At 43.5% G+C, this 57,671-nt stretch carries 46 protein-coding genes, 1 other RNA gene and 1 pseudogene (1 of these 48 running past the window's edge); 25 read left to right on the forward strand and 23 right to left on the reverse strand.

Translation table 11 applies throughout. From position 1 onward, the window contains the following. Positions 1-107: 107 nt before the first annotated feature. Positions 108-1,977, reverse strand: a pseudogene (locus QQK21_RS10325) (MFS transporter). 26 nt (positions 1,978-2,003) lie between these two features. Next, on the reverse strand, positions 2,004-2,594 hold the full coding sequence (locus tag QQK21_RS10330; RefSeq protein ID WP_284192112.1) for a TetR/AcrR family transcriptional regulator: 591 nt from the start codon (positions 2,592-2,594) through the stop codon (positions 2,004-2,006). A 193-nt stretch (positions 2,595-2,787) separates the two neighbouring features. On the opposite strand from QQK21_RS10330, the gene QQK21_RS10335 reads away from it, so the two are divergent. Continuing rightward, on the forward strand, positions 2,788-3,666 hold the full coding sequence (locus tag QQK21_RS10335) for a Tim44 domain-containing protein (RefSeq protein WP_284192113.1): 879 nt from the start codon (positions 2,788-2,790) through the stop codon (positions 3,664-3,666). Positions 3,667-3,731: 65 nt separating this feature from the next. Here QQK21_RS10335 and QQK21_RS10340 read toward each other — a convergent pair whose 3' ends face one another. Then, complete coding sequence (locus tag QQK21_RS10340; protein ID WP_284192114.1) at positions 3,732-4,796, reverse strand: PLP-dependent cysteine synthase family protein; 1,065 nt, start codon at positions 4,794-4,796, stop codon at positions 3,732-3,734. 118 nt (positions 4,797-4,914) lie between these two features. Between QQK21_RS10340 and QQK21_RS10345 the strand changes: the two genes are divergently transcribed. Both QQK21_RS10345 and QQK21_RS10350 read left to right on the forward strand, forming a co-directional pair. Continuing rightward, positions 4,915-5,382 (forward strand): Lrp/AsnC family transcriptional regulator, encoded by a 468-nt coding sequence (locus tag QQK21_RS10345; protein ID WP_284192115.1) that lies wholly within the window; start codon positions 4,915-4,917, stop codon positions 5,380-5,382. A gap of 129 nt (positions 5,383-5,511) precedes the next feature. After that, positions 5,512-6,486, forward strand: coding sequence for a YHYH protein (locus QQK21_RS10350; protein WP_284192116.1), 975 nt, complete (start codon positions 5,512-5,514; stop codon positions 6,484-6,486). A gap of 6 nt (positions 6,487-6,492) precedes the next feature. Here QQK21_RS10350 and tesB read toward each other — a convergent pair whose 3' ends face one another. Both tesB and QQK21_RS10360 read right to left on the reverse strand, forming a co-directional pair. Continuing rightward, positions 6,493-7,350, reverse strand: a complete 858-nt coding sequence (tesB, locus tag QQK21_RS10355) for an acyl-CoA thioesterase II (protein ID WP_284192117.1) — start codon at positions 7,348-7,350, stop codon at positions 6,493-6,495. 192 nt (positions 7,351-7,542) lie between these two features. Next, positions 7,543-7,845, reverse strand: a complete 303-nt coding sequence (locus tag QQK21_RS10360) for an MGMT family protein (RefSeq protein WP_284192118.1) — start codon at positions 7,843-7,845, stop codon at positions 7,543-7,545. A gap of 50 nt (positions 7,846-7,895) precedes the next feature. Between QQK21_RS10360 and QQK21_RS10365 the strand changes: the two genes are divergently transcribed. Together QQK21_RS10365 and ffs are read left to right on the forward strand one after the other, a co-directional pair. Continuing rightward, on the forward strand, positions 7,896-8,636 hold the full coding sequence (locus QQK21_RS10365; protein ID WP_284192119.1) for a VP0952 family biofilm-associated protein: 741 nt from the start codon (positions 7,896-7,898) through the stop codon (positions 8,634-8,636). 211 nt (positions 8,637-8,847) lie between these two features. Further along, an RNA gene (gene ffs / locus QQK21_RS10370) (signal recognition particle sRNA small type) lies at positions 8,848-8,944 on the forward strand. Positions 8,945-9,075: 131 nt separating this feature from the next. Here ffs and QQK21_RS10375 read toward each other — a convergent pair. Beyond that, complete coding sequence (locus QQK21_RS10375) at positions 9,076-9,207, reverse strand: hypothetical protein (protein WP_284192120.1); 132 nt, start codon at positions 9,205-9,207, stop codon at positions 9,076-9,078. A 291-nt stretch (positions 9,208-9,498) separates the two neighbouring features. On the opposite strand from QQK21_RS10375, the gene QQK21_RS10380 reads away from it, so the two are divergent. The 4 genes from QQK21_RS10380 to QQK21_RS10395 are packed head-to-tail and all read left to right on the forward strand — an operon-like array spanning position 9,499 to position 15,825. After that, positions 9,499-12,978: a T6SS effector BTH_I2691 family protein gene (locus QQK21_RS10380; RefSeq protein ID WP_284192121.1), complete on the forward strand. Its 3,480-nt coding sequence runs from the start codon at positions 9,499-9,501 to the stop codon at positions 12,976-12,978. Between the two features lie 3 nt (positions 12,979-12,981). Then, positions 12,982-13,929 carry a hypothetical protein gene (locus tag QQK21_RS10385; RefSeq protein WP_284192122.1) on the forward strand — a complete coding sequence of 316 codons (948 nt, stop codon included), beginning with the start codon at positions 12,982-12,984 and terminating at the stop codon, positions 13,927-13,929. Between the two features lie 3 nt (positions 13,930-13,932). Then, positions 13,933-14,880 carry a hypothetical protein gene (locus tag QQK21_RS10390; protein WP_284192123.1) on the forward strand — a complete coding sequence of 316 codons (948 nt, stop codon included), beginning with the start codon at positions 13,933-13,935 and terminating at the stop codon, positions 14,878-14,880. Between the two features lie 3 nt (positions 14,881-14,883). Next, positions 14,884-15,825 carry a hypothetical protein gene (locus QQK21_RS10395; protein WP_284192124.1) on the forward strand — a complete coding sequence of 314 codons (942 nt, stop codon included), beginning with the start codon at positions 14,884-14,886 and terminating at the stop codon, positions 15,823-15,825. A gap of 411 nt (positions 15,826-16,236) precedes the next feature. On the opposite strand, the gene QQK21_RS10400 is transcribed toward QQK21_RS10395, so the two are convergent. Then, entirely contained in the window at positions 16,237-16,560 is a 324-nt protein-coding gene (locus QQK21_RS10400; protein WP_284192125.1) for a hypothetical protein, read from the reverse strand. A 207-nt stretch (positions 16,561-16,767) separates the two neighbouring features. Here QQK21_RS10400 and QQK21_RS10405 point away from each other — a divergent pair, with 207 nt between their 5' ends. Both QQK21_RS10405 and QQK21_RS10410 read left to right on the forward strand, forming a co-directional pair. After that, positions 16,768-16,932: a hypothetical protein gene (locus QQK21_RS10405; RefSeq protein ID WP_284192126.1), complete on the forward strand. Its 165-nt coding sequence runs from the start codon at positions 16,768-16,770 to the stop codon at positions 16,930-16,932. A gap of 552 nt (positions 16,933-17,484) precedes the next feature. Next, complete coding sequence (locus QQK21_RS10410; RefSeq protein ID WP_284192127.1) at positions 17,485-19,116, forward strand: hypothetical protein; 1,632 nt, start codon at positions 17,485-17,487, stop codon at positions 19,114-19,116. A 201-nt stretch (positions 19,117-19,317) separates the two neighbouring features. Here QQK21_RS10410 and QQK21_RS10415 read toward each other — a convergent pair whose 3' ends face one another. The 4 genes from QQK21_RS10415 to QQK21_RS10430 are packed head-to-tail and all read right to left on the reverse strand — an operon-like array spanning position 19,318 to position 24,779. Next, positions 19,318-19,863 (reverse strand): GNAT family N-acetyltransferase, encoded by a 546-nt coding sequence (locus QQK21_RS10415; protein WP_284192128.1) that lies wholly within the window; start codon positions 19,861-19,863, stop codon positions 19,318-19,320. 52 nt (positions 19,864-19,915) lie between these two features. Further along, positions 19,916-20,689, reverse strand: coding sequence for a peptidoglycan binding protein CsiV (locus QQK21_RS10420; protein ID WP_284192129.1), 774 nt, complete (start codon positions 20,687-20,689; stop codon positions 19,916-19,918). 51 nt (positions 20,690-20,740) lie between these two features. Further along, positions 20,741-24,202 carry a transcription-repair coupling factor gene (gene mfd, locus QQK21_RS10425; RefSeq protein ID WP_284192130.1) on the reverse strand — a complete coding sequence of 1,154 codons (3,462 nt, stop codon included), beginning with the start codon at positions 24,200-24,202 and terminating at the stop codon, positions 20,741-20,743. Between the two features lie 7 nt (positions 24,203-24,209). After that, on the reverse strand, positions 24,210-24,779 hold the full coding sequence (locus tag QQK21_RS10430) for a PilZ domain-containing protein (RefSeq protein ID WP_284192131.1): 570 nt from the start codon (positions 24,777-24,779) through the stop codon (positions 24,210-24,212). Positions 24,780-24,944: 165 nt separating this feature from the next. On the opposite strand from QQK21_RS10430, the gene lolC reads away from it, so the two are divergent. From lolC to lolE, 3 genes are read left to right on the forward strand one after another with little or no spacing between them, the layout of a single operon-like run. After that, positions 24,945-26,150 carry a lipoprotein-releasing ABC transporter permease subunit LolC gene (gene lolC / locus QQK21_RS10435; RefSeq protein WP_284192132.1) on the forward strand — a complete coding sequence of 402 codons (1,206 nt, stop codon included), beginning with the start codon at positions 24,945-24,947 and terminating at the stop codon, positions 26,148-26,150. Continuing rightward, positions 26,143-26,829 carry a lipoprotein-releasing ABC transporter ATP-binding protein LolD gene (gene lolD / locus QQK21_RS10440; RefSeq protein WP_284192133.1) on the forward strand — a complete coding sequence of 229 codons (687 nt, stop codon included), beginning with the start codon at positions 26,143-26,145 and terminating at the stop codon, positions 26,827-26,829. Before lolC ends, lolD begins: the two co-directional genes overlap by 8 nt. A 1-nt stretch (position 26,830) precedes the next feature. Then, a complete protein-coding gene (gene lolE / locus QQK21_RS10445) occupies positions 26,831-28,075 on the forward strand; it encodes a lipoprotein-releasing ABC transporter permease subunit LolE (protein ID WP_284192134.1) in 1,245 nt (414 codons plus the stop codon). Between the two features lie 107 nt (positions 28,076-28,182). Here lolE and QQK21_RS10450 read toward each other — a convergent pair whose 3' ends face one another. Then, complete coding sequence (locus tag QQK21_RS10450; RefSeq protein ID WP_284192135.1) at positions 28,183-28,728, reverse strand: DUF2062 domain-containing protein; 546 nt, start codon at positions 28,726-28,728, stop codon at positions 28,183-28,185. Positions 28,729-29,048: 320 nt separating this feature from the next. Between QQK21_RS10450 and QQK21_RS10455 the strand changes: the two genes are divergently transcribed. From QQK21_RS10455 to QQK21_RS10480, 6 genes are all read left to right on the forward strand, one after another. Next, complete coding sequence (locus QQK21_RS10455; protein ID WP_284192136.1) at positions 29,049-30,974, forward strand: DNA internalization-related competence protein ComEC/Rec2; 1,926 nt, start codon at positions 29,049-29,051, stop codon at positions 30,972-30,974. Positions 30,975-31,004: 30 nt separating this feature from the next. Further along, positions 31,005-32,753: a lipid A ABC transporter ATP-binding protein/permease MsbA gene (gene msbA / locus QQK21_RS10460; protein WP_284192137.1), complete on the forward strand. Its 1,749-nt coding sequence runs from the start codon at positions 31,005-31,007 to the stop codon at positions 32,751-32,753. 3 nt (positions 32,754-32,756) lie between these two features. Then, positions 32,757-33,764 carry a tetraacyldisaccharide 4'-kinase gene (gene lpxK, locus QQK21_RS10465; RefSeq protein WP_284192138.1) on the forward strand — a complete coding sequence of 336 codons (1,008 nt, stop codon included), beginning with the start codon at positions 32,757-32,759 and terminating at the stop codon, positions 33,762-33,764. Then, positions 33,745-33,924: a Trm112 family protein gene (locus QQK21_RS10470; protein WP_284192139.1), complete on the forward strand. Its 180-nt coding sequence runs from the start codon at positions 33,745-33,747 to the stop codon at positions 33,922-33,924. Before lpxK ends, QQK21_RS10470 begins: the two co-directional genes overlap by 20 nt. Next, entirely contained in the window at positions 33,924-34,676 is a 753-nt protein-coding gene (kdsB, locus tag QQK21_RS10475; RefSeq protein ID WP_284192140.1) for a 3-deoxy-manno-octulosonate cytidylyltransferase, read from the forward strand. Before QQK21_RS10470 ends, kdsB begins: the two co-directional genes overlap by 1 nt. Before the next feature lie 232 nt (positions 34,677-34,908). Continuing rightward, positions 34,909-36,867 carry a PAS domain-containing sensor histidine kinase gene (locus tag QQK21_RS10480; protein ID WP_284192141.1) on the forward strand — a complete coding sequence of 653 codons (1,959 nt, stop codon included), beginning with the start codon at positions 34,909-34,911 and terminating at the stop codon, positions 36,865-36,867. 181 nt (positions 36,868-37,048) lie between these two features. On the opposite strand, the gene QQK21_RS10485 is transcribed toward QQK21_RS10480, so the two are convergent. The 5 genes from QQK21_RS10485 to pflA all read right to left on the reverse strand — a co-directional run bounded on the left by QQK21_RS10485 (position 37,049) and on the right by pflA (position 43,706). Further along, positions 37,049-38,587, reverse strand: coding sequence for a SpoVR family protein (locus QQK21_RS10485; RefSeq protein WP_284192142.1), 1,539 nt, complete (start codon positions 38,585-38,587; stop codon positions 37,049-37,051). Between the two features lie 10 nt (positions 38,588-38,597). Continuing rightward, positions 38,598-39,866 carry a YeaH/YhbH family protein gene (locus QQK21_RS10490; protein WP_284192143.1) on the reverse strand — a complete coding sequence of 423 codons (1,269 nt, stop codon included), beginning with the start codon at positions 39,864-39,866 and terminating at the stop codon, positions 38,598-38,600. A 131-nt stretch (positions 39,867-39,997) separates the two neighbouring features. Next, on the reverse strand, positions 39,998-41,932 hold the full coding sequence (locus QQK21_RS10495) for a PrkA family serine protein kinase (protein ID WP_284192144.1): 1,935 nt from the start codon (positions 41,930-41,932) through the stop codon (positions 39,998-40,000). Positions 41,933-42,240: 308 nt separating this feature from the next. Further along, positions 42,241-42,738 carry a YfbU family protein gene (locus tag QQK21_RS10500; protein ID WP_284192145.1) on the reverse strand — a complete coding sequence of 166 codons (498 nt, stop codon included), beginning with the start codon at positions 42,736-42,738 and terminating at the stop codon, positions 42,241-42,243. A 227-nt stretch (positions 42,739-42,965) separates the two neighbouring features. Then, positions 42,966-43,706 carry a pyruvate formate lyase 1-activating protein gene (pflA, locus tag QQK21_RS10505; RefSeq protein ID WP_284192146.1) on the reverse strand — a complete coding sequence of 247 codons (741 nt, stop codon included), beginning with the start codon at positions 43,704-43,706 and terminating at the stop codon, positions 42,966-42,968. Positions 43,707-43,933: 227 nt separating this feature from the next. Between pflA and QQK21_RS10510 the strand changes: the two genes are divergently transcribed. Further along, the gene (locus QQK21_RS10510) at positions 43,934-45,814 is read left to right on the forward strand and encodes a methyl-accepting chemotaxis protein (protein WP_284192147.1); all 1,881 of its coding nucleotides are present in this window, start codon (positions 43,934-43,936) and stop codon (positions 45,812-45,814) included. On the opposite strand, the gene QQK21_RS10515 is transcribed toward QQK21_RS10510, so the two are convergent. The 3 genes from QQK21_RS10515 to QQK21_RS10525 all read right to left on the reverse strand — a co-directional run bounded on the left by QQK21_RS10515 (position 45,811) and on the right by QQK21_RS10525 (position 51,106). After that, positions 45,811-46,818 (reverse strand): lipid A deacylase LpxR family protein, encoded by a 1,008-nt coding sequence (locus tag QQK21_RS10515; RefSeq protein WP_284192148.1) that lies wholly within the window; start codon positions 46,816-46,818, stop codon positions 45,811-45,813. The genes QQK21_RS10510 and QQK21_RS10515 overlap by 4 nt on opposite strands. Positions 46,819-46,995: 177 nt before the next feature. Then, positions 46,996-49,272, reverse strand: a complete 2,277-nt coding sequence (gene pflB, locus QQK21_RS10520; protein ID WP_284192149.1) for a formate C-acetyltransferase — start codon at positions 49,270-49,272, stop codon at positions 46,996-46,998. Between the two features lie 286 nt (positions 49,273-49,558). After that, the gene (locus QQK21_RS10525; RefSeq protein ID WP_284192150.1) at positions 49,559-51,106 is read right to left on the reverse strand and encodes a DUF3360 family protein; all 1,548 of its coding nucleotides are present in this window, start codon (positions 51,104-51,106) and stop codon (positions 49,559-49,561) included. A gap of 600 nt (positions 51,107-51,706) precedes the next feature. Between QQK21_RS10525 and QQK21_RS10530 the strand changes: the two genes are divergently transcribed. From QQK21_RS10530 to QQK21_RS10545, 4 genes are all read left to right on the forward strand, one after another. Further along, positions 51,707-52,477, forward strand: a complete 771-nt coding sequence (locus QQK21_RS10530; RefSeq protein ID WP_284192151.1) for an ABC transporter ATP-binding protein — start codon at positions 51,707-51,709, stop codon at positions 52,475-52,477. A 63-nt stretch (positions 52,478-52,540) separates the two neighbouring features. Then, entirely contained in the window at positions 52,541-53,311 is a 771-nt protein-coding gene (locus QQK21_RS10535) for an ABC transporter substrate-binding protein (RefSeq protein ID WP_284192152.1), read from the forward strand. Between the two features lie 114 nt (positions 53,312-53,425). Beyond that, complete coding sequence (locus QQK21_RS10540) at positions 53,426-54,166, forward strand: ABC transporter permease (protein ID WP_284192153.1); 741 nt, start codon at positions 53,426-53,428, stop codon at positions 54,164-54,166. 3 nt (positions 54,167-54,169) lie between these two features. Beyond that, the gene (locus tag QQK21_RS10545) at positions 54,170-54,847 is read left to right on the forward strand and encodes an ABC transporter permease (protein WP_284192154.1); all 678 of its coding nucleotides are present in this window, start codon (positions 54,170-54,172) and stop codon (positions 54,845-54,847) included. Positions 54,848-54,891: 44 nt separating this feature from the next. Here QQK21_RS10545 and QQK21_RS10550 read toward each other — a convergent pair whose 3' ends face one another. The 3 genes from QQK21_RS10550 to QQK21_RS10560 form a co-directional block, all read right to left on the reverse strand. After that, entirely contained in the window at positions 54,892-56,574 is a 1,683-nt protein-coding gene (locus QQK21_RS10550; protein ID WP_284192155.1) for an aspartate:alanine antiporter, read from the reverse strand. A 190-nt stretch (positions 56,575-56,764) separates the two neighbouring features. Then, complete coding sequence (locus QQK21_RS10555; RefSeq protein ID WP_284192156.1) at positions 56,765-57,031, reverse strand: GrxA family glutaredoxin; 267 nt, start codon at positions 57,029-57,031, stop codon at positions 56,765-56,767. Between the two features lie 101 nt (positions 57,032-57,132). Continuing rightward, a protein-coding gene (locus QQK21_RS10560; RefSeq protein WP_284192157.1) for a MurR/RpiR family transcriptional regulator crosses the window boundary here: on the reverse strand, positions 57,133-57,671 show its 3' portion. It continues 316 nt past the right edge of the window; 539 of the gene's 855 nt are visible here — the last part of the coding sequence; its start codon lies beyond the right edge, outside the window; it ends in the stop codon at positions 57,133-57,135.

The following is a 57,671-nucleotide window of genomic DNA, read 5'->3' on the forward strand; positions in this document are numbered from 1 at the left end:
AATGTAAGGATACGACAGAGTCGAATGGTATTTATCCCGTCAAGATCCCTCAGTAATGACAAAAATCTGAACAATAGGGTAAGAATGCCGAGATGTTTATTTCTCATTTATTTCCAGTCACCTCTTAATTTAGATACCTCCGCATGCATATGTTCAGGTGTCGCATCGGTAGGTTTGACTGCCTTCCCTGCCTCAATCTCTAATTTAGACCAAAATCGAGAAGGTAAACCACGACAAGCCTTTCCTTTGTAGCGACTAAAATAGCTTCCCCACAAACCTTTGAGTGCTACAGGGATAACTGGCACTGGGCATCTTTGTATGATGATGTCCATTCCGCGCATAAATTTGTTCATATCCTCTGTACTTGTCAATTGACCTTCAGGAAAAACGCACACAAGGTCCCCTTGTTGAAGGGCTTTATCAATCTCACGAAATGCTTCTCTGATTGAACCTCTATTGGACGCTGAGATCGGGATAACTCCTGCTTTTTTAAGGAATCGGCGTAGCGGGGGAAGATTGGCATATTCTTCTTCCATCACGAAGCGAATTAGCCTAGGGCAGGCTCCACTTAGAAGGAGTGCGTCCATGTAGCTAACATGATTACACACAATCAATGCGCCGCCTTTTTCAGGTAAGTGATGCAAGTTTTTATGTTTAACTCGGTATAGGCTGTGTTATTGCCCATGCAATAAAGCGAACAGTGCGTATAGGTACACGAGCGAGTAAAGCGAGGGCAACGAGTATATTCATCGTGGCCAGAAGCAAGAACAATTCTGGAATGCTCATGCCAATTAACGTAAGGCATAGAATACCCAATACAGCACTGCCAACCATAAACAGGGAATTATAGATGTTGAGGGCGGCGATAACTTGAGCGCGTTGAGTGACTTTAGCTTGCTGCTGCATAAAGGCATATAGGGGAACGATAAAAATGCCTCCAGAGATACCCAGCATCAGCAGTGATGCAAATACAGGCCAAAGGGGAGAGTAGCCAATAAAATCTTCAAAAGTTTTCATTTCAGGGAGTTGGCTGGGGACAGATATTGCCATAATGAACCCAAACACTGAAATGCCAATACTGCCGAGTGGCACGATACCGAGTTCAATACGGTGTTTGGACAATCTGTCACATGCCAGTGACCCCACAGCAATACCGATTGAAAAAAGTGCCAAAAGAAAGGAAACGGCACTTTCGCTACCATTGAGGTAAATTTTGGTGAAGTTGGGAAACTGTGTGAGATAGGCGGCACCCAAAAACCAAAACCAACTGATGGCCATGAGGGCATGAAAGATCGAGCGATTCGATTTTGCTATCGCTAAGGTATTGCGAATGAGTTTGATAGGTTGCCAGCGAAACTCCAAATTCGGCGCACTTGGTTCAGCTGCAGGAATAGCGCAGCTCGCTACGTAGCCCAATAAAGCAAACACAACCACACTCACGGCTGCTATATATTTTGCGCCTTCGGCTGAGGCGATAACGCCTGCCCCTAACGTACCTAACAAAATGGCCAAAAATGTACCCGTTTCTACCAGTGCATTACCAGAAACCAACTCTTGTGGTTTGAGTTGTTGAGGAAGGAGCGCGTATTTGACTGGGCCGAAGAAGGCCGATTGTGTGCCCATCAAAAACAGCAAAATGAGAAGGATGATATAGCTTTCGGTAATGAAACCGATAGCACCAAGACACATGATGCCAATTTCAACCAGTTTGACTTTACGTATGAACCATGACTTTTCATATTTGTCAGCCAATACACCAGCCGATGCCGAAAAAAGAAAAAAAGGGAGGATAAATAATCCAGCGGCGAGATTGATAAAGAGATCGCTGGAAATGGGTAGCGCATCTGCGCCGGCGAAAGCAACAAACAATAACAAGACGTTTTTGAAAATATTGTCGTTGAATGCACCGAAAAACTGTGTGGCAAAGTAAGGAAGAAATCGCCTTTTTCCTAACAGCGAAGTTTGGTTTTTTGGCATGACTTTCCTGTTCCTTTAGAATGGGCTTACCAGTTGGCAATGTAATTCGACAGAAGATTTTCTATCAGCTTTTTACCATCGATGGGCTCTGCAGCAAAAAATTTGTCATCAACACTTAATAATGTAATCCCATGAACGCCCGACCAAAGCACACGGCTTGCTTGTAATACTTCCTGCTTACTGCGCTGGGGGGCCAATAGAGATAAAAGCTGCTCAAGCATTCCTGTCATATTAGCAATTCTTTCGGCTTGCCACTCTGGTAGTTGCTCACCATTCATGTTGTGCTCAAAAATAAGTTGCCAACGGTAGGGGTGTTTTTGAGCAAAATCATGATAGCAATAGGCAAGTTGGTATAAGGCATTTTTGGTATCAGGGCTCTGCTCAACAACAGATTTTGCTTCACAGGCGAGTTCATCAAGCGTTTGTGCAACGGCATGGAGCAAAAGCAAATTGTAGTTACCAAAAACATTGACCAAGGTACTGGGTACATAGCCAATCATATTCGCAACTTTGCGCAGACTGAGCTCGTGATAAGAGTTTTCATTAAGGAAATCCTTAACGGTGTCTAACGTGAGAGAAATAAGTTCTTCACGCGTATGGTCGTTTCTACGGGCCATGGCGAAACTTTAAAAATGAACAATGTTCAATATTCTATCAGGCTCCTAGCATATCGCAACTGACCTAATACTGAATTTGCAACACTTTGATACATGTCTCTTCACTCACGGTGTTTTCTTCTTGTGATACAAAGGCTACTATAGCAGAGTTAGTATAATGATTACCTCATTGAGAGAAACCCTAAGGCGAACTATGAAACGACTTTTTTCCCTTATTGCCCTGCTAATGGTATCGGTTGCCATTACTCCAATCGCTGAAGCGAAAAAGTTTGGTGGTGGCAAGTCATTTGGTAAAAGCTACAAAACCGCACCTGCTCCCAAGCAGCAACAGCAAAACACCAATACCCTAGGTAAAGATCAGGCGACCAAATCGCCAAGTTCAAGCAAAAAAGGCCTAATGGGCGGTTTACTAGGCGGTCTTTTGGCTGGTGGCCTTCTAGCTGCTTTCTTTGGTGGTGCATTTGAGGGTATTCAGTTTATGGATATTCTTATCATGGGCCTGATCGCATTTGTTATTTTCAAGCTAATGAAGGGGCTGCTTGGAGCCAAGCAAGGCAGTATGAACCAGCAGAAGCAGCAACCTGCGTTTGGCGGATCTGCGCCAAAATTTGAACAACCTAATGTTCACAATTTTGAGCAGCAACCCCAGTCGGGTGCGCAAGGTGGATTTGGTTTTGGCGCGCCATCAGACGTACCCTACAATTTTCCCCCAGGCTTTGATCAAGCTGCCTTTATCGATGGATCGCGTGAGCATTACCGTATTGTTCAAGGTGCGTGGAACCACAACGAGCTAGACACGATTAAGGAATATGTCTCACCCAGTTTGTTTGCTGACCTTAAACAAGAGCGTGCAAAACTCGAAGGTGAACAGCACACCGATGTCATGTACGTAGACGCGGAAATTGTTCGCGCCGATCACGACGCAAGCAGGGCTCAGCTGAGCATTCAGTTTAGTGGGCGTTATCGAGATGCGGTTGAAAATATCGAAGAGAGCATTGAAGATATTTGGCATTTGGAGCGCGACCTGACTGTTGAGAATGCACCTTGGTTAATCGTTGGTATACAAGGTTAAACTTCGCAATGTCCAATCAAACGCCCGAGCAACACGCTCGGGCGTTTTTGTACGCGAATTAGACGCTAAATTTGTCCCGTTTGTTCAAACTGGTCTAGCTTGGTGAGGTAAGGCTCGATATCACCAATGTTTTGTTTAATCCAAGCGGCGTTAAAGTAGGTATCAAGGTATCGCTCGCCGCTATCACATAACAAAGTGACAATAGAGCCTGTTTCTCCGCGAGATTTCATTTCACTCGCGAGTTGTAAAACGCCGTATAGATTGGTTCCAGTTGAAGCACCCACCTTCCGACTTAGCACCTTTTCAAGCCAATGAGTTGTCGCGATAGAAGCCGCATCTGGGATGGTGCGCATTTCGTCTATGACGCCGGGAATAAAACTAGGCTCAACACGTGGCCTGCCTATGCCCTCAATTTTACTGCCTTTATCGCTGGTTATACTTGAATCTCCACTGTTAAAAAATGCATGGAAAACGGAGTTTTCAGGGTCGACGACACAAAGTTTGGTTGCATGCTGCTGATAGCGAATAAAGCGCCCAATAGTTGCCGATGTGCCGCCAGTGCCTGGGCTCATCACGATCCATTTTGGTACGGGATGCGTTTCCAACCTCATTTGGCTAAAAATTGAATTGGCAATATTATTGTTTCCTCGCCAATCGGTCGCTCGTTCGGCGTAGGTGAACTGATCCATGTAGTGACCATTAAGCTCACGAGCCAATCGACTTGATTCTGCATAAATTTGGTCTGAGCGATCGACGAGATGCGCTTTGCCACCATAAAACTCTATTTGTTCGATTTTCTTTTTGGCTGTGCATTTTGGCATCACCGCAATAAAAGGTAGACCAATTAAACGGGCGAAGTAGGCTTCTGAAATCGCGGTGCTTCCAGATGATGACTCTATGATGGTTGTTTTAGGGCCAACCCAACCATTACAAAGGGCATAGAGAAACAAAGAGCGAGCTAGACGGTGTTTAAGGGAGCCGGTTGGGTGTGTACTTTCATCTTTTAGATAAATATCAATACCAGCAATGCATGGTAAATCAAGCTTGATAAGATGAGTGTCGGCTGATCGTTGAAAGTCAGCGTCAATTTTTTTTATCGCATTATTAATCCAATTGTGATCTTTGCACATTTTCTACCATCCTTGGGCTCTAAAGCTAATACTTTACCTATAAAATAGGAGAAAAGCTTTGCCTATTTTCTGTGTTTCTGCTTTATTTGGAGAAATTTATTTTACTAAGAGTGTATTTGTGAGTATAGAGCTCGACAAAGTGGATAAGAAGATACTTGCGCTACTGCAACAAGACAGTACTTTGTCACTCAGTGACTTAGCTGAATCGGTAAATTTGACAACCACACCTTGCTGGAAGCGGCTGAAAAAATTGGAAGAGTCTGGAATTATCGAAAAGCGTGTGGCGCTGCTAAACCCAGATAAGCTCAATTTGTCCTTTACTGCTTTTGTGTTAGTCAAAACCAGTGACCACTCTCATGAGTGGTATAGTCACTTTGTCGGTACTGTGAATGAGTTTCCTGAAGTGATGGAGTTTTATCGTATGGCGGGTGAATACGATTACATGATGAAGGTACAAGTTAAGGATATGCAGTGCTTTGATGGTTTCTATAAAAAGCTCGTTAATTGTGTTGCAGGAATAGTGAATGTCACCTCCACCTTCGCCATGGAGCCACTCAAATACACAACGGCGCTGCCGATCGAATAAATGTCAGGGACTGTATAGATAAGTAAATTCAGGTAAAGGCAAAAATACTTCCTACAGTCTCTACTAATATTTTACAAAGGGAATATTGGTAGAGACATGATTATGGTTAGGCTAGGCACTTGGGTTTGCATGACATTAGTGACCACTTTAGTCGGTTGTAATAGTGGAGAAGGTGGCACAACGGCCACAACGAGTGAAGACATCACTAACCGGATTTTTGTCAATCTTTCAGGCGATTGCCAACAATATATCGGCAGCTTCTTTTCTTCCGTCAGCGATATCAAGCGTTCGTTGCTCTTTACGGGGCAAGTGACCATATCCTCTAGCGGCAGTCAGTGTATTATCCAGTCTAATGCAATTCCCAATCATGACTTTAATGACGCGAGTGCGTCTTTTGCGACCAATGTAACTGAGCAAAATGTGCAGTATTACTTTGATGCCTCTCCATCGATCAGCGGCAGCTCAACTGCACTGAGCTTAGGAACATCAGAAGCCATTTTGCTAAACGGGGTCAAGCTAGATTTACTGGCTGCGGCTTGTTATGGCGTGGGAGATGAAAAAACAGGGTGTGGGCAGGACCAAATTAACAATCCTTGGCGTTATGATCCCATGTCGTCATTAAATAGCTTTGGTACAGATATCCATAACGCCCACGTGCAGCCAACAGGTGAGTACCATTATCACGGTAATCCGGTGGCGATGTTCATACAAGATTGCGCAGGCAAACAAGCCAGCCCTGTGATTGGTTTTGCGGCAGATGGATTTCCCATATACGGTAGCTGTTTTACCGATAGCTCTTCAGGGCAGGTTAGAAAAGCAACGTCGAGTTATCAACTCAAATCGGGCGCGCGTGTCGATGTCGGTATTTATACTGCACCTACGGTTGGCGGCAACGTCGTCAGTGCCAATTACGATGGGCAATTTCGTGGAGACTGGGAGTATACGGTTGCACTGGGAGATCTGGACGAATGCAATGGTATGACGGTCGATGGTCAGTACGGTTACTATGTAACCGACACTTTTCCTTGGGTGATTAACTGTTTTAAAGGCTCGCCCAATTCAAGCTTCAGTGGTTACAGTCTTGAGAGAGCCCACACGCATTAGTGATGCTTATTTAAATCGCATAACCCCTTCTTGGACGGCCGATGCCACTAAATCGCCTTGGCGATTATAAATCTCGCCGCGAACTAAGCCTCGAGTGTTACTCGCCGTTGGGCTTTCTATTGCATAAAGCAGCCATTCATCCATTTTGAACGGGCGGTGAAACCAAATCGAGTGGTCTATGGTGGCCACTTGAAACTTAGGTGTCATAAGAGAGACTTGATGCGGATGCAGGGCGGTGACCAAAAAGCCCCAATCGGAGGCATAACCCAGTAAATATTGGTGAATCAATTGGTTGTTTGGCACGGTACCATTGGCCTTAATCCACAGATATTGCTTGGGTTCTTCTTTGTGTGGTTTGAGAGGGTTAATCACGTTAACTGGCCTCGTTTCTATCGGTTTTTCGCCACAGAACGCAGCTTTTATTTTATTAGGTAACTGGTCAGCGATACTTTTTGCAAGTTCAGACTCCGGTAGATAGTTTTCCGGACCGGGCACGTCAGGCATGGTGTTTTGATGCTCGAAACCGGGCGCCTCACCATGATATGACGCGGTGAGATAAAAAATCGGCCGGCCTGATTGCAGCGCTTTGACGCGGCGTGTACTAAAGCTGCGGCCATCTCGAAGTGTTTCAACATCGTAAATGATCGGCTTTTCTGGATCGCCCGGGTAGAGAAAATAGCTATGAAATGAGTGAACGGTACGGTCGTCATCGACAGTATAGCGTGCGGCTGAAAGAGCCTGACCAATCACTTGTCCGCCATAAACTTGAGGCAAACCAAGATTCTCACTTTGACCTCTAAACAGACCCTCTTCCAGTTTTTCTAGTTTTAGTAATTCAAGCAGTTCGTCTAAAGGTTGGCTCATTCTATACCCTAATAATTTGGTCAATATAGGTTTATTTAAGCATAAATTGATAACTTAAACAGCAAATTAAGCCAAAAGTGAGACAAGTTTTTACGCGATATGGAAAGGAAAATGGTGCTGAGTTGCAGAGCCATTACAGCTTGTCTAAGCGGGAGATAAACCAACGCAAATGAAAACAGAACAAAGCGCTTATTAAGGCTGCCAGCGATACTTTTTAAGAGAAAGTTTACCTTCGCAGCTGACATCAATATCTTCAGCAACTAATAACGCCCTTTGGCGAGCTAAATCTATGCCTGTGAGCGATATTTTTCCTTGGCTATTGATCACCCTAAACCAAGGCAATTTGGAGTCTTTTGGTAAGTTTCCGAGTGCTTTACCTACATGGCGAGCATACCCAGGATAACCAGCTAATGCGGCAATATCACCGTAAGTGGCGACCTTTCCTCTTGGAATTTGGTGAATCACCGCAAAGATTTGTATCAAAAACTGGTCCATACTGAATGTGTCCTAATTCGATTTTTCCAAGGAATGGATAAGGAGAGGGCTTGGTATTTTCTACTTTTCAGTTTTTGATCACAAGTCTGCTTGCGGTATTGTGTGCGTTGACCGTCAGTGCGACTCAGCAAGACATTTCATTATTGGCTTTACTCATCCCCGTTATGTGGGTATTTCCACAGCGAGTCGTAGGTGGCATCGTTTTGATGGCTGCCGTTTCGGCTTATGGTTTGACGTTACCGTATCAACCGATTTCGTTGTCACTGAGCCATTGGATTTTGTTTCCACTGTTGATGGTGGTGTTTTCAAGGCGCAGCAGTGTTGGTGTGCTTGTGACGGTTTCTTTGGTTGTGGTGACGCTGCAAGTAGGGGTGATGATCACCCAAGCGGGAGGAAAGCTCACCGGTGAGCCAATGATGACTTTGGTTCAAGCGCTATCGGTGACAGTGATCTGGTGGGCTGTGCAAGGTTGGCCACCCAGTGAAAAGCATTGCTGGTGGGCATTAGGATTGATATTACCTTTGTGGTTGACCGGTTATGGAGACTCAGCCGTTGTCGCGTTATGTTTAACCGGCATCGTTGGTTGCGTGCAAAGTATTAGAAAAGCACAAACTTTTAATTGGAGTAAGCTGTTGTGTTGGACCCTTCCCACCGTCAGTTTCGCGACATTGGTCGTCACTCCATGGTTTAGTGTGCCAAACCCAGTCTTTGTCGTTTGGGTTTGCCTGCTAGGGGCTGCGTGGATGACCGATTATGTGTTACGCAGCTTTGATGAGGAAACTGAGCTGTAGACGTGATCAAATACAGCTTACTGGCTTTGATTTTGGCACCTATGGGCATAATATCGTGGTCAAAAAATAAACGCCAACTTAGTAAGTTGCTTAACTCCTAGTCACTTAAAAGGAAATCCCTCTATATTTCACTTTTTTGCTTGAATTGGTCACGGCGATGACACATAATCGCCTCACGCCTTGGTTATGCCAAGCAGCGAATCTATGGAGGCTCTGGTCCTCTCGCAACAATAGCTCGTGAACTCGGTCAGGTCCGGAAGGAAGCAGCCGCAGCGAGTGACTTGTGTGCCGAGATGTGGCTGGGGTCTCCGCCACTTTTGATGTTTGCAACATAAGTCTTTGCAGGCAACACACCTCTGACATCATATACTCAATATCTTACTTCTAAAACTGTCCTCCGCAGTTCGCATTCAGTTTATATTAGTACTTTATCTTATCTCTATTTCGTTGTTTCTAATTTTGACGTATTTGCTGTCATTAAATAATATTGCCCGTGAAGAGCTACTGGCTCTGTATCTTTGACATCGGTTGTTTGGGCACTGCCAGCGTAAATCCATAACTCGCCGCTCATTAAATTTCTCTCCAGTAAATATCAAATGGGGATTGTAAATCTTGGGTATGAATCAAGGATGTTTCCCCTTTAGCATTGGTCTTACCGTAGATTTCTTACCGTAGATTTCTTAACGATGACCTATTCCTCTTCCCTGTAGAACCAAAAGTTAGCAGTTCCAAACAACTTATTGGAATATCTTACAATATTTTGTTTATTGAATAACGTTAACAGCGCTTCAATAAGGGCTCAGCGCTGGCCTAAAACTTGCTTTGTTGCGGGCAATAGTAACTTTATCGATAACGTGAGCTTATGAGCAATCCTCTTCCTCCCAAAACATCCATGTTTTGGAATGACCATCCTTACACATACGAAGAAGCTGTTGTTGCGTATGAAAGAGATGGCACCTTGTCTTCATTAACTGAAGTTTCAACAGCACCCTCAAATGATATTGCAGGGTCACCTCCTAAAACCAGTATGTTTTGGGAAGGAGGAACCGAGAAAATCGATCCTCCATCAAAACCAGAGCCAAGAACGATTGATATGACGCAGAGGAATGAACCAAAACAAGCTGGGCCTGCACATTTCATTCCCGTGCGTTACGCTATTGACCAACTCGATAGTGAAGACACTTCACCATTTGGTTTACCAGCAGAATGGCACGGTAAAGGGCCTGCAAAACTCAACACTATTGGCTATACACTGCGCCAAGTGCGTGATGGCTGGCTTTATGTTTATGACTCGGTTAGGAAGGTCCTTGATGAATACGAAGTGAAAGGGACACAATTTACTCTTTACAAACTCGGGGTAGCAGAAAGCCCAGATTCCGACACGAGGGGAGTGCCAGAGTCGCCAAGTCCGTTTCTGAGTTATACTGACGGCAGCCTTCTGTCACTCTGCTTTTCTGAGCATCGATGGACATGGAACATGTTCCTTGCTGTGGTAAACAGCCCCAGTCGTTATATTGGCCGCATGCAAACCGTGGTATTGACATCGAGTTCGATACAATCTCATATTGCTCCTATCGACCAACTCTCTGAAGTGGCCGACATTGAAGCCTCTGCTATCGATGATGGCCGCTTTGCTGATTCCGCCATCGCCACCAAAGCAGGTGAAGGCGTTTCTGTCTTTAAACCTGTCGCCGCTGAAAGTGATTTAACGGCAACGCTCCCTAAAGACGAGGCCGCCTATTTTGTTGCAATAAAAGATTACGCCGCTGACATACAGGACATGTCGCTGCATTTTGTAGCAGCAGCCAGCCCTTATCGCCTTTTTACTGACCAGTATTCAAACCAATGGAACTTGATGCAAACTGCCATGCAGCTATCCATGTTTGGGGCAATTGACAAAATAAGCATACCCGCAAGTGTTAAGCGCAATGGTGAAGAGTTATCGTTTTATGCTGATATGGCAGACTATTATGATTCATCGACGCAGCTTGATTTAGCCGAGAGCCACACAGGGGCGATTCAGTCAGGTTATCCTGCTCAATTTTCTGCGGGTGCGATTGAGTCCCGCCAAAATACCCAGTCTGCTATTGCTCAGTCTATTCAAGAAAAGTATGGTATATCCGCCAGTCGTTTTGGTTACTACGAGCAGTGGATTGCCAGCGACCGCTGGCGCAAACAGCTCAATTGGAAACAAATGTTGAGTGAAATGCAGGCGTTATCAGAGCAAAAAAATAGCATGCTTGCTCATGTGACTTCTGTAAAGCGTGATTTTATTTCGGTGTTGGAATCTCTCACCCCTCACCATCTTGAGCGAGTATTCGACCTGTATAGCGAGGAGACGCAATACTGTCTTTATCAGCTTCACCTAGCGGCGGTGGAAGCGTTCAGCCTTGTGATTGAAGAAGAGGACCGAGCTTGGGCAGAAAGCCAATGGGAAAAACCGACCAGCTTATTACCGCTCTACACTTCTGGCTTTAGCCGAGATGTATACAATGAGTTGAAAAAATCACTTCCCGATCCAGTGCCAACATCGGCAGAAGATGAAGAGAGTTGGTTGGACCATGTTTCATCGGTGAGCAATAAAACGGGCATGTATGCCAAGATAATGGACTTTGTCACCAACCCAAATACCGCCGAAACCGAAATTTTGAAAGACTTGGCAAAAGGCTTTAATAAGCTCGACATCTTATTCAAAGCCGCTATCAAAGCGGCTTTAAAGGTGACGTTAGAACTCGGTGTGAGTGTCACCTCTCAAGCCTCAATCTTATTGATGCCAACACTTGCCAAACCACTGACTCGAAATAGTTTTCAGTGGCGGGCTATTATAGCAGAGCGCATGGCACAAACGATGCCAGTGACGATTAACAACGGTTATGCCCAAGAATTCAAAGATTGGAAAACGCGCATTGAAAATAATCTTGCCGCGCTGAAGAAAAACAACCGCATTATTGCTGAGGGGAATCAAAACCAGCGCAAAGCGACGGCGAAGTATAAAAATGCCTTAAAGAACCAGCGCCGACTCAAAAAATCATTAGCAGTAACGACGTTAGAATACCCACAGCGAATTATACTCCCAGACGACCTACCCAAAGCAACGGTTGAGCTAAGAACAAGGATTATCACTGGGGCTGCTGATGATTTACATAAACTGTTCGAGAACGCTGGCGGATTGGGATTTTTAGCCCTGCTGTTTAACAGCATTGCTTTGGCCGATGCCATAAGCAGTATTGCCGATACTGGCTTGGTGTCTTCAGATGAATTCTTAGACATACAGCAAAAGCTGTTTTATACCGCCAGTGCGTGGACAGGGATTCGCACCGGTAAGTTATGGGATAAGGTTAAGGGGACTGACGAACTCAGAGAGCACTCGTTAAAAACTCTTAAAGCATTAGTGGTAGATGAGGTAGATGGTTTTAAAAACTTGACCCTTGATGACTTAAAGGTATTCAATAAATGGCTCGCCATCACTGGGGCTTTGGGTGCACTGGCTTCGGGTATTGAGGCCTACCGTTCTTGGCAGAGTGCGAATGACGTTTATGGTGTTGAAAAATATCTGTATAGAGCAAATACTGCAGTACTATCTGGCATGTCGGTAGTCGGCATAATCCAAGCGTATGGAGGGGCCACTGGAAAATTAGCACTAAACTTGACTTTTGGCGGGCCTGTAACAGCCATCTTAGCTGTTCTTACGCTTGCTTATCTAGTCATCAATTCTAAACTGAATATGCTGAAACAAGACGATTTCCAAAAATGGTTAGATAAACTGCCTTGGGGTAAGCATCCGTCTCGAGCTCAGTGGAGCCAATCTGCAAGCTTACCTGAAAGAGAGAAGCATAATTCAGCACTAGTGCAGCAGGCGCTGTTTGACTTACAATCCATTATTCAGCAGCCTACGCTATACCATCAGCCAATTGAAAAAATACAGGCCTATCCAGGCTATACACATCGTGAACTAGTTGGCTTGGAAGTGCATATTCAGCTGCCACGGCGCGCTGCAACCAGTGGGATTACCGTGAGTACCAATACCCAAGCAACCGAAGATGAGTTGACCTCCGGCTCTTGGCATAAGAATATTGACTTAGTCACGCTACAACCTCTGAGCGAAGCCAGCGCTGAATCTGTGGTGTATAAGGTCACATTACCGATTGAAAAAACAGACCAATACCTCGCTATGCAAGTGGTGTACGATGTGGCCGATGATGCCCCAGCTAAGCGTGAGTATTGGTTCCAAAATAGCATAAAACAAAGTGCAACTTATGGCGTAATTTCAGACAATAGCAAACAAAGCACAATTAAAACATCACTCACCCCGGTTGTCGGCACATTAGGATTTCAGGAGTAACCCTTGGCATATTCACCCTTTTACATCACCCCAGAAGAGTTGGCGGTTTACCAAGAAGCGCAAGAGCAAGAGATCCTTACAGGAGAAAATTTAACAATATGGCGTAAGTATGATATCGAAGAAGCGAATCGTTTTTCATATATATTTGACAGCTTAGTTCCCATTGCCATCATGTCAGTGGTTTTTTTCTTTTTTTGGTATTCCTTACGAGACCCTCTGATAGGGTATGTGGCTGCCTGTGTACTATCGATGGGGTACGGACTCAGCTACCTAGTGTTTGGCCTCGATTATCGCTATGACTATATTTTTTCTGACAAAGGCTTTGTGATGAAAAAGCGTCGCAATATGCCTAAGTGGGTAAATAGCGCCACACAAGCCGTTGGCTGGGTAGGCTCGGTGGTCTGTGTGGTGATGGTAGCGGTGGCTGGCCCAATGGCATTAGCGGGAGCGGGTGGCTTTATTTTGCTCTCATTTGGTATGTTAAAGCGCCAGCCTGATGAACGAATAGAAGTGAGAGTTGGAGAGCGCGAAGACTGGCTGTTTGCTTACTACAACAAAAAGCGCAAAGTAATTCGCTTCTATCACAAATATGACTATTGTTCTAAACGGGATCTAGTGAAACATACCGTTTTCAGAGCTCAAACTCGTGGTTATAGCTACTTATTTTTTAAAACAGCCGAAGAACTAGATGAGGTGCTAGAGGTTCTCTCAAATAGATATGATATCGAATGTATTGAATTTCCAAACCACAAAGAGTTTTTTAAAGGAAGGCCTGAGCCTCGAATTAAAGATATCCCTTCTCGGAGTCTTGAATTTCCGGTAGCCGATACCTTTGACCTTAGAGCACAAAACGCCCCGCTTCCTGAATGGCGACGTATTTACAACGGCGAATGGCAAACCGAGTCTGAGATTGAACAATCAAAATCTGAACTCACGACGGCCAAGGAGTAACCCTTGGCATATTCACCCTTTTACATCACCCCAGAAGAGTTGGCGGTTTACCAAGAAGCGCAAGAGCAAGAGATCCTTACAGGAGAGAATTTAACAATATGGCATAAGTATGATATCGAAGAAGCGAATCGTTTTTCATATATATTTCACAGCTTAGTTCCCATTGCCATCATGTCAGTGGTTTTTTTCTTGTTTTGGTATTCATTACGAGACCCTCTGATAGGGTATGTGGCTGCCAGTGTGCTAACCATGGGGTACGGACTCAGCTACCTAATGTTTGGCCTCGATTATCGCTATGACTATATTTTTTCTGACAAAGGTTTTGTGATGAAAAAGCGTCGCAATATGCCTAAGTGGGTAAATAGCGCCACACAAGCCGTTGGCTGGGTAGGCTCGGTGGTCTGTGTGGTGATGGTAGCGGTGGCTGGCCCAATGGCATTAGCGGGAGCGGGTGGCTTTATTTTGCTCTCATTTGGTATGTTAAAGCGCCAGCCTGATGAACCAACCGAAGTGAGAGTTGGAGAGCGTGAAGATTGGCTGTTTGCGGACTACAACAAGAAAAGAAAAGTGATCCAGTTCTTTTTTAAATATGACAGGTCCGAATACCAAGATACTGCTCACGAGACTATCTTTCGCTCACAAGATAGATCAGATTGTTATGTTTTCTTTAAAAATAAAGCCGACTTGGAGTCCATGGTCAATCAGTTAGCAACGGAATATAAGCTTGACTGCAGAGAAGTGGCTGACCACAAAAAACTGTTTGAAGCGAAGCCAGAATCAAGACTGTTTAGCATTCCTGCTTGCAGTAGAGAATATCAAACCGATGAGGTGTTTGATTTAAGGGCTGCAAACACCCCACTTCCTGAGTGGGAGTACCTTTACAACGGCGAATGGCAAACCGAGTCTGAGATTGAACGATCTAAATCTGAACTGATGACGGCCAAGGAGTAACCCTTGGCGTATTCACCCTTTTACATCACCCCAGAAGAGTTGGCGGTTTATCAAGAAGCGCAAGAGCAAGAGATCCTCACAGGAGAAAATTTAACAATATGGCGTAAGTATGATATCGAAGAAGCGAATCGTTTTTCATATATATTTGACAGCTTAGTTCCCATTGCCATCATGTCAGTGGTTTTTTTCTTGTTTTGGTATTCATTACGAGACCCTCTGATAGGGTATGTGGCTGCCGGTGTGCTAACCATGGGGTACGGACTCAGCTACCTAATGTTTGGCCTCGATTATCGCTATGACTATATTTTTTCTGACAAAGGCTTTGTGATGAAAAAGCGTCGTAATATGCCTAAGTGGGTAAATACCGCCACACAAGCCGTTGGCTGGGTAGGCTCGGTAGTCTGTGTGATAATGGTAGCGGTGGTTGGCCCAATGGCATTAGCGGGAGCGGGTGGCTTTATTTTGCTCTCATTTGGTATGTTAAAGCGCCAGCCTGATGAACCAACCGAAGTGAGAGTTGGAGAGCGCGAAGACTGGCTGTTTGCTTATTACAATAAAAAAAGGAAAGTCATCCGGTTCTATTTTAAGCAGGATATATGTGAATATATCGATATGGAACACAACACTATTATCCGTTCACACAGTCGATCCGGTTGCTACATATTTTTTAAAACCGAAGCGGACTTGGAATCCATGGTCAATCAGTTAGCAACGAAATATAAGCTTGACTGCAGAGAAGTGACTGACCACAAAAAACTGTTTGAAGCCAAGCCAGAATCAAGACTGTTTAACATTCCCGTTTGTAATAGAGAATATCAAACCGAAGAGGTGTTTGATTTAAGGGCTGCAAACACCCCACTTCCGGAATGTGAGTACCTTTACAACGGCAAGTGGCAAACCGAGTCTGAGATTGAGCGATCTAAAGCAGAAAGTGCAAACGCCTGAGTGATCGTACCTTTGCCACTCTCGCTAGTTGTTACAATGTACAAACCAAGAAGCTTCCAATCGGGGTCTTCTTCTTTTTCATTCACAATATATAAAAGCACCGAGCTTTGGGTCGTAGATAAAAGAGGGTATAACGTTTGTACCCCGTTCCTTTATAAACTCTGGTTTGACGCAGGATGCTGCTCTCACATAAGCATTGGAAAAAATGACCCCCAACCGGTTATTTTAAGTTGATAAATTTTCCAAATAAGCGGTGGATGGAAAGTATAGCGACTCTCAATGAACTATGGAGTCAAAAGCAGTCATGTAAACTTAAAAGCCACTATACAAGAGAAAATGATGTTCGCTGGCAATAGGTGCCAACTATTGAGGTAAAGCCAAAGGCTAACTGAATGAGCTTAACATTTAGGATTACCAGACGTAGAACTTAAAACAAAGCATAACGACAATAGCGGTAACGATTCCTAGCCAGCCTAATGCTTGTGTGACGACTTCAGACGATTGACCATTAAAATGGGGGAGTAGAATAGCGCCTAAAGAAACAAGTGGCATAAAACCATAGAGCTGACCATCATACTTGGTCGTCATTGCTGGAAAAGGGGGGATAATCTTGTAAATAAACAGGTAGACAAGGTAAATCAAAATGGCGATAGATGCTTGTTTTTTGCTGGTATCGCTTCCAGACCAAAATACAAAATAGACAGCTAAAGCTAAAAAAAATAATAGGTCAATCATATAATTATTGAGCTCAGAGGCTTTGATATCTAAAAGTAGATTATTTCAGTCTGTTCGATTACCGACAAGTCTTACGTATAAATTAAGCTTGATTAGTGTTTATGGGACGACGTTTAGCCAATATCACTACTGATTTGGTACAAATGTCACCTTCATTTTGTTTTTTATTAAAATCCTAGACCTAATTTTTAAGGCGAGTTGTGGATCATGGTTAAAGGTGAGTTTTGTCGTGTTGAGGGTTGTAGGCCATCAGTCCGTATGCAGGAATACGTTGAACAAATGAACCACATCACAGACATGAACTCTGTTTTAGATAATGTCATTAAGGCAGTTCCTTTCTTCCAAATTTTTGCTGGGCGTGACGCTTATTAAGGCGTTCTGCTGTTTGCGTTCGAAAGGGCTATGGGACGATGTTCAATGGCTGAGAGAGCAGAGTACACTCGTATAATGCTGAGATAGGTAATGATGAAATGCCTCTTGAGCAGTGGAAAAAATGAGTAAGAGGTTTTCCAGACATCATTGATTCTGTCGTGGAAGTGGGAATTGAAGATGCCAAAAACTTTTCCGACGCGTATTTCTCTCAACCATTATATTGTAGGTCAAGCAATATTTTATGGTTATAAATAAAAATAAAAATTCCTGCCGAACCAAATTTCAAAGATCGTTCATTTTTTGCGATAAGCCCCTGAAAATGAGCCTTTGACAAAATCAGTTTTCGTGAAAAAACCACAAGAGGGGTGATGTTATGTGAAAACTCCGGCAATTTAGTGTGGAACCCAATAGAAACGTTTTTCTAGTACTTAAGTCTTTAGTCAAAGGCTCTCAATTTATTTCTCTTTAATTCTGATGCCAAAGTAATCAGTAGCTAATTAGTATCGGTTGAAAATTTTCTTAAATGTTAACTCAAAGATTAAAGGCGTATAAATGATTACATCAGTTCAACCTAACCAACATCTACAAACTTGCGATAAACCAGTTGATGAGCCAAAGCGAGAGAGTGGAGAAGTGGCAAGTAACCACGAAGCATATAAAAGCAATATGCAGGTAATACTGAATACTTTAGAAGGAAATGGGGTCTCGTTAACAAACAATTATCTCACACCGAAGCGATTCCCAGTTAGTGAGCATGAGTTAAAAGGGCTAGAAGACATAACCACTCACCATCAAGATTCTGTGTTTACTGACCTCTACAGTAAAGAGGAAACTCTTATGGATAAAGGAAGATTTTTAGCGCTTGCTAAAGATATAACGAACTCTAGAGGTGTAAAGACTACCGACTTTGAGTTGAAAGAGGTCACAGCAGGCAACCTCAAGACAAAACCTCTTGAGGAACAAGACTATACGAAAGGTGCCCCTTTTTTCTTAAGCTGTAAAACGAAACATTGTGATTTCCCAGGTGCAGTGGGAGGAAATTATCCTACTGCTGAATATCTATCCAATCAAGGTACTTCTGTAAAGGTATTCAATCGCTCTGGTGATTATGTTGGCCACTACAATCTTTGGCAACAAGATACTGGTGATTTTTGTATCGGTACCATTGCCATGATTGATAATCATGGTATAAGCAAATACAGTCCGAAAGACCTCAAGCATTTAGTTGTGGCTCAAGCCATTTCGCTGCTAGACAATAACAAGCAAGCAAAAAGTGTTTCGATTGGTATGGGTGGGCACAACCTTAAAAACATGTTTCCCGCAAAGTTTGAAAAAAATACTGAAGGTTTTGTAGCATTAGGTCAATTGAGACATGCTGACTTGAATTTAGTAAACCAGAATTCAGTAAACCAGAATATGGTTACTCAGCTAGAAAAAATTACTGGTTATAAGGTGAGTAAGGAGAGCCCTGTCATTACTGAGCAGGATAGAATTGGCATGAGTCCAGATCAACGAAAAGACTTTAAAAACGCCTTAGTCGTTGTCGATAGAAATAACCTAGAACAACAAAGGAATATATTGAATAACTACGAACAAACGAAGAACCAACGTTCATCTGGCACAAGGAGTAAGGACAAAAATAGCGAATCCCTGAAATTGCAACGGACGGAGGCGTTTCAAAGCAAAGAGAGTCGACTAGCATTTATTGAGACATTGCTAAAAAATAACCCCATACAAGGGTGTAGCTTAGTTTCGGTAAATGGGATGCATGCATTACTTCGAGTTGATCATCCCTCTAATCTAGAACAAACAAAACAAACGCTTCAAGATCTAACGAAAAGTGTTCAAGGACTAAAAGTTGAAAATGGGTTTAGGGGTGATGAGTTAAGAGTCAAGATTCCAAATATTACTGACCTTGTTTCACAAAAATCAGTAAGAGCCACAAATTGGACATCAGATATACAAAAGAATATTCGCCGTAATGCTGTCGATAACTTTATCTCTAAGAACCAAATAAGTGGGTGTGAGACACTATCAGTAAATGGTGCAGATGTTCTACTCCGAGTTAGTGAAGAGAAAAAAGTTGCTGTAATGAAAATATTCAGTGATTTGGGTAACAGTATGGGTATAACACTCAAAGAGAGCCCTAAGAGTAATCAGTTGAGAGTTTCTGTGAAAATCTAATAGTATTTTTTGCAAAAACTAAAGACGTTAATGAGGCGGCTTAATAACCGTCTCATTTTATTGAAGCTACCAAAGTGATACACCATCACTGCTCTGATCAAATTAAACGAACTTTCATATATGTAGTTATCAACAATTAGCTCATTTAGTGAGAAACTGGCAAACATCTGTCCGAAGATGTTCTGACGGAGCTTGTAACAGTTAAGATTTTGGGGGAAGAATAGCGTAGACCAAGCCTTGTTTGGGCTTGCCATTGTATATATACCGATTGGGTGCACTGACTTCAAACACAGCCCCACATGACTGAGCTAACTTCTGGCTTGAGATATTATCTGGGTCGCAGACAACTTCTATGCGGGTTACTTTCAAAATAGCGAAGCAAAATTCTACCAAGGCATCGACGGCTTCTTTCGCGTAGCCTTGTTTTTGGTAGTGGTCACCAAGCCAGTAACCAATACTTGCCATGTTAAAAGTATGGTAGAGCTCATTGACGGCAACCATGCCAATGAAAGTATTGTCTTTGCGTGTGTAAAGGCCAAAACCAAAGGCTTCAGACTTGATCCAATTTAGGCGAGTCGCCAGAATAAACTTTTGCGCCTCATCGACGCAAAAGTCTTGATTGCACCAGTCTATCCAACGATGCAAGCTCGGAGAGGCAAGAACGCACTGAGTGAATGGCTCATCATCGTCTTGAGGTATCAACTTCAACACTAGCCGAGCAGTGACAATCTGGTAGTCTGGTTTCATTGTCGTCCTCTCTTTTGACAAGCAGCACTCTGGATATTTTCATTTGCCACGACTACTCAGGTACACGTCTCACCTGAATAATGACCCCAAGTAGGGGGTGATCCAAAAAGTGGGTTTCTGTGCTGCGCATACGTCGTTTTTGATCCATGCGGTAGCGCTTGAGAAACTGCTCGGAATGAACCGAAGGGGCAATGTCTTCCATTAGCCCAGCTTGGACAGTATCGCTGCCTTCAAGGTCATTGAGATTGGCTAACACCAGAGGGTTGTCTTCCAGTTTCACCTCACGGGTACTTGGCGCTCTGAGATCGAGCTGAACATCAGCATAGAGATAATGTTCAACGTAAATTTGTAATTTACCGTCTAGCTCATAAAGCGGCTTAGCAATATTTTCTTCGGTCACGCCATCTATGACTTCAGTGCCCATATTTGGCTGCTTTGGGCTGCCATCGTTGTTGAATTGTCCGGAAAGGTCACTTCCCGCTTTAATGCGGAAGGTAGGTGCGCGGTAGCGATTACCGTCACCTTGTCTCCACGCCATGTGTGAAAGGACTTTAAACCCTGCGTGACTCTGCAACTTTTGGACTTGTGAATTGAGCTTGTATGAGGAAGCCGGCAATAGGGTGACCCCTTTTCGGCTACGATAATTGCTATCGCTCAGGTAGCCAGCATTGTCTATGGAAAGCTCAGGCAGTGAATCAGGCCAAGACTCGCTGGTTTGTTCCAGATTTAATACGCGTTTAAAAATGATCACTTCTATATCAAATTGGCGCTGAGCCCAAGAGGGCATGGCAACAACGAGAAGTAGTAGTGGGATCAGCTTTTTCATTGCAACTCCAAAATAAGGTACATTACCTTGAATTAATTAAGCCTGATCTTCTCAGGCTTGTGGTAGAAGGTTATGGCGGAACTCTCCTAACATATCACCGACAAATTGAATCCGCTTACGTCTGTCCACCAATGGTACCGTAAACTTAAACTTAGTTGGGCCTTCCATTGCAAATTTTTGCGGCTGTGATTGCAATAGTTTAACCAAATAGGTTGGATTAATGTCAGCATCCGGATAGAACTCAATGAAGCCACCTTTGTCGTGCGCCTCTATTTTTTTCACTTTTAGGCTGCCTGCTTCGAGTTTAATTTCAGAGACTGAGAGCAAATTTTTCGTCGCATCCGGTAAGAGACCGAATCGGTCGATCAGTTCAATTTTAAGATCGTCCAATTCGGTTTGGTTGGCGACGCTGGCAATTTGTTTATACATTGACAAACGGGTGTTGACATCCGGGATATAATCATCGGGAAGCAGCGCAGGTAAACGCATTTCAACTTCTGTTTGCTCTCGCAGCAGTTCGTCGAGAGACGGTTCTTTACCCTCTTTGAGCGCCTCAACAGCTTGTTCCAGCATTTCCATGTACAGAGTGAACCCAACCGATTGAATTTGGCCACTTTGCTCATCTCCAAGCAATTCCCCAGCACCGCGTATTTCAAGATCATGGGTCGCGAGGGTAAAGCCAGCGCCTAAATCTTCAAGCGACGCAATCGCGTCTAAACGTTTGACGGCGTCTTTTGTCATCGCTTTGGGATGCGGCGTAAGCAAATATGCATAGGCTTGATGATGCGAGCGTCCCACGCGGCCACGCAATTGGTGCAACTGGGCAAGACCTAAGTTATCAGCTCTGTCCATGATGATGGTATTGGCGGTTGGAACATCGATACCGGTTTCAATGATGGTAGTGCAGACCAAGAGGTTAAAGCGCTGGTGATAAAAGTCATTCATAATGCGCTCCAGCTCACGCTCACGCATTTGTCCATGTGCGACGGTAATGCGAGCTTCTGGTATCAACTTCTCGAGATCCGCGGCCACTTTTTCAATGGTTTCGACCTGATTGTGTAAGAAGTAAACCTGTCCTCCGCGCATTATTTCACGTAACACCGCTTCTCTTATAACAGCCGTATCATATTGGCGCACAAAGGTTTTGATGGCTAAACGTCTCGCGGGTGGAGTGGCAATAATCGACAGATCGCGCATGCCACTCATGGCCATATTTAACGTACGAGGGATGGGGGTTGCAGTGAGAGTGAGAATATCAACATCTGCCCTCATTGCTTTCATCTTTTCTTTTTGGCGTACGCCGAAGCGATGTTCTTCATCAACAATCAGCAGCCCAAGATCATTAAACTTAATATCGTCAGATAAGAGTTTATGAGTGCCAACCACGAGGTCTACTTTACCCGCTTCGATATCTTGTAGGACTTGCTTTTGCTCTTTGGCGGTTTTAAAGCGAGATAAAACTTCGACACGAATCGGTAGGTTGGCAAAGCGATCTCTAAAGTTTTCAAAATGTTGCTGAGCGAGAAGAGTGGTAGGGACCAACACGGCGACTTGTTTTCCGTTGTCTGTGGCAACAAATGCCGCTCTCATTGCGACTTCGGTTTTACCAAAGCCTACATCACCACACACCAAGCGATCCATTGCTTTCGCTTGGCACATATCCGACATCACCGCGTTAATTGCCATCGACTGATCGTCGGTTTCTTCAAACGGAAAGCCGGCTTTAAATGTGGCGTATTGGTCGCGATCTAAAGCAAATTTATAACCGGGTTTTAGCTCGCGTTTGGCATACACATCTAGAAGCTCTGCAGCGACATCACGCACTTTTTCAGCGGCTCGGCGCCGCGCTTTTACCCATGCTTCGCCACCCAATTTATGCAGCGGGGCCGATTCTTCAGCGCCTCCAGAATAGCGGCTAATCAAATTCAATGACGCCACCGGCACATAAAGTTTGGCTTCATTTTGATATTCTAGGGTGACATATTCGGTCTTAAGGCCTCCCGCTTCGAGAGTTTGCAGCCCAATATATCGTCCAATGCCATGATCAATGTGAACCACGGGTTGACCAGCTTTCAGCTCTGCGAGGTTACGAATAACAGCATCACTGTTGGTGGTTTTTCGATCTTTTCTACGGCGTTGTATCACCCGATCGCCCAGCAGATCGCTTTCACATATTAGTGCGAGCTGTTCTTCACCAAATATGAATCCATGTTCGGCCGCACCGAGTACAAGAGTATATTTACTGTCTGCGTTGAGCGCTGCGGACAGCGAATCGAGTTCGACAGGACGAAGTTTGATGCGTTGCAAAAGCTCAAGTAATGCTTCTCGGCGTCCTTCTGATTCAACTGAAAATACAATCTTGCCGGCAAAGGTTTCACTGAATTGACGCAGTGCTGCCAAGGGCTCTTTATTTTGATGCTGGGCGGAAAGATTAGGTAAAGGACAAATGGCTGAGTTCACTCGTCCTTGCTTTTCGACAATGGTATCTGCGGATAAATGAACTTGAGGTAGTGTCTTAAAGTGGCTAAACAGTTCGTCCTTTTTTAGCCACAATTCTGTTGGCGGAAGGAGAGGCCGCAGAGGATCGATTTTACGCTGTTCATAGCGATACTCGACGTCCGACAGGAAGTGGTCAATGGCAGCGTCTAAATCACCGACCGTGATCAGTTGGCTGTTATCGGCAATATAGTCAAACAATGTTTCTGTATGCTCGAAAAACAAAGGTTGCCAGTACTCGATACCCGCAGGCCATATGCCTTTTGAGACCTGAACATAGACAGATTCAGGCTCTCGTCTGGTTTCAAAGCGTTGACGCCAGCGAATACGAAAATCTTCTATTGCGCCTTCAGTGGTGGGAAACTCGTGCGCAGGGAGCAAGCAAATTTCCTTCACATCCTCTATCGACCTCTGATTTTCTGGATCAAAAGTACGTATTGTATCTATCTCATCATCAAAAAAATCAATACGAAACGGATCGCTTGAACCCATAGGGAACAGATCGAGAATCGAACCTCTGCTGGCATATTCGCCAGGCCCGAAAACCTGATCAACATGGCGGTATCCCGATTTTTCAAGTTGGATTCTAAGTTTTTCAAGCGAGTATAGATCGCCCACTTTGACCATCAGTGTGTGTTGTAGCAAGAAGCTTCTGGGAGATTGCCTTTGCAATAGTGTGCTGACCGGAATAATAGTAATACCACTATTTTGTGTGGGCAGTTGGTACAAACGAGCAATACGGTCAGAGATAATTTCTTGGTGTGGAGAGAAACTATCGTAGGGGAGCGTCTCCCAATCAGGGAACAAAGAAACTGTTTGGTCTGTAAATTGCTCGATTTCTTGTAACAGTTTCAGCGCAGTTTGTGGATCAGCAACCGCCAATAGCGTGTGGCTATCATGCTGGTTAGCGAGTTCAGCAACCGCAAGAGCCAAACTAGCGCCTCGCAAATTACCGACCTGTTTTTTATCTCTGGTTCCAGAAGGACTGGCCAGATTGAGAAGTGATGTAATAGGCATAATTCGATTATTTTTTGTCGCGATCCTTTGAGCGCTGACGAAGTAATTTTTGTTGCTGGTACAGTGCTGCTTTTATCAAGAGATCTTCATCCTGGTCACGTAGTAAATCATATTTGATGGTGATTAGGAAATCATCACCATCTTGATTACTAGTTTCTACATGGCCATAGCAGTAGATAGCCGTTGCCGGATGCTCAATAAACATTTTTACTCGCACTTTAGTCCCGATAGCCAGTGCTGAACCTGCACCATAGCAGAATTTACTTGCACCAAAGGACAGAGTTTGATGGCGATGAGTGACATCGTCTTGCTGAGAGAGCATAAAAGTCAGCAGTAAGTTGAGTTTGGAGTTTTGCGCATCGAGGAGATCAATAACATGTTTAAAATCGTTGTTTTTCAACTCTACACGGGCCTGCTCGTTTAGAATATCTAAATGGCTGAACTCGCTTGCGACAAGAAAAGGGGCTGGAATTTCGCGTTCAAACTGATCATAACTTGGTAAAACCTCTGTATTCGATAAAGGTTCGACGTTAACGGACATCTTGTGATGTACAGTAAAATATTCTTGATCAGACATATGCAAATTCCTTGACGCTATGTGTTGATTATCGTCATAAGCAGCAACTAATCAAGGTATGTCGTTGTTTCACGCTTAATTTGACGTCAAATTGGCGAATAAGGACTACAACCCAAGGCGATAAATCGTTACAGTAACGCCTATCAAACGTTTTTGGTTATAACTATGTTCCATCCTGTATCTGCCTTTATTGGTCTTCGTTATTTGCGAGGACGCTCTGGTGATAGGTTTAGTCGTTTTGTTTCCTATATGTCTACGGCGGGCATTACCATTGGTGTGATGTCTCTGGTTACGGTTCTTTCCGTGATGAATGGTTTTGAAGCGCAGCTAAAAGGGCGCATCCTTGGTGTACTGCCCCAAGCGATAGTTTCTGCATCTGATGGAAAGACGCCGTACACAACGCCGCCTGAATTTGTTGGACAATGGTCAAGCGCCGCTTCTCCTGAACCTATCGTTCAAAGTGAAGCTGTGATTCAAAGCGCAAGCACTTTGTCAGCGGGTTTATTGGTCGGCATTAAACCCGGTGATCGCGACCCAATAGAATTATTTTTAATCGCTGGCCGTCTTTCCTCTTTGCAGCCTAATCAATATCAAGTATTTATTGGTCAAGGCTTGGCGAGAACATTGAAAGTATCTGTCGGCGATAAAGTTCGCCTCATGGTGACCAGTGCAAGTCAATTTACTCCTCTTGGGCGTATACCCAGTCAAAGAATTTTTACCGTTGCAGGGATCTACAATACAGGGTCGGATGTCGATAGTCAGCTGATGTTGACACATATTGATGATGCTGCGCGCTTACTTCGATTACCGAAAGACACCATCACTGGTTGGCGACTGTTCTTTGATGACCCTTTCATTGTCAGTGAGCTCAGTCAGCGACCATTAGCTGATGGTTGGAAGTGGCAAGATTGGCGAGATCAACGAGGTGAACTGTTTCAGGCGGTACGCATGGAAAAGAATATGATGGGTCTGATGCTTGGTCTTATTGTTGGTGTTGCCGCATTCAATATTATTTCTGCTCTCATTATGGTGGTGATGGAAAAGCAATCAGAAGTGGCGATTTTGAAAACGCAAGGGATGACAAGTGGACAGTTGATTGCGGTTTTTATGGTGCAAGGCGCAAGCAGTGGCATTGTGGGCGCTTTAATCGGTGGGGGGCTGGGTGTGTTACTCGCAAGCAATCTCAACACTTTGCTCGATGGGGCTGGTGTTGCTTTGTTCTCTGTTGGTGGACAATTGCCAGTCTTAATTAACCCTCTTCAAATTGGGGCTGTGATTTTTATGGCTATTGTACTTAGTTTGTTAGCCACACTTTTCCCATCTTATCGTGCATCTTTTGTTAAACCAGCCGAGGCTTTGAGATATGAATAACCTCCTTCAATGTCAAAATATTTGTAAAACTTACCGTGAGGGAGACCTTGACACTCAAGTACTCAAAGGTGTCAGCTTTGAATTACAAAAAGGTGAATTAGCGTCCATTATTGGTTCTTCGGGATCAGGCAAAAGTACTTTGCTGCATATTCTTGGTGCACTTGACGATGCGACACAAGGAGAAGTGAGTATTCTTGGACAAAAGATTGCGTCTTTGAGCTCGAATAAGCAAGCAAAGCTTCGCAATCAGCACCTGGGTTTTGTGTATCAGTTTCATCATCTGCTCGCGGATTTCAGTGCGCTAGAAAATGTCGCTATGCCGCTTTTGATCGGGGGGGAAAAGCCTTCCAAAGCAAAAGAAGCGGCCAGAGCGTTACTCGACAAAGTAGGATTAAATCACCGAATGGAGCACCGTCCTTCGGAACTTTCAGGAGGGGAGAGGCAACGTGTTGCGATTGCACGAGCGTTAGTGAATAGTCCGTCTTTAGTGTTGGCCGATGAGCCAACGGGTAATTTGGATTATAAGACGGCTTTGTCTATCTACGATCTCATGCGAGAACTTAACCAGCAGTCAGGTACGGCTTTTTTGGTTGTGACTCATGATGGGGAGTTGGCGGCAAAAATGGATAGGCAGCTGCATATGCAAGATGGTTTGTTGCTGGGTGTAGAGGGAGCATAGTTTGTTTTCGTCGTTATCGTTATTTATTGGTGGACGCTTTAGTCGAGCCAAGCAACGCAACAAAATGGTGTCATTTATTTCGTTGTCATCCACCATTGGTATTACCGTTGGTGTTGCGGTAATCATTATTGGCTTATCGGCGATGAATGGTTTTGAAAGAGAACTGAAAGACCGTGTTTTATCTGTGATTGCGCATGGAGAGTTTGAAGGGGTTCGTGGCCCCATTTTAGAGTGGCAATCGGTGATGACTCAAGCCGAAAAACATCCCGACATTGAAGCCGCAGCCCCCTATGTCACTATCACGGCCTTAGCCGAAAAAGGAAACAAAGTTAAAGCCATAGAAGTGCGTGGAATCGATCCTCAATTGGAATCTCAAGTGTCGACTATCAGTGATTATGTTGACGGTGAGGTGTGGCAACGCTTTGTCCCGAATAAAAAGCAAGTTGTTTTAGGGCAAGGTGTGGCTAAGTTCTTAGGAGTGTCAGTGGGTGACTACCTCACCTTGATGATTCCCACTTCTGGCTCGACAACCCGTGTTCAAGCGCCAAAGCGTGTTCGAGTTCAAGTTGTCGGCCTTCTCAAATTAAATGGGCAGATTGACCACAATCTTGCCATAGTGCCTATTAAAGATGCTCAGCAATATGCACAGCTTGGTGATGCTGTGACGGGGGTTTCTGTGAAAGTCTCAGATGTATTGAATGCGACGCAAATTGTTCGAGAGGCAGGCAATACTTTAAATGTGTATGTTTACCTGCGTAGCTGGCAACAAGACTATGGCTTTTTATACCGCGATATACAGTTAGTAAGAACCATAATGTATTTAGTTATGGTGCTGGTGATAGGTGTTGCCAGTTTTAATATTGTATCAACGTTAATGATGGCGGTGAAAGATCGCGCAGGAGAGATCGCGATTTTGCGAACAATGGGCGCGACCGACGGTTTAGTGAAGCGAATCTTCATTTGGCAGGGCGTTTTTTCTGGCGTTTTGGGCAGCGTTGTAGGTAGTGTGTTTGGGGTGTTGGTTGCTGCTAATTTGACCTATCTTATCAAGTTGTTGGAAAATATCATCGGGCACCAATTTCTCTCTGGAGATATCTACTTCGTCGATTTCCTTCCATCTCAAGTCATTTGGACTGACATATTACTGGTATCTGGAACGGCGATTCTTCTCAGTTTACTCGCAACTTGGTATCCAGCATCACGCGCGGCCAAACTAAATCCCGCTTCGGTACTAAGCTCAAAGTAGGAACAAAGATAAGCTCGAAGTAAAGGATAAATAAAAGGGCCACATTGTGGCCCTTCAATCTATATACAACACATCCATTTCACAAAAGCGATGCTTGTCTCGAAAGACTAGTCTTTGCGCTTTCCTTTTTTAAGCAATCTACCTAATCTGATTTTTCTTTGTTGCCAGCTTCGTACGACAGAGTAGCGCCAAAGGGCCTTGATACCGAAGTAGCCTGCAATGGCTGAGACAATGCCACAAATCATGCAGCCCAGAATAAAAGGCGGTCCGATGGTGCTCATTTGTTGCATGATGAAATCCCAAGATAACTCAAAATGAAAGGGTTGAGGTGGGGTGTGCATCACCAAGGCGCCGACTTTGTACGCAAAGTAAAACAGTACAGGCATGGTGATAGGGTTACTCACCCAAACAAGAGCAACAGATAAGGGCAGATTAACACCGCATACGATGGCAAGGCCGGCCGACATGATCATTTGACTTGGTAAAGGCACAAAAGCCATAAATAGACCAACAGCAAATGCGCCAGAAGCTGAGCGACGATTTAAGCACCAGAGGTTTGGGTTGTAAAGCACGTTGCCAAAGATTTTCAGTGCTTTCTGACGCTTTATCACCTCATGGTCGGGCATAAAACGTTTTATGAGTTTTCTTGGCATAGGGAAATATGACTCTCTTTTTTAATTACTGGACGCTTATTTCGTTTTGCTTTGTTATTTTCACCTTTCAATCATGGTGGTTTGTACCATCATGGCAATGGTTATTTCCCTGTCTTTTGATCATGATACTCAGTATAAGGTCAAAATTACTAAGATGGTGCACTGGGAGTGCGGTTGCATGCTTGATATTAGTAATACACAGCAATTTTTTACGCCATCAGCAAGAATTACTTTTTCAATCTGGGGCAAATATTACCATAAATGCGGAGGTTGACAGCTTTTTTAAGCAAATAAGTAATGGATTTCAAGGTAAAGTGACAGTGAGTGCCATTAATGGCAAAACGATCCCCACATTGTTTAGGCCTAACATATGGTTAGTGTCACCTATACCGCTTACTGTTAGAGATGAAATCCACGCCAAAATACGCTTGAAAACCATTACTGGCTTGTTGAATGATGTTGGCTTTGATGCAGAAAAATTTGCTTTGCAGCAGCGAGTTGTTGGACGAGGCTATGTTTTAGCCAACAGCCGATACTGGGTGCGAACTGTGGCGTCGCGGCGACATATGTGGTTCCAACAAGTGGCTGACTCAGTGAACGGCTTCACCAGCAAAGGCATTATACTCGCGTTGACATTTGGTGTACGTGATGAACTATCCGATGACCAAAAGCAGCAGCTTAAAGCCAGTGGCCTAAGTCACTTAATGGCCATATCCGGTTTGCATATTGGGATCATTTTTGGCTTGGGCTGGCTTGTGGGAAAAATGGTGTTGCGTTTTTTTTGGGGTTGGAAAACCGCTCCCATCGTCCTCGCTATTTTCTTTAGTATTTGTTACGCGTGGCTTGCCGGTTTTTCTATTCCCACTCAAAGGGCTATTTTAGCCTGTTGTCTCGCCTCTTTATTAGCGACGTCGCTCTATCGAATACCACCCAGCTATCAATGGCTACTTATTCTCTCTTTGTTGCTGTTTTTTGACCCTTTTTCTTCGGTATCTGCGAGCCTTTGGCTAACGATGTGGGCGGTTGCGGTTATTTTACTATTTGCAGCTCAGCGAAACGCTCCTCTTACGTATTGGAAAAAGCTCCTATCGCTTCAATTTGCCTTAGTGGTAGGGATGATACCGGCTGTGGCACTGCTTTTTTATGGCATCAGTCTCAGCAGTTTTTTCTACAACATTGTCTTTGTCTCTTGGTTTAGCGTCGTTGTTGTTCCTCTGTCTTTATCGGCTCTGATACTCGATATCGGGCTGGCCAGCACTTATCTCTGGACATGGGTAGATTATTCTATCCAACCAGCCTTATATGTTATGAGCTTTGCCGCCGAAAGTTGGTTTCCGTTGTCGTATGAGCAAACCGTCTGGCTATGTCTACTTTTTGCACTGTGGCTTATTTTCCCCTTTCTAAACAAAAAGGGCAAAGGCTTGGCTTGTATATGCTTAGCCATTGCAATAACTGAGTGGAAGGAAAAACCTATGTGGCAGGTGTTTGTGCTTGATGTCGGACATGGGCTAGCGGTAGTGATAAAGCAAGGTAACAGTGCTTTTATTTACGACACAGGAATGGCTTGGCAGGAGAGCAGTATTGCAGAGCAGATCATCACGCCTTTTCTGCACTTTCACGGCATAAGTGATGTAAAAGGCTTAATATTGTCTCACTCTGATAATGATCATTCTGGTGGCATGGCTTACATCATCAAAAACTGGAATCCTGAATATGTCATCAGCAGTGAGGATCTGCACAGGAGCACAAGGTGCATTGCAGGGCAAACCTTGACTTGGGGAGCGCTAGAACTTGAATTTATCTGGCCTAATCAGTCGGTCCCAAGAGCCTATAACCCTCATTCATGTGTCGTAAGAGTGATTCAATCCGATAGCAAACAATCGATTCTTTTGACTGGGGATATTGATGCGGTAGTAGAATGGATTTTAGTCAGGGAACCCCATAAATTGAGTAGCGATATAATAATGGTTCCTCATCATGGAAGTCGCACTTCATCAATCAGCCAATTTATAAAAGTGGTTGGTCCAGATGTGGCGATAGCATCAACCGCGAAACTTGGCAAATGGTCATTTCCTAATCCAAGCGTTGTTGAGCGATATAAGAAGGCTGGTGTGGCTTGGCTCGACACAGGGTCTTCGGGGCAGGTGAGTATCCATTTCTACTCTACGAACTGGCAAGTTGACTCATTAAGGCAAGGGAAAGGACAGCATTGGTATAGGCAGATGCTACGTAAGGGAGTAGAATAAAGGACATATTGTAAAACTGTAAGCTCTCCTATGTCTCCTATTCAAGATGAAACAACTTGGCAAACCTTTAAACGTTTGTGGACATATATTCGTCTGTATAAAGCTGGCCTCGCTGTTGCTGTCGTCGCTCTCATTATAAATGCCGCTGCTGATACTTATATGGTTTCATTGTTGAAACCCCTTCTCGATGAAGGTTTCGGTGACGCGGAATCGAATTTTCTGCGTGTGTTACCTTTTATCGTGTTTGGCATGATGCTTTTGAGGGGCGCGAGTGGTTTTGTTTCTTCCTATTGTTTGAGTTGGGTGTCGGGTAATGTCGTGATGCTGATGCGCCGTAGGATTTTTAGCCAATTTATGCACATGCCAGTGTCATATTTTGATAAAGAATCCACTGGAGGTCTATTGTCTCGTATTACGTACGATTCAGAACAAGTGGCAGGCGCGACAAGTCGTGCTTTAGTGAGCATTGTGCGAGAAGGTGCGAGTATCATAGGTTTTCTTGTACTGATGTTTTGGTATAGCTGGCAGCTATCTCTTGTGCTCTTTATTGTTGCTCCGATTGTTGCTTGGGGTATTGGTGTTGTATCCAAGCGCTTTCGTAAAATATCCAAAAATATGCAAGATACAATGGGGCATGTTACTGCTTCCGCTGAGCAGATGCTTAAGGGACATAAAGTGGTATTGAGTTACGGTGGTCAAGATGTTGAGCGGCACCGCTTTGATATCGTCAGTAACCAAATGCGTCAGCAATCAATGAAGCTCGTGGCGGCCCAATCGATTGCAAACCCTGTCATTCAGAGCATCGCATCTATCGCTTTGGTTGTGGTACTTTTTTTAGCGAGTGTTGACTCGATTAAAGAGCAGCTGACACCAGGTACATTTACTGTGGTGTTTTCTGCAATGTTCGCCTTGATGCGTCCTCTTAAAGCACTCACGAATGTGACGTCCGAATTTCAACGAGGTATGGCGGCTAGCCAGACTCTATTTGAGCTAATGGACTTAGAAACAGAACAAGACAAAGGCACATTCGAAGTCGCTAAAGCTCGCGGTGAAGTTGCAGTGAAAGATGTCACTTTTACTTATCAAGGGAAAGAGGCTCCAGCGCTGCGCAATATAAGTTTTGATATCCCCCGAGGAAAAACCGTTGCCCTTGTCGGTCGTTCTGGTTCAGGGAAAAGTACTATTGCGAGCCTATTTACGCGTTTCTATGATGTAGATTCTGGCCGCATTGAACTCGATGGGCATGATATTCGAGATTACAAGTTAACCAACTTGCGCAGCCATTTCGCTTTGGTATCACAAAATGTTTATTTATTTAACGATACGATAGCAAATAATATTGCTTATGCTGCAACCGAGGAATATAGCCGAGAGCAGATAGAAACAGCAGCTCGCTTAGCCTATGCGATGGATTTCATTGAAAATATGGAACAGGGCTTAGATACGGTGATTGGTGAAAATGGTGCTAGCCTGTCAGGAGGTCAGCGGCAGAGAATCGCCATTGCTCGAGCTCTTTTGCGTGATGCTCCTGTGCTAATTTTAGATGAGGCAACATCGGCGTTGGACACAGAATCCGAAAAGGCGATTCAATCTGCATTGGATGAACTACAAAAAAATAAAACCGTTCTTGTTATCGCTCATCGATTATCAACAATTGAAAATGCGGATGAAATATTGGTTGTTGATGAGGGGGAGATCATCGAACGGGGCAATCACACGAGTCTATTAGAAAAAAATGGGGCATATGCACAGCTGCATAGAATTCAATTCGGTTCTTAAGCCATGATTGGAAACATTTGGTTTGGTAAATCGCCTTTATTTTATGTTTTATGGCCGCTACTTTGGCCGCTAAGCATTCTGTTTGGCGTGATTAGCCGTAAGCGACGTAAAGACTTCTTATCTGGTAAACGAGATAGATATCGAGCCCCTGTGCCTGTTATTGTTGTGGGTAACATCACCGCTGGAGGCAATGGCAAAACACCCATTGTGATTTGGTTGCTTGAACAGTTACAGGCTCAAGGGTATAAGCCAGGGGTGGTGTCGCGGGGTTATGGTGCAAAAGCAGAGCGCTACCCTTTAGTTGTTGGAGAGCATACATCCACCAAGCATTGTGGCGATGAACCCAAGCTTATTTTTCAACGTACAGGGGCTCCTGTTGCTGTCTCGCCCAAGCGCAGTGATGCGGTAAAAGCGCTTTTAGACCTAGGCATTGATATTGTGGTAGCTGATGATGGATTGCAGCATTACGCACTAGAGAGGGATATTGAAATAGTGGTTGTTGATGGTGAGCGGCGTTTTGGTAATGAACATTTGATGCCTCTTGGACCACTGCGAGAGTCAACAGCACGTTTATCAGAGGTTGACTTTATTGTGACTAATGGTGGTCAAGCTCATGTCGGAGAAATAGCAATGAATTTGACTCCGAGCCTTGCGGTTAATTTAAACAATAATCTGAAGGCCCCAGTCAGTCAGTTAGAATCACTGGTGGCCATTGCGGGGATAGGGCATCCACCGCGTTTTTTCGGTACGCTTGAAAGCCTAGGCGCTCAGCCCGTTTTGACTAAAGGCTTTTCCGATCATCAAGACTTTGAACCCAATGAGTTAACTCGTTTGGCGAGCCAAGGACAGCATCTCATTATGACAGAGAAAGATGCAGTCAAGTGCAGACATTATGCACAAGATAATTGGTGGTACCTTCCTGTAACGGCGACCTTTAGCCGTCATGATGAAGTACGTATTTTAAGTAAAATCAAAGAGGTTAAGGAACAGTATGGATCATCGCTTGCTTGAGATAGTTGCGTGTCCAGTTTGCAAAGGAAAACTGACATTCGATAAGGATAAACAAGAACTGATCTGTAAATTAGATCGCTTGGCTTACCCGATTAAAGAAGGTATTCCTGTCTTATTGGAGCCCGAAGCTCGTCGAATGAGTATGGAAGAGGGAAGGTAATGTCTTTTACAGTTATCATTCCTGCCAGATACGATTCAACGCGGTTACCTGGTAAGCCGCTTGCTGACATCGCTGGAAAGCCTATGATTCAGTGGGTTTATGAGCAGGCCACGCAATCTGGAGCTGAAACCGTTATTGTTGCGACGGATGATAAACGTGTAGAAGTAGCGGTGAAAGCATTTGGTGGTCAGGTGTGTATGACATCGCCAGATCACCAATCGGGGACGGAGCGTTTGGCTGAAGTGATTCAGATAATGGGCATTGCTGATGAACAAGTGATCGTCAATGTTCAAGGTGATGAGCCTTTGATTCCGCCGGTTACGATTGCTCAAGTAGCCAACAATTTGATCCGCAGTCAGGCGCCCATGGCAACGTTGGCCGTTGAAATTTCTGAGCAAGATGAGGCTTTTAACACCAATGCGGTTAAAGTCGTGACGGACATGCATGGTTATGCGATGTATTTTAGTCGGGCAACAATCCCTTGGGATCGTGACAATTTTTCAAACGATCAGAAGGTTGTGATTCAGCCATTGATGAGACATATCGGTATCTATGCTTATCGAGCGGGCTTTATTAACACCTACATTAACTGGACTCCAACCGTTCTTGAAAAGATTGAAAGTTTGGAGCAGCTTCGTGTGCTTTGGTACGGTGAAAAAATCCACGTAGAGGTAGCAGAGCAGGTACCGCCAGCAGGTGTTGACACACCAGAAGACCTAGAGGTAGTGCGTCGTATAGTGAGTGGTATTTAGCCTGAGCCACAGGCCTCATCGTATTTGATGAGGCCATAATAATCTTCTTGCGCCGTTGTTGCTAAACTTCGGTGTTGGTTGATGCTGGGTATTGGCGATCCTCCTGAGCATACACCAGCCGCTATTTTCAAGCCAAACACGTCACTTTAAGTGATGTCCCCTACTATTATTCAACATATTGAAAATGACCTTTCTTGCTATACTCTTAGTAGCTTACGTACGAGTATATCTCATGACTTTAAAGAGAACGCTAGAGCGGGGGATGATCAATCCTTTGTCGAGTACTATTGGTCGCCATATCATTTTATCTATGGTTATCTTGAGTGGCATTTTTACTCTTATTATTACATCGGTGCAAACGATCGGTGAGTATCGTTCACAAGTTGACCATATTACCGAACGTCACAATGAGATTGGTGAAGTTCACACGGATTCTATCGCTTCTTCTCTGTGGGCGTTCGACTTTATTTTGCTCCAAAAAAGGTTAGATAGCCTGACTAAACTCTCTAAGCTTGATTATATTGAAGTGCATTATGGCGATGATATTTTTACTGCGGGAAAGCACTTAAATAGCAATGCAGTAGCCTCGGAATTTCCCATTATCTATCGAGATGTTGGGCTTGGTGAGCAGGTGATTGGCAAAGTACTTGTAAAGTCAGATATTGGCGAAGTACAGAGTTATGTTGTTAAGCAATTTATCTTAATAATGATCGCGAATGGAATTAAAACCTTGTTAGTTTGTTTTTTTGTTTTGATTTTATTCCATTACAACGTGAATCGACGATTAGTACAGATCACACATTATTTGAGGAAATTTAATCCACGTCATCCAGGAAAACCACTTAAATTAGTGAAAAAACGCTGGGTATTCGCCAAGGATAAAGACGAACTCGATTTGTTGAGTCAAGGTGTTAACAAGGTTCGAGATGACATTACCTTACTGTATAACAATGTGAAACATGAAAAGGAACGTCTTTCTGACTTTTCTGAGGTTGCTTCCGATTGGCTTTGGGAAACGGATAACAGCGGAAATATTGTTTATTGCTCAGAATCGATGAAAGAAAATATGCAGCTCGACACGTTATCAAATAGTGAGTTGCCAACCTTTTCCCAACTTATCGAATCCAAGTCTTTGCGTCAGTCTCTAGAAAGCGAACGTGACTTCCACCAATGTGAGGTGAGCTTAGAAATCAATGACAACACCTCATACTTGATGATGCAAGCTATTGCCAAATATGAAGGGGATAAATTTGTTGGCTATCGGGGGACAGCAATTGATATATCTGCCCTTAAAATCGCACAAATCGAATTAAAACAATTGAATCAGAACTTGGAGAAGAAAGTTACCGATAGAACGAAAGCACTAGAGAACAATATGGCGGAGCTTAAAGCAACACAAGAGCAGCTCATAGAATCGGAAAAATTGGCTTCTTTGGGAGGCTTGGTTGCCGGTGTGGCACATGAAGTCAACACGCCATTGGGGATTGCAGTCACATCCGCATCAATTATCCAAGAGGCGATTCATTCACTTCAGTTGGCATTTTCTGACCAAACGCTAACGAGTCAGAAGTTGTCTGAAATCATAGATAAGGTGCTAAATGGAGGTGAACTGCTACAAAGTAACTTAAACCGTGCATCTCAATTGGTTAAAGATTTTCGTCGTACCGCTGTTGATCAAACGACAGAGATTAAGACCAATTTTAATCTAGCCGAGATTCTCCGATCTCTACTTTCAAGTCTTGATTCAGACATCGGTAGGCTTTCTGTAAAAGTACAAGTCTATGTTGACGAAGATATTGTTATGAATAGCTATCCAGATTGCGTAACGCAAATTATTTCGAATTTGGTGTTAAACAGTTTAGCTCATGCGTTTATGTCTCAACCTGTTCCGGAAATATCTCTAAATGTCTATGAGTTAGACGAATCAATAATACTCGAATATAGAGATAACGGTTGTGGTGTTGATGAGGAAAACCATAAAAGAATCTTTGAGCCGTTTTATACAAGTAACAGAGGTCAGGGAAATTCAGGTTTAGGCTTGAACTTTGTATTTAACATGGTTAAGCAAAAGCTTAAAGGGCAACTTGAGTTTGAATCTAAGCTAGGTGAGGGAGTTTGTTTTAAAGTGACCTTGCCCAAAGTGACGCCCGACGCAGGAGATAATGCGGCGGGAATTGAGTACCATATCTGATAGCAAATGCCTAGGTAGATCACTTAAGTATCAAACGATGCTAATAAACACGATTTCATGTATCAATGTCTCCACAGGAAATAAAACAAGCAGAGTTCACTTTCAGTAGGTGAACTCTGTATGAAGGTTAGACACAAAGAGAAGATGACGAGGAACGAATAATTAAATCTGGATATTTATACTAGATTTGACTGTCGTACTCGTTTCTCTTAGGGCAGGTGGTGAGTATCTCTCTTCTTCCTGATTCCTTTAGCTCTTCAAGAATGACGTCAAACCCCCACAAACGGTACAAATGCTTTAATACTTCTTCATAGCTGTCATCAAGAGGAATTCTGTCATGAGGGACATACTGTAAAGTTAGTGACCTATCGCCCCGTACGTCAACATTGAAGACTTGAACATTAGGTTCTAAATTGCTCAAATTGTACTGCGCTGCTAACTTCTCTCGAATGTCTCTGTAACCAATATCGTTATGTATTGCTGTTACTTCAATGTAGTTTTTACGGTCATCATCTGTGATGGAGAACAGCTTGAAGTCACGTATAAGTTTGGGTGATAAGTATTGGCTGATAAAACTTTCATCTTTGAAATTTTTCATTGCGAAATGCACGGCTTCTAACCAATCTGTATCGACCAGTTCTGGGAACCACTCTCTGTCTTCATCAGTCGGCTCTTCACATATCCTTTTTATATCACGAAACATAGCAAAACCGAGAGCGTATGGATTAATACCACTAAAGTACGGGCTGTTGTATGAAGGCTGAGCTACGACGCTAGTGTGGCTGTGAAGAAACTCGAGAATGAATCGGTCAGTGACTAAGCCTTCATCATACAAATGGTTGAGAATAGTATAGTGCCAGAAGGTTGCCCAGCCTTCGTTCATCACTTGAGTTTGTTTTTGTGGGTAAAAATATTGGCTAATTTTTCGCACAATACGGACGATTTCACGTTGCCAAGATTCCAAAAGTGGTGCGTGTTTTTCTATGAAATACAATATGTTTTCTTGTGGTTCAGATGGGAATCGAGCCTTTGATTTTTCACGTTCGACTTTACCCTTAGGTACCGTGCGCCAAAGATCGTTGACCTGGGATTGAAGATAAGCTTCTCGCTCCTCTTGACGCATTTTTTCTTCAGCAATCGAAATTTTTTCTGGGCGTTTATAACGGTCTACACCATAGTTCATTAAGGCGTGGCAGGAATCAAGTAACTCTTCTACCTCTTTTACTCCGTATTTTTGCTCGCATTCGGCAATATAGTTTTTGGCAAACAGTAGATAATCAATGATCGAGCTGGCGTCGGTCCATGTTTGAAATAAGTAGTTACCTTTAAAGAAGGAGTTGTGCCCGTAACACGCATGCGCCATTACTAAAGCTTGCATTGTGACGGTATTTTCTTCCATGAGGTAGGCAATACAGGGGTCTGAATTTATCACTATTTCGTATGCCAACCCCATTTGCCCATGTTTGTAACCCTGCTCGGTTTGAATGAACTTTTTACCAAATGACCAGTGATTGTAGTTGATTGGCATACCTATGCTTGAGTATGCATCCATCATCTGTTCTGAGGTAATGACCTCGATTTGGTTAGGGTAGGTATCTAGATGGTAATGCTCCGCTACACGCTTGATTTCTGCGTGATACTGATCGAGTATGTCAAAGGTCCAATCTGGGCCATCTGGCAGAGTTTTATTTTTCGTCGACTTTTTAGTTTTTGTTGCCATGCTAACCTCCCTAAGCCGTTTCCTTTCTGAAAAGCTCTCGGAATACGGGGAAAATATCTTCAACACTTCGAATGTTTTTCATTGCAAAGTTATCGAAAGTTTCCTCAAGTTTCTCATATTCATGCCATAGGGTTTGATGTGAGCGCCGAGTAATCTCAATGTATGAGTAATATTGGCAATTAGGTAATAAATTTTTGGTCAGTAACTCTCGACATCGTGGTGAATCATCAGCCCAGTTGTCCCCATCTGATGCTTGCGCGGCATAAATGTTCCATTCTCCGAGTGGAAATCGTTCTTCGACTATCTCTTTCATTAGTTTTAATGCACTAGATACGATCGTTCCCCCTGTTTCTTGGGAGTAGAAAAATTCGTGTTCATCGACTTCTTTCGCTTGAGTGTGATGACGAATAAACACAACTTCGACATTTTCGTAAGTTCTGGTTAAAAAGAGATAAAGTAGCACATAAAAGCGTTTAGCGATGTCTTTGGTAGCTTGGTCCATCGAGCCAGATACATCCATCAAGCAAAACATGACGGCTTGACTTGACGGTATAGGTCGACGTTCATAGTTTTTAAATCTCAGATCAAAAGTGTCGATAAAAGGAACGGTATCAATTCGTTTGCGCAGGTCTTTGATTTCCTTCTTAAGTCTTTTTTCCTCAAGTAATTGCGCCGGTTCGCTCATCTTAACTCTATCGAGCTCCTCTTCGAGTTCCCTGAGCATGCGCTTTTTACCGGCGGTCATGGCGGTTCTACGAGCAAGAGATTGCTGCAACGATTTTACGATAGCAATGTTTGCTGGAACCCCCGCAGTCTGATAGCCTGCTCTGTGGGTTTTCCATTCAGTAATCTTATTAATTTGGTTTTTTTCTAGGTTTGGTAACTCTAGGTCTTCAAACAAAATATCCAAATATTCATCTTTGGAAATTTGAAACACGAATTCGTCTTGACCTTCTCCATCTGGACTGGCATCACCGTCACCTGAGCCTCCTTGGCCACCGCCTTTGGGTCGCTCTATCTTATCTCCTGTGATGAATTGGTCATTGCCAGGGTGGACGCGCTCTTTCATTCCTCCCTTGCCTTGATGAAAAATCGGTTCTTTTATATCTTTGTGAGGAATCGCAACATCTTCGCCAGTTTCTGTATTAGTAATTGAGCGGCGGTTGACTGCGTCTGCAACGGATTCTTTGATTTGTTCTTTGTGACGACGCAAAAATCTTTGGCGGTTTACCGCGCTTTTATTTTTGCCGTTCAGTCGTCGGTCAATAAATTGCGCCATGAGTCATCCCTCGTTTCATACACGCTCCTGTGGAGAGCATGGTCTCGCATCCAATACACAGCCAGAACATACTTCTGGCTGTTACTTCATTGGCATTTCCCTCTTCACTGAGTGGGAAAGTTTCCTAGCTATTATGATGATTTACGTACTCGTAAATACCATTCTGATAGCAAGCGGACTTGTTTCTCGGTATAGCCTTTCTCCATCATACGAGCGACGAAGTCATCGTGTTTCTTCTGATCTTCAGAGGAAGTTTTAGCATTAAAGGAAATAACAGGTAACAGCTCTTCTGTGTTTGAGAACATCTTTTTCTCAATCACAGTACGAAGTTTTTCGTAACTGGTCCAAACAGGGTTCTGACCACTATGGCTTGCACGTGCTCTAAGAACGAAGTTGACAATCTCATTCCTGAAATCCTTAGGATTGCTAATGCCGGCTGTTTTTTCAATTTTTTCTAGCTCATTGTTGAGAGCTGATCGATCAAACAACTGACCTGTTTCAGGGTCTCTATATTCTTGGTCTTGAATCCAGAAATCGGCATAAGTTACATATCGGTCAAAGATATTCTGGCCGTACTCAGAATAAGACTCCAAGTATGCGGTTTGAATTTCTTTACCAATAAACTCAACATATCTTGGTACTAAGTAACCTTTGAGGAACTCTAAGTATTTTTCAGCGGTTTCTTGTGGGAATTGCTCACGTTCTATTTGTTGCTCTATAACGTAGAACAGGTGGACAGGGTTAGCCGCTACTTCGGTTTGATCGAAGTTAAAAACACGAGACAGTATCTTAAAAGCAAAACGAGTCGACAGACCAGACATGCCTTCATCTACGCCAGCAAAGTCTCTATATTCCTGATAGCTTTTCGCTTTAGGGTCGGTATCTTTCAGTGTTTCACCATCATAGACTCGCATTTTAGAGAAGATAGAGGAATTCTCCGGATCTTTGAGTCTCGATAAAATACTAAATTGTGCTAACAGCTCTAAAGTGCTTGGCGAACAGGGTGCCTTAGACAGTTCTGAGTGATCGAGCAGCTTCTGATAGATCTTGATTTCTTCAGAAACTCGGAGACAGTATGGGACCTTAACGATGTAGACCCGATCTAAGAAAGCTTCGTTATTTTTGTTGTTACGGAATGTTTGCCATTCTGACTCATTAGAGTGGGCAAGTATCATACCATCAAACGGTAGTGCGGATAGTCCTTCTGTACCGTTGTAGTTGCCTTCTTGGGTTGCCGTAAGTAGAGGATGGAGCACCTTAATAGGAGCTTTGAACATCTCAACAAACTCCATCAAACCTTGGTTAGCGCGACACAGTGCCCCTGAGTAACTATAGGCGTCTGGGTCATCCTGAGAATAATGTTCCAGCTTACGTATGTCGACTTTACCAACCAGAGATGAGATATCTTGATTGTTTTCATCGCCGGGCTCTGTTTTTGCAACGGCAACTTGATCTAAAATAGATGGGCGCACTTTTACTACTTTGAATTTGGTGATATCACCACCAAATTCGTGTAACCTTTTGGCTGCCCATGGAGACATAATTGAACGTAGGTAGCGCTTTTCGATATCATATTCACGTTTGAGAAGCTCACCATCTTCTGTCACGTCAAACAAACAGAAAGGGTGGTCATTCACAGGACTCCGCTCTCCATTTGCAGAAAGGACGTAGATAGGGACTTGTTGCATTAACGCTTTTAATTTTTCAGCCAATGATGATTTACCACCACCTACGGGACCGAGCAAATAAATAATCTGCTTTCGTTCTTCAAGCCCTTGCGCAGCATGTTTGAGGTAAGAGACGATCTGTTCGATAGCTTCTTCCATGCCGTAAAAATCTTTAAATGTTTCGTACCGAGATATCACTCGGTTGGAGAAAATTCTGCTCAGGCAAGGATCATGTGCAGTATCAATTAACTCTGGTTCTCCAATGGCCATCAGCAGGCGCTCTGCAGCATTTGCATAAGCGCTTTTATCATCTTTACAAAGCGCTAAGAAATCTTGTAGAGACAGCTCTTCATCCTTGGCCGCCTCATAGCGTGATTGGTAATGGTCGAAAATACTCATAATGACTTCCCCTCTGAACCTGCCTTTATAGACAATCAACCCGCATAGAAAAAACAAATCCTTTCATATTAAAGATTAGTTGCTTTTTAGAATTTTGCTTAAAAAATATGTATTTATTCGCAAATTGTGATGCTTGACTACTTGGTAGTGAGTCGACAGCTGAGACTTGGCAAAAATAGTTTGCGGGTGTTGAACAGATTGTTAGATTTATTAAGGGGGAACGTTTAAGTTAGATAGGCGAGTGCGAAGTGGTTATTCGCCCGAAGGCGCAAACATGTAGAGCGGTCCACGGACTGCTCTACATGAACTTATGCGTTAACTATCTGTTTGATTTCATTATCACACAAATGATACTGGCGAGGACAATTGTGCCAAACTTTCAACATTTTTAGATACTTGTCTAGCATAGGCATTTGCGCATTAAACTGGTGAGTTTTATCGAAACTGGGGTAGGCTCCTTCAGAAAAAACCAAAAATCGAACATAGTGGACATATTGCGATTCAGTGCTGATATCAAATCCAAGAAAGGTAAGTCGTCGAAAATCAATGTGGTTCCTTACTTCTGAATCCAACATTTTGTATGACTCTTGAACAGCATGAAACATTTCCATAATGTCGATAATGCTTTTACACTCCGATTCACTGAGATAGCCAAAATTTTTATCCAGTTCACGCATCTGGAGTTCGTAGCCTCGCTCGACTATGTTCTGAAGCCGAGAATATTTTTCTTCGTTCTCCGGATCCAGTTGTGACATAAGGTAATATTGGTTTGATAAAATCAAACGCTGAGCACTTGTCATTTCCATAATCTTTCCTTCAAAAACCTTTATGGTGTTGCCGTTAGCTTATCCATTACTTGCCGACGTAAACATGATCTCAACCAATATTTACTGTTAAAAATGTAAAGATAACTTGATAAAGAAGAATAGCTACGACGCTGGCTTTTGTGGTCGATATAGTTTCGGTTAGAAAAGAGACAACATCTCCAGTCCAATTAGACTGGGGATGTTGTTGAAATGGTGGTATTGAAGGATCAGTATTTAACGTTGGAGTGATACTGTCCAAGAATTGATACAATATTATCCATTGTTTTCTTAGATGGTGGCTCAACACCTTCCAGAGGATAATCTAGACCTAATGCTTCCCATTTGTGAGCGCCCAATTTGTGGTATGGCAAAAGTTCAACTTTTTCTACGTTATCCATATCTTTGATAAACTCACCAAGTAAATGGGCGTCCCTATCGTTATCCGTGTATCCAGGAACGATGACATAACGAATCCATGTTTTTTGGCCAATTTTTTGTAGATATCGAGCAAAATCTAAGGTGCGCTTGTTCGAAACACCGATAAAGTCATGATGTATTTCATCGTCGATGTGTTTTAGATCCAGCATGACGAGATCGGTTGCTTCGAGCACTTCATCGATAACCTGAGTGTGTTTTCGAATATAACCGTTTGTATCTAAACAAGTGTGAATACCTTCGGCTTTGGCTGCTCGGAAAAAATCACGAACAAACTCTGGTTGAAGCATAGCTTCACCGCCAGAGCAGGTGACACCACCACCCGATGCATTCATGAAATGACGGTAGCTTTTGGCCTCGTCAATGATTTCTGTCACAGTGATCTCTTTACCTGTATGGGTGTCCCAAGTATCTCTATTGTGACAATACATGCACCTCATTAAGCATCCTTGCATAAAAACGATAAAACGAATTCCTGGTCCATCAACTGTCCCGCAAGACTCAAAAGAATGGATACGACCGATCGTTGACATATGCACTTCTCTAGTAATGTATTTTTTCGTTATTTTATTACAAAAAGTAGGGTTTATATAGGTTTTTCAGGCGATCTAGCTAAGTTTCTATTTGTTAATAAAAAAGCGCAACATAGGCTAAAATGTATACTAAGAAAATGTCACTCAATGTGCGATCTTATAACGATTTGTATACAACTAGGCTAGGCAAGTTTGAATTACATCATACCGATGTACGAGGATGTTCTATGAATATACTTGCGCTTTCACAGAAACAAAAAGTTACCCTGTTTCTAATGGTACTGACAATAGGATTTGTCGCTCTTGCGGTATTTACTTCTTCTCGGCTGACATATTTGAGCGAGCAGTATCATCGTAGTGGGGATATATCATCTGGCTCTATTTCTATTTTTAAAACTCAAAGTAAGATTCTTACCTTAAGCAGTGAATTAGACAATCTACAAGGGTCTCAAGTCGCTAAAGCAAAGGAAGATATTGCCAACATTGTCACTGCGGTTAATCAAGATCTTTCTTTTTTGAGTACGCTGGGTCTAGAGAGTTACGCCAATGAGCTACAAAAAAGCACCGGTGATTTTGAAGCGGCGGTCAATCCATGGTTGACGTTGAGACAGGAACTCGGTTTTAACATTGAAGAAGGCAAATTGGGGGAGCTTAAGAAGCTTGCAACCATTATAGAGCAAAAAATTGCTGAAACCGGTATGGTGACGCTCAATTCTGACTTTCAAGCTATGGTCAAGTCGCAACAGAATTATCTGCTGCAACCCAATGAAAATAATCTTAAACTTTTTAATCGTGCCATGGGTGCGTTTGAGAGTATGTCAAACGTTTACGCTATGTTGGATCTGTATGAGAAAGAAATAGAGCAGTATAAAGCAACGTTTGTACGGGTGAGCGAACTTTCAAAACAACTTGGTAGCGTTGAGCAACAACTGATTTCAACCAAGATGCAGCTTAAAACACTCATTGCGGCAGTGACTGGTGAGCTGGGTGCGATTAGTGATAAATACCAATCTTCAGCAAAGCACTCTTCAGGGCAAACTGTATGGTCTATTTTGGTTGCATGTATCGTTTTGGCTGTATTTACTATCGCTATCTTTATCATGCAGAGTCGCTCACTTTCTCGCTCCTTGGCAAAGACGCGAGAGATCCTATTTAAGCTCTCAGAAGGTGATTTGTCTAGACGCATGCAGCTGACCAAAAACCCTAATGACGAGTTTAATCGACTGGCTTCTAGCATAAACGAAACATGCGAGAATTTGGGGGAGTTGGTTTCCGGCGTTCAAGCCAGTAGTGAGGCGCTTTCAGGTAATGCTGTCGAGTTGAATAAGGGTTTAGATTTGCTTGCACACCATCAATCTGAGGTTCTTGGTCAGACGGAACTTCTTGCTTCTGCAACGGAAGAAGTTAGTGTGACAACACAGGAAGTATCAGGGGCATTGGAGTTGGTCGCCGATATTAGTCGTAATTCCACCCAGTCTGCCGAGCATGGTGCCCGAATCATAGCAGCGGCGATTGGTTCTTTAGAAGAAGTAGGGGCAATACTAACGTCTGCTGCGGGCCATATTCAGCAGCTAGAAGATGCTTCAGCCAAAGTTGATTCTGTTATGGACATCATTAATGGTATCGCTGAGCAGACTAATTTGCTTGCTTTAAATGCAGCAATCGAAGCGGCTAGAGCAGGGGAGCAGGGACGCGGTTTTGCTGTTGTCGCGGATGAAGTAAGAAGCCTTGCCGTGAGAACCGTTGATGCCGTTGCTGAGATCTCTGAAACCATTGATACGATGAAAAAAGAGAGTGCAGAGGTTATCCAGTATATTGGGCAATCGGAAACGTCAATGAAAACTGGACAAGAGAAAGGACATGAAGCGATGCAGGCAATGCATACGATCACTGAGAAAGCCGATGAGGCGTCCCATCAGACAGACCTGATTTTCTCGTCCATCAAAGAACTGGTGACGACGAGTCAGTCGATGGCCGACAGTATGACCCAAATTTCTAGTGCAATGAAAGAGTTAGAGGAAAATAATGAGCAGTTGCGTTCAGTTAGCCAAGTCGTTGAGGAAAGGGCCGGCAGCCTAAACAAAGACTGCCAGAGATTTACCATTTAGAAAAATGCATAAAGAGCGAGACCCCCCGTACTGTAGACTGATTTTTCAGCTTCTTCATAGTCTGGCGTTTTAATCGACGCAGTGACCGTGGCGCCAAAATAGTCGTTATACCATGCAATACCAGCGACAGCGGTGGCTTGCTGTTGGTCTAATGTTACTTCATAGATGCTGGGGTTTTGCCCATTTTGAATGGCGTAAGCGTCAACACCTGAACGATCGCCTTCTATGGTAATATCATTAAATCTGTATCTAGCCTCAATACCGCCAAATACAAACCAACCGGTTTTGGAAGCTCCAAGCATGCTCGCTCTAAATGGGTTCTCGGCGTCTATATTTGCAGCGCCCATATTGCCAGCTAAATCCGTTCCCCATCTAAACATCAAACCAGTAGAAATGTCGCTGCGAAAGTTACCTAGATTAATTTCTGAGATATTAGAAATTTCCCAATCGGTGCCAGAGAATGCTTTATCACGCCACAGATTAAAATGAGACAAATATCCCACGCTGCCAACGATTTTGTCATCAACTTGGTAAGCCCATCCTTTGGGCTCATCCGAGCCAATAATATCGTGAACGATATCTTGGGCATCCTCAGCTAATGAATCTTCGCCTGTTGTACCTATGGTTAAGTTAAATCTTTGTGCTTGTTGTGGGTGCAAGCTGATGTAATTGAACTCACCGTGTAGATACCCAGCATAGGGCCGATCGTTAACTTGTGGGGTATTCAATTCAATATCCGATGGCGTATACATTTTTTGGCCTAACAGGAATTCAAATTTATCCAGTGATGCACCACCCCAGTATGAGAGGCTAAGCGGGGTGAATAAAGAATACGGTGTAATGGCTCCAGTCGAATAGCTCAAAAAAAGACCATTTGTGTAATCTTGATCAACACCGAAAATACCGTCGTTATCTATCGAAAACGCCAGTGTGGATTTTTCAGAAGCCAGGGCGAGAGCTGAACTAAACAGCAAAGGAAGAGTAATAATACATTTTAATTTCATTGGTTTGCTCACAACTCGATCAGGATTTAGATAGTACAGGATAGATTGAATTATGCGATGCCAATTTGCACATGAGTGGGAACATTTGTGCACCGCATCGCTCATTTTTCATTGAGTTGATGGCGATTAGCAAAAAGCCCCGAAAAATCGGGGCTTTAATTGTAAGGTTAGGAAGGATTACAAAGACTCGGTAAATGTACGAGCAATGACGTCTTGTTGCTGTTCTGCCGTTAAAGAGTTAAATCGAACTGCGTATCCAGATACACGGATAGTCAGTTGCGGATATTTCTCCGGATGTTTTACTGCGTCTTCAAGTGTATCTCTATTTAGTACGTTGACATTCAGATGCTGACCACCCTCGATACCTGCTTCATGGTGGAAGTAACCATCCATAAGTCCGGCAAGGTTTGCTCGTTGAGAATCTTCCTCTTTACCCAAAGCGTTTGGCACAATGGAGAAAGTATACGAAATACCATCTTTTGCATGAGCAAACGGAAGTTTACCCACCGATGTCAATGAAGCCACTGCGCCCTTTTCGTCTCGACCATGCATAGGGTTAGCACCCGGAGCAAATGGAGCACCTGCGCGACGTCCATCCGGTGTATTACCTGTCTTTTTACCATAGACAACGTTTGATGTAATGGTGAGGATGGACTGCGTTGGGATAGCATCTCGGTATGTTTTGAGAGAACGAATCTTATTCATAAACACTTCGACTAATTCACAAGCAATATCATCGACTCGCGCATCATTGTTACCAAATTTTGGATAATCCCCTTCGATTTCAAAATCGACAGCCACACCGTCTTCGTCACGAATAGGTTTCACTTTTGCATGCTTAATGGCAGATAGTGAATCTGCAGCGACTGACAAACCTGCTATACCACAAGCCATAGTGCGGCGCACATCTCGGTCGTGCAGTGCCATTAGTGCAGCTTCATAGCTATATTTGTCGTGCATGAAGTGGATGCTGTTTAGTGCCGTTACGTATTGCTTCGCCAACCAGTCCATGAAGAGATCTAATTTGCCCCAAATATCATCGAAGTTTAGAACTTCGTCGGTCACTTTTGGCATCTCTGGGCCAACTTGAATTTTTAGCTTCTCATCGACACCACCATTAATGACATACAACAGTGTTTTTGCAAGGTTGGCGCGCGCGCCAAAGAACTGCATGTGTTTACCAATCACCATAGGTGAAACACAGCAAGCAATGGCATAGTCGTCTGAATCAAAGTCAGGACGCATCAAGTCATCATTTTCATACTGAATTGAAGACGTATCAATCGAGACCTTCGCACAGAATTTTTTAAATCCATCAGGTAATTGCTCAGACCAAAGTACGGTAATGTTTGGCTCTGGAGATGGCCCCATAGTGTATAAGCTATTCAGGAAGCGGAAGTTTGTACGGGTAACCAATGTACGTCCGTCAAGTCCCATACCCCCCATAGATTCTGTTGCCCAGATTGGGTCGCCGGAAAAGAGTTCGTCGTACTCTGGTGTGCGCAGGAAACGTACCATACGCAATTTCATCACAAAGTGGTCGATCATCTCTTGAGCTTTAACTTCGTCGATGACGCCAGCGGCAATATCGCGTTCAATGTAGATGTCTAGGAAAGTCGATGTGCGGCCAAGAGACATGGCAGCCCCATTTTGTGACTTAACTGCGGCTAAATATCCAAAATATGTCCACTGGATGGCTTCTTGTGCCGTTTCAGCTGGGCGAGAAATATCGAAACCATAAGAAGCGGCCATTTGTTTCATTTGGCCAAGAGCTTTATGCTGTTCTGCAATTTCTTCACGAAGCTGCATCGTCATTTGTAAGTCTTCGCCATTTTCAAAACGTTCTTGTAATGAAGCAAACTGAGCCAGTTTGTCTTTCATTAAATAGTCGATACCGTAAAGAGCCACACGGCGATAATCACCAATAATACGTCCACGGCCATAAGCATCAGGAAGTCCAGTGAGAACGCCTGACTTACGGCACTTTAAGATATCGGGTGTATAGATATCGAACACGCCAGCATTGTGAGTTTTGCGGTATTCAGTGAATATTTTTTTGACTTGTGGGTCGAGCTCGCGATCGTAAGCTTTACACGAGGCTTCAACCATACGGATACCACCGTTGGGTATGATCGCGCGCTTTAGAGGGGCTTCGGTTTGCAGACCAACAATGGTTTCTAATTCTTTGTTGATGTAGCCAGCTTGGTGTGACGTAATGGTTGAAATGACAGATGTGTCAAAATCGACAGGGGCGTGTGTTGCGTTTTCCTGCTTAATACCTTCCATTACCTTTGACCAGAGTTGGTTCGTCGCCTCGGTGCCTTCAGATACTAGAAAAGATTCATCGCCTGCATAGGGTGTGTAGTTTTTCTGGATGAAGTCGCGAACATTGACCTCATTTTGCCAGTTACCTTGAACAAAACCTTCCCAAGCTTTAGCAAATTGCTCTGCCATGACATACCTACCTTATTTTATTAAAACGAGCATCTTCTGACCGTTGAGCCAGTCAGTGTCCCTGCATAAGGACGATACTCTCTTTATGAATAACAATATGTATAGTTGAAATGGTGCTCAAACTCACTATTGACCATACATATTGTTACTAGCGAAGGTTTTAATCTGTCTTCGATAAACACAATAGTTTAAAAAAAAGCTGCAAACCTTAAACTAAATCAATAAAAGCTAAAATTTTCGAATAAAATTTAGGGCGACAATTGTGTCGCCCCTGTATCGCTTCACATCATAGCCATGCTTGAATTCCGTATTGACCTTCAAGCATACCGACAGCCAGCATAGCGGCTAGGCAAATAACGAGCACACCGACAGGAATGACGATTTTATCGACAAAGGACAAGCGAGCTGCACGGTCTTTGTCACCTATTAAGCCATTGTTATCTAACAGCATCGTCAGTGCCCAAGCGAGTACTGGATTGACAATAGCAGAGCCAAAGATACAAATGCCAGCGGCTTGTGAATCTTTGCAGTCTTTGACCATTTGCATACCGGCTTCGAGTAAAGGAAGAGATACGCCGACAAGTAGAGCGACTCGCATTACTGGTGGCCATACGGCAATGTCCATGGGAAAACCGAGTACAGCGATTAACATAACAAGCAGGCCAAGGAGAATCGAGCCAGCGGGTATTGGTCGTTTGGCAATCGCAGCAGGGATCATGTATGTTCCCCATGATGAGGTAATATTGCCGCCACCTATGGCAGTACCCACCATCTGACGGATAGAGCACATGGTCATAGTATCATCGACATCCATAAGCACTTTTTCCGTTTTCTTTGGATAATTTAACTCTTGGAATATCCTGTGACCTAGGAAGTCGGGTGACCACATAGCGACAGCTAAGATCGCAAAGGGTAATGAAGCAATAAAGTGTTGTGCGTTGGGTAGACCCAGCATCCAGCCTTCCTCAGTACTGCCCCACCAATAGACAGGGTTTAAGTTAGGTAAGCCTGTTTGGGTAACAAATTGAATATCAAATCCAGCGCCTAATACTAATGCGATCGCTAAACCCGTAAAGGCACACACTGGTATTGCAAGCCAACGTTTGTTTAGTTTCGCTAACAACGCATACAAGGCAATGGTGACACCCAGTACAATCAAGCCAACATAGCCCATACTACCAGCCGTAACAGAATCTGATTGCAAGCCTACTGCCCAATCTTGAATGGCGTTAATTTGACTCATTGTTCCTGTTAAACCGAGAAAAATAAGTAAGCCACCAGCGGTTCCTTCTGATGTTAGATTGACTAACTTAGAACCGCCTTTGAAAAAACTGAGTAGTAGACCAAAAATGCCAATTAGAATGGCTAGGGCTAAAGGATGGGCGCCAGCAAGTGCTATTGTTCCAATTAAGGGAATCATAGGTCCATGATTACCCGCCAAGTTTGCTTTGGGGTTGAATATTCCAGACGCTAGGACACAGAATAAAAACGCTGGGATCAGCATTTCCACTCGTGAGACTTCGATAGCAAACTCTTTACCTAAGTTAACGTGATCCCATGCAGCGGTAAGTCCTTCTGCCCAAGACATCATAACGGCAGAATACATGGCAATAATACCTAAAGTCCCCGCCAATGCAGGCACAAGGTCTTCGAGTTCAAATCTGAAATCACGCAGTGGCAAATTGAGACCAAAGCGACGTGGCTTCATGATTTGAAGTTCATGGTCTAAGTAGTCTGAGCGACATTTAAACTGAGAGGCTGGACGGTGCAGATCGCGATAGCTTTTGGCTTCGATATCTGATTCAGAATGCGATGTGTTGACTGCGTCTGACATAGATTCCTCATATATTACATAGATGGTGATTGTGGTCGAGCCGAAATAAATACTCTTTCCACTGTGCTGCGGGTTATGTGATTCACATATTGACCAACGCGTAGAAAGACATTCCCGTATTGAGAGTTTTATCTTTTATGTGAGTGTAAACTGCAATATTGAGATGAGGATTGATTTAGATCACCTTATAAATAGATATGAAAGTTAACTACATTACACAGTATTTCGGTGTCAAAAAGCGAAAAACTGAAAGCAAATTTCACAGTGACTGGTTAGGTTCAAATAACCAAGCATGTAATGATTATCGCTATCGATTAAATTATTGAGACAGCTCTTGTTTTTTACAAAAATGTTAATTGTGAGTTGTTTGGCGCACATGTCTGATAGTGCGCCATTATGCATTTATCCATGTTATGGTTGGGAGTTGGTGATTTTATATTTAAATATATTGATTTTAAATTCACCCAGATCTGGTTAATGATTTGTTGCATGTTAAGCAGGGCGATGCTAGTTTGTAGCCAGATAAGGCGTTATTTTGGCCTTTCAGTTCCAAACTTCTTCGTTTGGATAAATGGCAATTAGACAGGGAAAAATGAGCGCATGAATGATACCGCAGCGCTAGATATAAGAGAGCTTCATAAGACATTTGGCCACAATGAAGTGCTTAAAGGTATTTCTCTTCAAGCTCACAAAGGAGATGTGATCTCCATTATTGGATCATCTGGGTCAGGAAAAAGTACTTTTCTTCGATGTATCAACCTTTTGGAAACACCGACAGAAGGTCAAATATGGGTCAATGGAGAGTTGATCCAAATGAAAACGAACCGCCAAGGAGAAGCTGTTCCAGCAAGCGAAAAGCAAGTTCAGCGCATTCGTTCGAGGTTGGCAATGGTTTTTCAAGGCTTCAACCTCTGGTCCCATATGACGGTGATTGAAAATGTCATCGAAGCACCGGTTCACGTTCTTGGTGTGCCCAAAGCGCAGGCTATTGAAAATGCAGAGTGCCTTTTGAAGAAAGTTGGCCTCTATGAGCGTAAAGACTATTATCCGGGCCATCTTTCTGGTGGCCAACAACAACGAGCCGCAATAGCCAGAGCGTTGGCTGTCGATCCTGAAGTCATGTTGTTTGATGAACCGACTTCAGCTCTTGACCCAGAATTAGTTGGTGAAGTGTTGGGAGTGATGCGAGATCTTGCTGAAGAAGGCAGGACTATGCTGGTTGTAACACACGAAATGGCATTTGCACGCGATGTTTCTAACCACGTCATGTTCTTACATCAAGGTCTTGTGGAAGAGCAGGGTAACCCTGCTAAGCTCTTCACTAATCCAGATTCTGAACGTTTACAACAATTTATCTCATCTATCTATTGAGTCTGCAGTCAGTTTGACTGCAGGCTCTGCGAATACCAACAATCATAATGAAAGGAGTGTTAAATGAAAAAGTGGTTAGTTGTGGCAGCTTTGGCTGCGACTGCAATGACTGGTATTGCCCAAGCGAAAGATTGGAAGACGGTTCGTTTTGGTATTGAAGGCGCTTATCCCCCTTTTAGTTGGACAGAAGCCGACGGCTCTTTGCAAGGTTTCGATGTTGATATGGCCAATGCTTTGTGTAAAGAAATGCAAGTAGAGTGTAAGATTGTAGCGCAAGACTGGGATGGAATTATTCCTTCACTTCTGGCTCGAAAATACGATGCAATCATAGCTGCGATGTCCATTACCGACGAGCGTAAAAAGAAGGTCGACTTCACCGGAAAATACGCCCTTATTCCAAACAAATTTATCGCAAAGAAAGGTGCAAATCTGAATTTTGATAAATTAGATGGGCAAAAAATTGCGGTACAGAGAGCAACGACGCACGATAAATACTTGACTGATAATTATGGTGATAAAGTTGAAATTGTGCGCTATGGGTCGTTTGATGAAGCATACTTAGATTTGGCTAATGGACGTGTTGCTGCCGTGTTGGGGGATGCTTCTGCTCTTGAGGAAGGTGTACTAAATAAAGCTGGCGGTGATGCTTATGAGTTCGTTGGTCCATCGTTGACTGACCCCAAATGGTTTGGTGAGGGCTTTGGTATTGCTGTTCGCAAGCAAGATAAAGATCTCACTCAAAAACTCGATCAAGCCATCATGTCTTTACGTGACAAAGGTGAGTACCAGAAGATTGCTGCTAAATACTTTGACTACGACGTTTACGGCGAATAAATGTAACCACCAAGGCCGCTGATTTATTTTCTAGGGTAGATTAGCGGTCTTCACAGTGTCGGCGGTAGCTATATGGTTATATAGCTACATACCCTAGAGCTTAGGAACTTACCTATGTTGGATTTACGAGGATACGAAGCCTCTATTTTGAAAGGAGCTATAGTGACGATAGAGGTCGCGTTGCTTTCTTTATTGCTTGCCATGGTGTTGGGAATGCTAGGGGCGTTAGCAAAGATGTCACCTTATCGCTGGGCACGGGCGATAGCAACACTCTATACCACTGTCATTCGTGGTATTCCCGATCTTGTACTTATGATGCTGATATTTTTTGGCGGACAAATTTTGCTCAACAATAGCCTGTACTCACTTAATGAATGGTTAAATGGATGGTTTGCTTCAAGTGACCCAAACCATGAGTGGACGTCTTACGTGCCTGATTATATAGATGTGAGTCCATTTATTGCTGGGGTCCTTACCATTGGGTTTATCTTTGGCGCCTACATGGCAGAAACATTTCGTGGCGCCATTATGGCGGTTGATAGGGGTGAACTTGAAGCTGCCAAAGCTTATGGTATGACGTCCACTCTTGCGTTTCGTCGCATTTTGCTACCGCAGATGATTCGACATGCATTGCCAGGTTTTGGAAACAATTGGCTTGTACTTCTCAAAACAACGGCTCTGGTCTCGATTATCGGCCTCGAAGATATGGTTCGTATGAGCTCACTTGCGGCAGGTTCAACAAAAATGCCATTTACTTTCTATATGACAGTCGCGGTCATCTTTCTTTTTTTTACCAGTGTGTCAACGGGTGTACTCAAGCTTGTTGAGCGTAAATTTAGTATCCATACGAGGTAGGTGATGGACTTTTCACTGATCATAGAAAGTTTACCAATATATCTTGGCGGCTTATGGACCACCACTTGGTTAGTTGCCATGTCACTGGTTATTGGTTTAGTCGTTGCTGTACCACTGGGGATAGCTCGAAACAGCTCTTATTATATTTGTAAAGCACCTAGCTGGGCATTTATCTACTTTTTCCGTGGCACGCCACTCTTAGTTCAGCTGTATCTCATTTATTATGGAATGGATCAGTTTTTTCCCGTTAAAGATACTTTATGGGAGAATGCGTGGTTTTGTGCGCTTGTCGCTTTTGTATTGAACACTTCAGCCTACACCGCAGAAATCATACGAGGTGCCATTAATGGTTTGCCCAAGGGAGAAATTGAAGCGGCCAAGGCTTATGGTATGAGTACTTTTATGACATATCGCCGCATTATTCTTCCGAGTGCTTTACGCCGTGCTTTGCCTGCATATAGTAATGAAGTCATTTTTATGCTTCATGGGAGTGCGGTGGCAGGTATTGTTACTATTGTTGATTTAACGGGTGCTGCTCGTTTAGTCAATTCACGATACTATGCGCCATTTGAGTCATTCTTAACCGCGGGTCTTTTTTATATGAGTTTGACTTTCGTTATCATATGGTGCTTCAAGCATGCAGAAAAACGCTTTCTTGCCTATTTGAGGCCATTGAGTTGACACAAAAAAAGCTTCCATTGGAAGCTTTTTTTGTGTCTGAAGAATCAGCTTAAAATGATAAGTACAGTACCCGCAAGGGTCATCAGGATGTTGGCAATGGCATAGGTACCTGCATAGCCAAGAGCGGGAATAGTGGATTTGGTATAATCATTGACAATATCCATGGCAGGTGCGCAGGTTCTTGCACCAATAATGGCACCAAATAATAACGCTCTGTTCATTTTCAGCACATAGGCACCGACAAGGTAGGCAAGCGCAACGGGGAGAACGCTGACCAAAAATGCTAGCCCAATAACTTGTGGTCCAAACTCTGCTAGATGCTCAAACATTTTTCCACCCGCATTTAGGCCAATGCCGACCATGAAGAACATTAAACCTAGATCTTTGACCATGTTCAGTGCTCCTTGAGGTACATAACCAAAGGTCGGATGATTAGCACGCAAGAAGCCAAGTAAGATACCAGATAAAAGCAGCCCGACAGCATTACCTAGGCCGAATGAAACCTGACCAAAGGTCATAGTAATAAGCCCAAACATAATACCCAAGATAAAGAAACTACAAAACGCGAGCAGATCGGCCATTTGACTGTGGATGGAGATAAAGCCGATCTTTTCGGCTAAACCGTGTACACGACTTTTTTCACCGCTGACTTGTAGTACATCACCTTTGGCGAGAACAATATCGAGATCCATCGGCATTTCGATTTGTGCACGAACGACTCGATTGAGAAAACACCCGTATTCGGACAAGTTTAAATCCGATAGTCGCTTTCCTGCCATCGCGTCACTTTTCACCACGATTTCTTCTTCAACGATCCTTAAATCAAGCAGGTTGCGATCAAATACTTCTTTGCCGTTGCGAAATCTTGGGTCTAACCGAGCGTGGCTATCTGGGAATCCGAGTAGCGCAATTTCATCGCCTTGTTGCAAAATGGCATCACCATCTGGGTGAGCAAGGATACCGTTGCGGCGAATACGCTCAATGTAGCAACCTGTTTGACGGTAAATCCCTAGCTCACGTAGATTTTTACCATCGCTCCAATCAATGAGCTCTTGTCCCACACGGTAAGCACGAATGATCGGCAAATAGACTTTGCGCTGCCCATTACTCCCCAGCCCTCGTTCTTGAGCAATTTGCTGGGCAGAATCAGACAAATTTTGTTTTTGGAGTTTTGGCAATAACTTCGCAAAGGCAATCATGCTGATTAAACCGACAAGGTAGGCCATGGCATAGCCGACCGAAAGGTTCTCAATCACTTCGGAAAAGTCCATAGCATGAGGGGTGGTTGCTAAACCTGAATTTAAAGCATCTTGAGCGCCAACCAGAACGGGGGTTGCAGTTAATGCGCCTGCCATCATGCCGGCCGATAGCCCAAAGTCGAGACCCAGACTATGACTAGCAAAATAAGTGATAAAAATAGCACTCGATAGCACCACCATACTCAAAATGAAATAGTGTTTACCATCTCTGAAAAATATGCCGAAGAAGTTAGGGCCTGCCTCTATACCAACACAGTAAATAAAGAGCATAAAGCCAATAGTCAGTGCATCGGCATTAAATGTGAATCCGAGATGCCCCATGATAAGTGATGTAACTAATACACCAATGGAATTACCAAGTTGAAGATTACCGAAACGAATCTTGCCTATGGTTAAGCCAATAGCAAGCACAACAAAGATTAATAGGATAGGATTTTGTTCAAGCAAGGTTAAAACGTCGATGTTCACAGGGCCGATCTTATTTCAGTGCCATAGATTAAGTGAGCGAATTGTAACTTAATGTCGGAAAATGATAAGTGATAATTTGTATAATTGACGATTTGCTGACTTGTGCCAAATATTTTGCAATGCGATTAAATTGCAGGCACAAAAAAGCCGCTAACGTTAGCGGCTTCAATAATCGATTTGATTTGCGCCATTACTCGTCAAAAAGGCCTAAATGCTCTTTTGCGTACGCTTCAAAGTCATCACAGCCACCGATATGATTTTCGTCAATGAAGATTTGAGGAACCGTCTCTACTGGCTTACCGACTGTTTTTTCTAGGTCAGCTTTTGAAATGCCTTCTGCATGGATATCTACATAACGGTAGTTAAAGTCATCACGCTTCGCTTTCAGTGTTTCAGCATGTTCTTTCGCACGAACACAATAAGGGCAAGCTGGACGACCAAAGATAACTACGAACATATTGTCATTCTCCTTTATTCTGATTGGCGCCACTATGCCCGAATCGAGCAGGAAAATAAAGTGGCATTTGCCTGTTGCTTTAATAGGTTAAAGCTATTTGCTCAGAACTGAGACAGTTTGTCGTAGCGCGAATCCTTAAGCGCTTCTTTCACTCGCTTTAGGTTGTCTCTAAAGCCCGAGCCACGCCTCAATGTAAAGCCTGTTGCCAGTACATCAATTACAGTCATCTGTACCACACGACTTGCCATTGGCATGTAGACATCGGTATCTTCTGGAACATCTAGAGAGATAGAAAGAGAACTTGCTTGATCGAGCGGAGAGTCTTTGGCTGTTATCGCTATAACAGTCGCGCCATTTTCACGGGCTAGGTTGGCAATTTCAACCAAACTTTTCGTCCGCCCCGTATGTGATATCAATACAATCACATCATTGTCTGTACAATTAATACAGCTCATACGCTGCATGACTATGTCTTCAAAACAAGTGATAGGGATATTAAAGCGAATAAACTTATTTTGTGCGTCACGGGCGACTGCTGAGGAAGCCCCTAACCCAAAGAAAGAAATACGTTTTGCTTGAGTGAGAAGATCGACAGCTCGATTGATTTGCATGGAATCGAGGCTATTTTTCGCCACGTCCA

Origin of the sequence: Vibrio zhanjiangensis, from assembly GCF_030161235.1 — a bacterium.
Taxonomy (GTDB): domain Bacteria; phylum Pseudomonadota; class Gammaproteobacteria; order Enterobacterales; family Vibrionaceae; genus Vibrio; species Vibrio zhanjiangensis.

What these genes read in the sequence shown, in the direction of transcription:
- QQK21_RS10330 (WP_284192112.1), bottom strand. Translation starts at nt 2,594, where the DNA reads ATGGCCCGTAGAAACGACCATACGCGTGAAGAACTTATTTCTCTCACG.
- QQK21_RS10335 (WP_284192113.1), top strand. Translation starts at nt 2,788, where the DNA reads ATGAAACGACTTTTTTCCCTTATTGCCCTGCTAATGGTATCGGTTGCC.
- QQK21_RS10340 (WP_284192114.1), bottom strand. Translation starts at nt 4,796, where the DNA reads ATGTGCAAAGATCACAATTGGATTAATAATGCGATAAAAAAAATTGAC.
- QQK21_RS10350 (WP_284192116.1), top strand. Translation starts at nt 5,512, where the DNA reads ATGACATTAGTGACCACTTTAGTCGGTTGTAATAGTGGAGAAGGTGGC.
- tesB (WP_284192117.1), bottom strand. Translation starts at nt 7,350, where the DNA reads ATGAGCCAACCTTTAGACGAACTGCTTGAATTACTAAAACTAGAAAAA.
- QQK21_RS10360 (WP_284192118.1), bottom strand. Translation starts at nt 7,845, where the DNA reads ATGGACCAGTTTTTGATACAAATCTTTGCGGTGATTCACCAAATTCCA.
- QQK21_RS10375 (WP_284192120.1), bottom strand. Translation starts at nt 9,207, where the DNA reads ATGAGCGGCGAGTTATGGATTTACGCTGGCAGTGCCCAAACAACCGAT.
- QQK21_RS10380 (WP_284192121.1), top strand. Translation starts at nt 9,499, where the DNA reads ATGAGCAATCCTCTTCCTCCCAAAACATCCATGTTTTGGAATGACCAT.
- QQK21_RS10400 (WP_284192125.1), bottom strand. Translation starts at nt 16,560, where the DNA reads ATGATTGACCTATTATTTTTTTTAGCTTTAGCTGTCTATTTTGTATTT.
- QQK21_RS10405 (WP_284192126.1), top strand. Translation starts at nt 16,768, where the DNA reads ATGGTTAAAGGTGAGTTTTGTCGTGTTGAGGGTTGTAGGCCATCAGTC.
- QQK21_RS10410 (WP_284192127.1), top strand. Translation starts at nt 17,485, where the DNA reads ATGATTACATCAGTTCAACCTAACCAACATCTACAAACTTGCGATAAA.
- QQK21_RS10415 (WP_284192128.1), bottom strand. Translation starts at nt 19,863, where the DNA reads ATGAAACCAGACTACCAGATTGTCACTGCTCGGCTAGTGTTGAAGTTG.
- QQK21_RS10420 (WP_284192129.1), bottom strand. Translation starts at nt 20,689, where the DNA reads ATGAAAAAGCTGATCCCACTACTACTTCTCGTTGTTGCCATGCCCTCT.
- mfd (WP_284192130.1), bottom strand. Translation starts at nt 24,202, where the DNA reads ATGCCTATTACATCACTTCTCAATCTGGCCAGTCCTTCTGGAACCAGA.
- QQK21_RS10430 (WP_284192131.1), bottom strand. Translation starts at nt 24,779, where the DNA reads ATGTCTGATCAAGAATATTTTACTGTACATCACAAGATGTCCGTTAAC.
- lolC (WP_284192132.1), top strand. Translation starts at nt 24,945, where the DNA reads ATGTTCCATCCTGTATCTGCCTTTATTGGTCTTCGTTATTTGCGAGGA.
- lolD (WP_284192133.1), top strand. Translation starts at nt 26,143, where the DNA reads ATGAATAACCTCCTTCAATGTCAAAATATTTGTAAAACTTACCGTGAG.
- QQK21_RS10450 (WP_284192135.1), bottom strand. Translation starts at nt 28,728, where the DNA reads ATGCCAAGAAAACTCATAAAACGTTTTATGCCCGACCATGAGGTGATA.
- msbA (WP_284192137.1), top strand. Translation starts at nt 31,005, where the DNA reads ATGTCTCCTATTCAAGATGAAACAACTTGGCAAACCTTTAAACGTTTG.
- lpxK (WP_284192138.1), top strand. Translation starts at nt 32,757, where the DNA reads ATGATTGGAAACATTTGGTTTGGTAAATCGCCTTTATTTTATGTTTTA.
- QQK21_RS10470 (WP_284192139.1), top strand. Translation starts at nt 33,745, where the DNA reads ATGGATCATCGCTTGCTTGAGATAGTTGCGTGTCCAGTTTGCAAAGGA.
- kdsB (WP_284192140.1), top strand. Translation starts at nt 33,924, where the DNA reads ATGTCTTTTACAGTTATCATTCCTGCCAGATACGATTCAACGCGGTTA.
- QQK21_RS10480 (WP_284192141.1), top strand. Translation starts at nt 34,909, where the DNA reads ATGACTTTAAAGAGAACGCTAGAGCGGGGGATGATCAATCCTTTGTCG.
- QQK21_RS10485 (WP_284192142.1), bottom strand. Translation starts at nt 38,587, where the DNA reads ATGGCAACAAAAACTAAAAAGTCGACGAAAAATAAAACTCTGCCAGAT.
- QQK21_RS10490 (WP_284192143.1), bottom strand. Translation starts at nt 39,866, where the DNA reads ATGGCGCAATTTATTGACCGACGACTGAACGGCAAAAATAAAAGCGCG.
- QQK21_RS10495 (WP_284192144.1), bottom strand. Translation starts at nt 41,932, where the DNA reads ATGAGTATTTTCGACCATTACCAATCACGCTATGAGGCGGCCAAGGAT.
- QQK21_RS10500 (WP_284192145.1), bottom strand. Translation starts at nt 42,738, where the DNA reads ATGGAAATGACAAGTGCTCAGCGTTTGATTTTATCAAACCAATATTAC.
- pflA (WP_284192146.1), bottom strand. Translation starts at nt 43,706, where the DNA reads ATGTCAACGATCGGTCGTATCCATTCTTTTGAGTCTTGCGGGACAGTT.
- QQK21_RS10510 (WP_284192147.1), top strand. Translation starts at nt 43,934, where the DNA reads ATGAATATACTTGCGCTTTCACAGAAACAAAAAGTTACCCTGTTTCTA.
- QQK21_RS10515 (WP_284192148.1), bottom strand. Translation starts at nt 46,818, where the DNA reads ATGAAATTAAAATGTATTATTACTCTTCCTTTGCTGTTTAGTTCAGCT.
- pflB (WP_284192149.1), bottom strand. Translation starts at nt 49,272, where the DNA reads ATGGCAGAGCAATTTGCTAAAGCTTGGGAAGGTTTTGTTCAAGGTAAC.
- QQK21_RS10525 (WP_284192150.1), bottom strand. Translation starts at nt 51,106, where the DNA reads ATGTCAGACGCAGTCAACACATCGCATTCTGAATCAGATATCGAAGCC.
- QQK21_RS10530 (WP_284192151.1), top strand. Translation starts at nt 51,707, where the DNA reads ATGAATGATACCGCAGCGCTAGATATAAGAGAGCTTCATAAGACATTT.
- QQK21_RS10535 (WP_284192152.1), top strand. Translation starts at nt 52,541, where the DNA reads ATGAAAAAGTGGTTAGTTGTGGCAGCTTTGGCTGCGACTGCAATGACT.
- QQK21_RS10540 (WP_284192153.1), top strand. Translation starts at nt 53,426, where the DNA reads ATGTTGGATTTACGAGGATACGAAGCCTCTATTTTGAAAGGAGCTATA.
- QQK21_RS10545 (WP_284192154.1), top strand. Translation starts at nt 54,170, where the DNA reads ATGGACTTTTCACTGATCATAGAAAGTTTACCAATATATCTTGGCGGC.
- QQK21_RS10555 (WP_284192156.1), bottom strand. Translation starts at nt 57,031, where the DNA reads ATGTTCGTAGTTATCTTTGGTCGTCCAGCTTGCCCTTATTGTGTTCGT.